Annotated in this window: 51 protein-coding genes, 1 pseudogene and 1 riboswitch (2 of these 53 cut by a window edge); of the genes and pseudogenes, 34 read left to right on the top strand and 18 right to left on the bottom strand. The window is 74.3% G+C overall.

What is annotated here, in order from left to right; genetic code table 11:
* The 5 genes from OC439_RS13195 to OC439_RS13175 form a co-directional block, all read right to left on the bottom strand.
* Positions 1-1260, bottom strand: partial view of an ABC transporter permease gene (locus tag OC439_RS13195; protein WP_262013635.1) — the beginning only. 1419 nt of this gene lie to the left of the window's left edge; only the first 1260 of its 2679 coding nucleotides appear in the window; its start codon is at positions 1258-1260; its stop codon lies off the left edge, out of view.
* Positions 1257-1988 (bottom strand): ABC transporter ATP-binding protein, encoded by a 732-nt coding sequence (locus tag OC439_RS13190; protein WP_262013634.1) that lies wholly within the window; start codon positions 1986-1988, stop codon positions 1257-1259. Before OC439_RS13190 ends, OC439_RS13195 begins: the two co-directional genes overlap by 4 nt.
* Before the next feature lie 19 nt (positions 1989-2007).
* Positions 2008-2589: a PadR family transcriptional regulator gene (locus tag OC439_RS13185; RefSeq protein WP_013284661.1), complete on the bottom strand. Its 582-nt coding sequence runs from the start codon at positions 2587-2589 to the stop codon at positions 2008-2010.
* Between the two features lie 69 nt (positions 2590-2658).
* Complete coding sequence (locus OC439_RS13180) at positions 2659-3102, bottom strand: ferritin-like domain-containing protein (RefSeq protein ID WP_262013633.1); 444 nt, start codon at positions 3100-3102, stop codon at positions 2659-2661.
* Positions 3099-3548: a hypothetical protein gene (locus OC439_RS13175; RefSeq protein WP_262013660.1), complete on the bottom strand. Its 450-nt coding sequence runs from the start codon at positions 3546-3548 to the stop codon at positions 3099-3101. Before OC439_RS13175 ends, OC439_RS13180 begins: the two co-directional genes overlap by 4 nt.
* A gap of 263 nt (positions 3549-3811) precedes the next feature.
* On the opposite strand from OC439_RS13175, the gene rimP reads away from it, so the two are divergent.
* From rimP to OC439_RS13120, 11 genes and pseudogenes are all read left to right on the top strand, one after another.
* The gene (gene rimP, locus OC439_RS13170; protein WP_262013632.1) at positions 3812-4462 is read left to right on the top strand and encodes a ribosome maturation factor RimP; all 651 of its coding nucleotides are present in this window, start codon (positions 3812-3814) and stop codon (positions 4460-4462) included.
* Positions 4459-5502 carry a transcription termination factor NusA gene (gene nusA / locus OC439_RS13165; protein WP_013284665.1) on the top strand — a complete coding sequence of 348 codons (1044 nt, stop codon included), beginning with the start codon at positions 4459-4461 and terminating at the stop codon, positions 5500-5502. Before rimP ends, nusA begins: the two co-directional genes overlap by 4 nt.
* Positions 5503-5517: 15 nt before the next feature.
* Positions 5518-5854: pseudogene (locus OC439_RS13160) on the top strand (YlxR family protein).
* 93 nt (positions 5855-5947) lie between these two features.
* Complete coding sequence (infB, locus tag OC439_RS13155; protein ID WP_030269840.1) at positions 5948-8962, top strand: translation initiation factor IF-2; 3015 nt, start codon at positions 5948-5950, stop codon at positions 8960-8962.
* 82 nt (positions 8963-9044) lie between these two features.
* Complete coding sequence (locus OC439_RS13150) at positions 9045-10088, top strand: TRM11 family SAM-dependent methyltransferase (protein ID WP_262013631.1); 1044 nt, start codon at positions 9045-9047, stop codon at positions 10086-10088.
* A 41-nt stretch (positions 10089-10129) separates the two neighbouring features.
* Entirely contained in the window at positions 10130-10423 is a 294-nt protein-coding gene (locus OC439_RS13145; RefSeq protein ID WP_013284668.1) for a DUF503 domain-containing protein, read from the top strand.
* 181 nt (positions 10424-10604) lie between these two features.
* Complete coding sequence (gene rbfA / locus OC439_RS13140) at positions 10605-11093, top strand: 30S ribosome-binding factor RbfA (RefSeq protein WP_262013630.1); 489 nt, start codon at positions 10605-10607, stop codon at positions 11091-11093.
* A complete protein-coding gene (locus tag OC439_RS13135; RefSeq protein WP_262013629.1) occupies positions 11090-12103 on the top strand; it encodes a DHH family phosphoesterase in 1014 nt (337 codons plus the stop codon). The genes rbfA and OC439_RS13135 overlap by 4 nt, the downstream gene beginning before the upstream one ends.
* A 135-nt stretch (positions 12104-12238) precedes the next feature.
* Complete coding sequence (locus tag OC439_RS13130) at positions 12239-12646, top strand: hypothetical protein (RefSeq protein WP_262013628.1); 408 nt, start codon at positions 12239-12241, stop codon at positions 12644-12646.
* Positions 12646-12855, top strand: a complete 210-nt coding sequence (locus tag OC439_RS13125; RefSeq protein WP_175438725.1) for a DUF6186 family protein — start codon at positions 12646-12648, stop codon at positions 12853-12855. The genes OC439_RS13130 and OC439_RS13125 overlap by 1 nt, the downstream gene beginning before the upstream one ends.
* 596 nt (positions 12856-13451) lie before the next feature.
* On the top strand, positions 13452-14771 hold the full coding sequence (locus tag OC439_RS13120; RefSeq protein WP_262013627.1) for an MATE family efflux transporter: 1320 nt from the start codon (positions 13452-13454) through the stop codon (positions 14769-14771).
* Between the two features lie 6 nt (positions 14772-14777).
* On the opposite strand, the gene OC439_RS13115 is transcribed toward OC439_RS13120, so the two are convergent.
* A complete protein-coding gene (locus tag OC439_RS13115; RefSeq protein WP_262013626.1) occupies positions 14778-15719 on the bottom strand; it encodes a hypothetical protein in 942 nt (313 codons plus the stop codon).
* Positions 15713-16717, bottom strand: coding sequence for a hypothetical protein (locus tag OC439_RS13110; protein ID WP_262013625.1), 1005 nt, complete (start codon positions 16715-16717; stop codon positions 15713-15715). Before OC439_RS13110 ends, OC439_RS13115 begins: the two co-directional genes overlap by 7 nt.
* A gap of 108 nt (positions 16718-16825) precedes the next feature.
* Between OC439_RS13110 and truB the strand changes: the two genes are divergently transcribed.
* The 7 genes from truB to OC439_RS13075 all read left to right on the top strand — a co-directional run bounded on the left by truB (position 16826) and on the right by OC439_RS13075 (position 24573).
* Positions 16826-17710: a tRNA pseudouridine(55) synthase TruB gene (gene truB / locus OC439_RS13105; protein WP_262013624.1), complete on the top strand. Its 885-nt coding sequence runs from the start codon at positions 16826-16828 to the stop codon at positions 17708-17710.
* 32 nt (positions 17711-17742) lie between these two features.
* Entirely contained in the window at positions 17743-18669 is a 927-nt protein-coding gene (locus tag OC439_RS13100) for a bifunctional riboflavin kinase/FAD synthetase (protein ID WP_013284677.1), read from the top strand.
* A gap of 182 nt (positions 18670-18851) precedes the next feature.
* Positions 18852-19121 (top strand): 30S ribosomal protein S15, encoded by a 270-nt coding sequence (gene rpsO, locus OC439_RS13095; RefSeq protein ID WP_013284678.1) that lies wholly within the window; start codon positions 18852-18854, stop codon positions 19119-19121.
* Positions 19122-19341: 220 nt separating this feature from the next.
* The gene (locus OC439_RS13090; RefSeq protein WP_262013623.1) at positions 19342-21720 is read left to right on the top strand and encodes a polyribonucleotide nucleotidyltransferase; all 2379 of its coding nucleotides are present in this window, start codon (positions 19342-19344) and stop codon (positions 21718-21720) included.
* A 122-nt stretch (positions 21721-21842) separates the two neighbouring features.
* On the top strand, positions 21843-23210 hold the full coding sequence (locus tag OC439_RS13085; RefSeq protein WP_262013622.1) for a M16 family metallopeptidase: 1368 nt from the start codon (positions 21843-21845) through the stop codon (positions 23208-23210).
* A gap of 54 nt (positions 23211-23264) precedes the next feature.
* Positions 23265-24026: a 4-hydroxy-tetrahydrodipicolinate reductase gene (dapB, locus tag OC439_RS13080; RefSeq protein ID WP_262013621.1), complete on the top strand. Its 762-nt coding sequence runs from the start codon at positions 23265-23267 to the stop codon at positions 24024-24026.
* A gap of 76 nt (positions 24027-24102) precedes the next feature.
* Positions 24103-24573 (top strand): GNAT family N-acetyltransferase, encoded by a 471-nt coding sequence (locus tag OC439_RS13075; protein WP_262013620.1) that lies wholly within the window; start codon positions 24103-24105, stop codon positions 24571-24573.
* A gap of 188 nt (positions 24574-24761) precedes the next feature.
* Here OC439_RS13075 and OC439_RS13070 read toward each other — a convergent pair whose 3' ends face one another.
* Complete coding sequence (locus OC439_RS13070; protein WP_262013619.1) at positions 24762-25346, bottom strand: GNAT family N-acetyltransferase; 585 nt, start codon at positions 25344-25346, stop codon at positions 24762-24764.
* Between the two features lie 35 nt (positions 25347-25381).
* On the opposite strand from OC439_RS13070, the gene OC439_RS13065 reads away from it, so the two are divergent.
* Positions 25382-26686 carry a glycosyltransferase family 87 protein gene (locus tag OC439_RS13065; protein ID WP_262013618.1) on the top strand — a complete coding sequence of 435 codons (1305 nt, stop codon included), beginning with the start codon at positions 25382-25384 and terminating at the stop codon, positions 26684-26686.
* Here OC439_RS13065 and OC439_RS13060 read toward each other — a convergent pair.
* Positions 26591-27136: a GNAT family N-acetyltransferase gene (locus OC439_RS13060; RefSeq protein WP_262013617.1), complete on the bottom strand. Its 546-nt coding sequence runs from the start codon at positions 27134-27136 to the stop codon at positions 26591-26593. The genes OC439_RS13065 and OC439_RS13060 overlap by 96 nt on opposite strands.
* A gap of 79 nt (positions 27137-27215) precedes the next feature.
* Here OC439_RS13060 and OC439_RS13055 point away from each other — a divergent pair, with 79 nt between their 5' ends.
* The 6 genes from OC439_RS13055 to OC439_RS13030 all read left to right on the top strand — a co-directional run bounded on the left by OC439_RS13055 (position 27216) and on the right by OC439_RS13030 (position 34467).
* Positions 27216-28445, top strand: coding sequence for a winged helix-turn-helix domain-containing protein (locus tag OC439_RS13055; protein ID WP_262013616.1), 1230 nt, complete (start codon positions 27216-27218; stop codon positions 28443-28445).
* Positions 28435-29124, top strand: coding sequence for a DUF2752 domain-containing protein (locus tag OC439_RS13050; protein ID WP_262013615.1), 690 nt, complete (start codon positions 28435-28437; stop codon positions 29122-29124). Before OC439_RS13055 ends, OC439_RS13050 begins: the two co-directional genes overlap by 11 nt.
* A 161-nt stretch (positions 29125-29285) precedes the next feature.
* Positions 29286-30023 carry an FAD-dependent thymidylate synthase gene (gene thyX / locus OC439_RS13045; RefSeq protein WP_026268015.1) on the top strand — a complete coding sequence of 246 codons (738 nt, stop codon included), beginning with the start codon at positions 29286-29288 and terminating at the stop codon, positions 30021-30023.
* 52 nt (positions 30024-30075) lie between these two features.
* The gene (gene dapA / locus OC439_RS13040; protein WP_262013614.1) at positions 30076-31002 is read left to right on the top strand and encodes a 4-hydroxy-tetrahydrodipicolinate synthase; all 927 of its coding nucleotides are present in this window, start codon (positions 30076-30078) and stop codon (positions 31000-31002) included.
* A gap of 51 nt (positions 31003-31053) precedes the next feature.
* Positions 31054-32742, top strand: coding sequence for a ribonuclease J (locus tag OC439_RS13035; RefSeq protein ID WP_262013613.1), 1689 nt, complete (start codon positions 31054-31056; stop codon positions 32740-32742).
* A gap of 174 nt (positions 32743-32916) precedes the next feature.
* Complete coding sequence (locus OC439_RS13030; protein WP_262013612.1) at positions 32917-34467, top strand: S1 family peptidase; 1551 nt, start codon at positions 32917-32919, stop codon at positions 34465-34467.
* A 90-nt stretch (positions 34468-34557) separates the two neighbouring features.
* Here OC439_RS13030 and OC439_RS13025 read toward each other — a convergent pair whose 3' ends face one another.
* Both OC439_RS13025 and OC439_RS13020 read right to left on the bottom strand, forming a co-directional pair.
* On the bottom strand, positions 34558-36207 hold the full coding sequence (locus OC439_RS13025; RefSeq protein ID WP_262013611.1) for a YbjN domain-containing protein: 1650 nt from the start codon (positions 36205-36207) through the stop codon (positions 34558-34560).
* Positions 36204-36683 (bottom strand): YbjN domain-containing protein, encoded by a 480-nt coding sequence (locus tag OC439_RS13020; protein ID WP_262013610.1) that lies wholly within the window; start codon positions 36681-36683, stop codon positions 36204-36206. Before OC439_RS13020 ends, OC439_RS13025 begins: the two co-directional genes overlap by 4 nt.
* A 113-nt stretch (positions 36684-36796) precedes the next feature.
* Between OC439_RS13020 and OC439_RS13015 the strand changes: the two genes are divergently transcribed.
* Positions 36797-39253: an FtsK/SpoIIIE family DNA translocase gene (locus OC439_RS13015; RefSeq protein ID WP_262013609.1), complete on the top strand. Its 2457-nt coding sequence runs from the start codon at positions 36797-36799 to the stop codon at positions 39251-39253.
* Between the two features lie 61 nt (positions 39254-39314).
* Here OC439_RS13015 and OC439_RS13010 read toward each other — a convergent pair whose 3' ends face one another.
* Both OC439_RS13010 and OC439_RS13005 read right to left on the bottom strand, forming a co-directional pair.
* Positions 39315-39560, bottom strand: a complete 246-nt coding sequence (locus OC439_RS13010) for a hypothetical protein (protein ID WP_013284695.1) — start codon at positions 39558-39560, stop codon at positions 39315-39317.
* 87 nt (positions 39561-39647) lie between these two features.
* On the bottom strand, positions 39648-39962 hold the full coding sequence (locus OC439_RS13005; protein ID WP_013284696.1) for a DMT family transporter: 315 nt from the start codon (positions 39960-39962) through the stop codon (positions 39648-39650).
* 59 nt (positions 39963-40021) lie between these two features.
* Positions 40022-40087, bottom strand: a riboswitch (guanidine-III (ykkC-III) riboswitch).
* Positions 40088-40183: 96 nt separating this feature from the next.
* Here OC439_RS13005 and OC439_RS13000 point away from each other — a divergent pair.
* From OC439_RS13000 to pspM, 7 genes are all read left to right on the top strand, one after another.
* Positions 40184-41107 (top strand): ornithine cyclodeaminase family protein, encoded by a 924-nt coding sequence (locus OC439_RS13000; RefSeq protein ID WP_262013608.1) that lies wholly within the window; start codon positions 40184-40186, stop codon positions 41105-41107.
* A gap of 50 nt (positions 41108-41157) precedes the next feature.
* The gene (gene rimO / locus OC439_RS12995) at positions 41158-42660 is read left to right on the top strand and encodes a 30S ribosomal protein S12 methylthiotransferase RimO (RefSeq protein WP_262013607.1); all 1503 of its coding nucleotides are present in this window, start codon (positions 41158-41160) and stop codon (positions 42658-42660) included.
* A gap of 47 nt (positions 42661-42707) precedes the next feature.
* Positions 42708-43289 carry a CDP-diacylglycerol--glycerol-3-phosphate 3-phosphatidyltransferase gene (gene pgsA, locus OC439_RS12990; RefSeq protein ID WP_194799814.1) on the top strand — a complete coding sequence of 194 codons (582 nt, stop codon included), beginning with the start codon at positions 42708-42710 and terminating at the stop codon, positions 43287-43289.
* Between the two features lie 113 nt (positions 43290-43402).
* On the top strand, positions 43403-43954 hold the full coding sequence (locus OC439_RS12985; protein WP_262013606.1) for a CinA family protein: 552 nt from the start codon (positions 43403-43405) through the stop codon (positions 43952-43954).
* A gap of 210 nt (positions 43955-44164) precedes the next feature.
* Entirely contained in the window at positions 44165-44605 is a 441-nt protein-coding gene (locus tag OC439_RS12980) for a helix-turn-helix domain-containing protein (RefSeq protein ID WP_262013605.1), read from the top strand.
* A 126-nt stretch (positions 44606-44731) separates the two neighbouring features.
* Positions 44732-45583, top strand: a complete 852-nt coding sequence (locus OC439_RS12975) for a PspA/IM30 family protein (protein WP_091419792.1) — start codon at positions 44732-44734, stop codon at positions 45581-45583.
* 16 nt (positions 45584-45599) lie between these two features.
* On the top strand, positions 45600-46361 hold the full coding sequence (gene pspM / locus OC439_RS12970) for a phage shock envelope stress response protein PspM (RefSeq protein WP_194799817.1): 762 nt from the start codon (positions 45600-45602) through the stop codon (positions 46359-46361).
* 145 nt (positions 46362-46506) lie between these two features.
* Here pspM and OC439_RS12965 read toward each other — a convergent pair whose 3' ends face one another.
* Both OC439_RS12965 and OC439_RS12960 read right to left on the bottom strand, forming a co-directional pair.
* On the bottom strand, positions 46507-50154 hold the full coding sequence (locus OC439_RS12965; protein WP_262013604.1) for a fibronectin type III domain-containing protein: 3648 nt from the start codon (positions 50152-50154) through the stop codon (positions 46507-46509).
* Positions 50155-50284: 130 nt separating this feature from the next.
* Positions 50285-51106, bottom strand: a complete 822-nt coding sequence (locus OC439_RS12960) for a DNA-formamidopyrimidine glycosylase family protein (protein WP_262013603.1) — start codon at positions 51104-51106, stop codon at positions 50285-50287.
* Positions 51107-51214: 108 nt separating this feature from the next.
* Between OC439_RS12960 and OC439_RS12955 the strand changes: the two genes are divergently transcribed.
* Positions 51215-52465, top strand: coding sequence for a hypothetical protein (locus tag OC439_RS12955; protein WP_262013602.1), 1251 nt, complete (start codon positions 51215-51217; stop codon positions 52463-52465).
* 70 nt (positions 52466-52535) lie between these two features.
* Here the strand turns inward: OC439_RS12955 and OC439_RS12950 are convergent, their stop codons facing one another.
* The 3 genes in view from OC439_RS12950 to OC439_RS12940 are tightly spaced (at most 30 nt apart) and all read right to left on the bottom strand, a layout consistent with a single transcriptional unit that may run on beyond the window.
* Positions 52536-53354 (bottom strand): S-adenosyl-l-methionine hydroxide adenosyltransferase family protein, encoded by an 819-nt coding sequence (locus tag OC439_RS12950; RefSeq protein ID WP_262013601.1) that lies wholly within the window; start codon positions 53352-53354, stop codon positions 52536-52538.
* Positions 53351-53689, bottom strand: a complete 339-nt coding sequence (locus OC439_RS12945) for a hypothetical protein (RefSeq protein ID WP_262013600.1) — start codon at positions 53687-53689, stop codon at positions 53351-53353. Before OC439_RS12945 ends, OC439_RS12950 begins: the two co-directional genes overlap by 4 nt.
* A 30-nt stretch (positions 53690-53719) precedes the next feature.
* A protein-coding gene (locus OC439_RS12940; protein WP_262013599.1) for a DEAD/DEAH box helicase crosses the window boundary here: on the bottom strand, positions 53720-57671 show its 3' portion. 770 nt of this gene lie beyond the right edge of the window; 3952 of the gene's 4722 nt are visible here — the last part of the coding sequence; its start codon lies off the right edge, out of view — the gene reads right to left on this strand; its stop codon occupies positions 53720-53722.

The following is a 57671-nucleotide window of genomic DNA, read 5'->3' as shown; positions in this document are numbered from 1 at the left end:
CAGCAGCCAGCGGCGGCGGGGCCGGGTCGCGTCGCGCCGGCCGGCCAGGCCGGTCGCCACGTCCTGCCGGGCCGCCGCCCAGGCCGGCGCCATCGCCGCGAGCACCCCGGCCAGCACCGCCGTCGCGGCGATCGCCGCCAGCGCGGCCGGGAAGATCCGGTACGCCCCGAGGCGTTCCCCGAGCAGGTACTGCTCGACGATCGGCCGGCCGGCGAACGCGGCCCCGATGCCGAGCAGCATGCCCAGGGCGGCCCCGCCGGCACCGAGCACCACCCCGTCGGCGAGCACGATCCGGCGCAGGTGGGAGGCGTCGCCACCGGCCACCGCGACGAGTGCGAGGTCCCGCCGCCGGCGCCGGACGCTCACCGCGAAGGCCGGACCGACCAGCAGCACCACCTCCAGCAGGCCCAGCCCGCCGACGACGCCGACGACGCCCGCCTCGTCGGCGTCCGGTACGGACATGCCGCGGTTGAACTCCTGCCGCCCGGGCAGCGGGTCACGGACGACGACCTGGATGCCCTGCGCGTTCAGCCGGTCGGCGAGCCCCGGTTCCAGCGGGCCGGGCAGGTCCACCAGCCAGGTGTCGCTGCCGGCTGCGGTCTCCCGGGTCACCCCGGCCAGCGTGACCACGTCCCGGAGGTTGTCCGGGTACTCCACCACCCCGACCACCCGGTACGTGGCGCCGTCGACGGTGCGGACCGGGTCGCCGATGCGGGTGTCGAGCCGGCGCAGCGCCGTCGGGCTGACCGCGATCTCGTCGGGGCGTACCGGCGGCCGGCCGTCGAGGACCTCGGCCAGCGGCCGGGTGAGCGGGTCGGTCAGGTCCAGGGCGCGCGCGTCGAGCGACTCGACGTGCCGGTTGACCCGCGTCGAGAACGTCATCCACCAGCCCGTGCGGGCGACCCGGCTGCCCTCGGGCAGCAGCGCGCGCACCTCCTCGGCGGTCGCCGGACGGGTCCGGCCGACCCAATCGCCCTCGACCGGCCAGGCCGACTCGCCCCAGGCGTCCTGCGTCACCGGCGTCAGGCTGTCCCAGCGCAGCGCGATGTCGGCGCCGCCGAGCTGGCGCTCGATGCGCTCGGCGCGGTTCAGATCCGCCATGTCGTAGCTGACGGCGGCGAAGCTGAGGCCGAACACCGGCAGCGCGATCATCACCAGCACCAGCAGCGTGCGCCGACGGGACCGCCGGGCCTCCCGGCGGGCGATTCGCAACGCGGTCCGCCACGACCCGCGTACGGCGGCGAGGCGGCCGCCGGTCACCGGCTGCTGCCGCTGAGCAGGTGGTCGACGCCGATCAACGGTGCGGTCGAGTCGACCATCACCCCGTCGCGCAGGAAGACCACCCGGTCCGCCCAGCCGGCGTGCCGGGCCTCGTGGGTGACAAGCACCCCGGCCGCCCCGGCGTCCACCCGGCGGCGCAGCAGGTGCAGCACCGCCTCGCCGGTCTGGGAGTCCAGCGCACCGGTCGGCTCGTCGGCGAGGACCAGGCGGCGCTGGCCGACGAGGGCCCGGGCGATGGCCACCCGCTGCTGCTGGCCGCCCGACATCTGGTCCGGGAAGCGGTCGGCCAGGTCCTCCAGGTCGACCTCGCGCAGCGCATCGAGGGCCGACTGGCGGGCCGCCCGTACGCCGGTGCCGTCCAGTTCCAGGGGAAGCGCCACGTTCTCCACGGCGGTCAGGCTGCCGAGCAGGTTCAGGTCCTGGAAGACGTACCCGATCCGGCGGCGGCGCAGCCGGGCCAGCTCGCGGGCGGACAGCCCGACCAGCGCCTCGCCCTCGACCACCACCTCGCCGCCGGTGGGCCGGTCCAGGCCACCGGCGAGCGCCAGCAGCGTGGACTTGCCGGACCCGGAGGGGCCCATCACGGCCACCAGCTCCCCGGCCCGCACGGTCAGGCTCACGCCGCGCAGCGCGTACACGGCGGCCTCGCCGGCGCCGTGGGTCCGGCGTACGTCCCGCAGTTCCAGCACCCCGTCGATCGGGTCCATCAGCGCCTCCCGTGCCGGGTCACCGGCGGGCTTCGTCGCCGGCCCGGTCCACCGCCTCGGGGTGGTCGACCGCCCGGATCGGCGCCGGGCGGTGCCGGACCAGGCTCGTCTCGCAGTGGTCGAGCCACCGCACCTCGGCCTCGGTCTGGAAGATCATCGCGTCCAGCACCAGCCGCCAGGGTAGATCCTCCGGCTTGTCGCTCGTGTACTTCAACCGGGTGAACTCCTGGAGCGCGCGCATGGTGGCGGTGCGCTGGGTCTGCACCACCGACCGCACGTCGACGCCGGGGGTGGTCAGCGCCAGCGCCAGCTTGATGGACAGCTCGTCCCGGGGCCGGTCGGCGCGGCTGATCGGCGTGGCGAACCACAGCGCCAGGTCCGCCCGTCCGGCGTCGGTGATCTCGTACGGCCGCTGCCCGCTCTCGTTCTCCGGCAGCGGGCGGACCAGTCCGTCACGTTCCAGCCGGGCCAGCGTCGTGTAGACCTGTCCGATGTTCAGCGGCCAGGTCGACCCGGTCGACTCCTCGAACGCGGCGCGCAGCTGGTAGCCGTACATCTGGCCGCGTTCGAGCAGGGCGAGCAGGCCGTGACGGATGGACATGACCGCGAGTATGCATACCTGGTATGCGCAACGCAACCGGAGGGTTCCGCCGGGTGACCGGCGCCGCGCTCAGGCCGGGCGGCCCGGGAACGGAACGGTGACCGGCGTCACCCCCGCCGTGCGCCGCCAGCGGGTGGCGCGCAACGCGCAGTCGGTGAGCGCGGCGAGCGCGGTGTTCCGGTCCGCGCCGGTGGTGTGCGGCAGCGCGGCCCGCCAGTGCCCGGCCGTCCGCTCCTCGATCTCCACCGCCAGGCGCAGCGCGCTCGCCCGATCCGTCACCGGGTAGGGCAGCGCGTACCCGGCCCGGTCGGCGGGCACCTGCCCGGAGCCCTCGGCGAGTTGGAGCAGCAGCGCGTCGCGGCGGGACCGGTGGGCCGCCTCGGCGGCGCGGGCCGCCGTACGCGCCGCCTCGGTCAGGTGCACGCCGATCACCCCGTACGCCCAGATCGCCGCATACTCGGCGGCGAGCGCGTCGGCGAGGGCCGTGGCCGGGCCGCCTGTCGGGTTGTTCACTTGAGCGCCTCCACGTGGGTCGCCCGGGCGGCGGCAATGGAACCGAGCAGCGCGGCCCGCTCGGCCGGCGCGGCGGCGCACGCCTTGGCCGCGTTCGTCCGGCCCTCCTGCTCGGCCCGGCGCAGCTCGGTGAGCACGGCGTCGGGTGCGGGCGCGCTCGCCGAGCCGGCGGGCGCCGGTGTGCCGGAGGGCGCCGGCCTGCCGATCACGCGGCGTAGCTCCTCGGCGTGCGCCCGGTGCGCGTCGGCGATCGGGGTGAGCCGCCCGGCCAGCGCCGGGTCGGCGGTGGCGGCGGCCCGGTAGCGGGCCTCCAGCGCGAGCGCCTCGGCCACCAGAGGCTCCAGCGCGTCCGGCTCCGGTGGCTCCTCGTCGCGGTCGAAAAGATCACAGCCGGTCAGCGGCGCGGTCGCGCCGCCGAGCGCCACGAGCCCGCCGGCGCGCAGCAGCCAGCGCCGGGAATGCCCCGCTCTGACCTGGTCGGATGGTGTTCTGCCGATCCCCACCTGACAGAGTCAACACCATTCGCGCCGTCTCGTGGGTCAGGGTCTCGGTGCGCCGCCGGGTCCGTCGGCGGTCGTTAGCGTTACGCTCTGCGCAACCACCGGGCGCGGACGCCCCGGTGGCGCGCCGGTATGGCGGGCCGATCGCCCGCACCGGCCAGGGACAACACGGCCCGTGGGCCGTGGCAACAGCAGGAGAGGTGCGCGCAATGACGCAGCGTGGCCGTGCCACCCGGTCGACGGGGCCCGCCGGGCGGCCCCGCCGGCCCGACGGCCCCCGCGGCACGGACCGGAGCGGCGCACCCCGCGGCGATCTCGCCGCCCGCCGCAACCGGCTGCGCGAGGTGATCGAACCGGTCGTCACGGCGGCCGGTTACGACCTGGAGGATCTCTCCGTCTCCCGCGCCGGCCGCCGGCACGTGGTCCGGGTGATCGTGGACGCCGACGGCGGGATCAACCTGGACGCCGTGGCGGACGTCTCCCGCGCGGTCTCGGCGGCGCTGGACGCGGCCGAGGAGGCCGGCGGCGACATCGTGGCCGGCGAGTACCAGCTGGAGGTCAGCTCGCCCGGCGTGGACCGCCCGCTCACCCTGCCCCGGCACTGGCGGCGCAACGCCGGACGGCTGGTCAAGGTCACCGTCCGCGGCGACGCGGGGGACCGCCAGCTCACCGGCCGGATCACTGCTGCCGACGACGAACGCGTGGTGCTGGAGACCGACGCCGGCCCCGCCGAACACCCGTACGCCGAACTCGGGCCCGGCCGGGTCCAGGTGGAGTTCAACCGCCTGGACGACCTGGCCGACGAGGACTTCGGTGACGACACCGACGACGACGAAGATCTGGAGGACGAGGAGAGGTGAACATCGACCTCGCGGCGCTGCGCGCCCTGGAGCGCGAGCGGGAGATCCCGTTCGACACGATCCTCGCGGCGATCGAGACCGCGCTGCTGACCGCCTACCGGCACACCGACGGCGCCGAGCCGCACGCCCGGGTGGAGATCGACCGTAAGAGCGGGGCCGCCTCGGTCTACGCGCAGGAACTGGACGCCGACGGCACGGTGACCCGGGAGTGGGACGACACTCCGCACGACTTCGGGCGGATCGCCGCCATGACCGCCAAGCAGGTGATCCTCCAGCGGCTGCGGGAGGCCACCGACGAGGTGCACTTCGGCGAGTACGTCGGCCGCGACGGTGACCTGGTCACCGGTGTGGTGCAGGCGCACGAGACCCGCCGGGAGAAGGGCATCGTCAGCGTCGACCTGGGCAAGCTGGAGGGCGTCCTGCCGCAGTCCGAGCAGGTCCCCGGCGAGCGGTACGAGCACGGCGAGCGGATCCGCTGCGTGGTCGTGCACGTCGCCAAGGGCATGCGCGGCCCGCAGATCACGCTGTCCCGGTCGCATCCCGCGCTGGTGAAGAAGCTGTTCGCGCTGGAGGTGCCGGAGATCGCCGACGGCACCGTGGAGATCGGCGCGATCGCGCGTGAGGCAGGTCACCGTACGAAGATCGCCGTGCGTTCGACCACCTCCGGCGTCAACGCCAAGGGCGCCTGCATCGGCCCGATGGGCCAGCGGGTCCGGGCCGTGATGAGCGAGCTGCACGGCGAGAAGATCGACATCATCGACTGGTCGGACGACCCGGCCACCTTCGTCGGCAACGCGTTGTCGCCGGCCAAGGCGCTGCGGGTCGAGGTGGTCGACCTGGCCTCCCGTACCGCCCGGGTGACCGTGCCGGACTTCCAGCTCTCGCTCGCGATCGGCCGGGAAGGGCAGAACGCCCGCCTCGCGGCCCGGCTGACCGGTTGGCGCATCGACATCCGGTCCGACGCGGAGACCGCGGCCCCGCAGAGCCGGGGCGGAGCTGATCACGTCCCGGAGCCGGGCGGCGCGATCTCCGGCGGCTAGGGGTAGACTTACTCAGTGGCACGACGCACGATTCCGGAGCGCACCTGTGTGGGCTGCCGGAAACGAGCGCCGGCCAGCGAGTTGTTGCGGGTCGTCGCGATCGGTGACGAGGCTGGTCACATCAGCCTCCGGCCCGATCCGGCCCGCAGACTGCCGGGTCGGGGAGCGAACATGCACCCTGATCCGGCCTGCTTCGCGCAGGCGGTGCGACGCCGCGCCTTCGGGCGGGCACTGCGCCTCACCGGGGTCCCCGACCACGGTGCGCTTGCGGAGCACGTCGACGCGCAACCCCCGACGACCGGTCAAGCCCGACCGGTCGAGGGTCGCTAGCAAGGTAGGACGACCGACATGAGCACACGATGAAGTCCCTGAAATGACCAGGCTTCAAGTGCAGGAGTGAGGTCGCTGCGGGTGCTGCCCGCACGACCTCGGAGTGAGGAGTGCAGTGGCAGGAAAGGCCCGCGTACACGAGCTTGCCAAGGAGCTCGGGGTCGAAAGCAAGACCGTTCTCGCCAAGCTCAAGGAGATGGGCGAGTTCGTGAAGTCCGCGTCCAGCACCGTCGAGGCGCCTGTCGCCCGGCGGCTGCGTAGCGCGTTCGTAGCCGGTTCGTCGGCGCCCGCCGGCCCGCCGGCTGCCGCGCCCAGTGGCCCGGCACCGACCCCGACGCCCACCCCGACCCCGGGTGCCCCCCGGGTCTCGGCCAAGCCGATGCCGCCCCGGCGTCCGGCCGCGCCGACCCCTGGACCGAAGCCCAAGGGCCCGGTCCCCGGCCCGCCGCAGCCGGCGACTCCGGTCGCCAAGCCGGCGAGCGCGCACGACATCGAAGTGGCGGCCGCCGAGGCGCGTGCCGCCGCGCTCAAGGCTGAGCAGGAGGCCGCGGTCAAGGCCGCCCAGGCCGCCCGTCAGCAGCAGCGCGAGACCGTACGCCGGGAGCCCCCGGCCGAGGGCGGTGCTCGCCCGGGTCCGCGTCCCGGCCCGAACGCCATGCCGCCGCGTCCGGGTTCCCCGGCCGCCGGTCGTCCCGGCGGTCCGGGCCAGGGTCAGGGCCCCGGTGCCCGGCCCGGCGGTCGTCCGCCGGCGCGCGGCGCCGGTAACAACCCGTTCGGCATCCAGGGCGGCCAGCAGCAGCGGCCCCCGGCCGCCGGTGCGGGCGGTCCCCGTCCCAGCCCGGCCGGCATGCCGCCGCGGCCCAGCCCGGCGTCGATGCCGCCGCGGCCGAGCCCGGCCTCGATGCCGAGCCAGCGCCCGACCACCGGCCGTCCCGGCGGCCCCGGTGGCGGTCGTGGCGGACCCGGTGGAGGCGCCGGGCGTCCCGGCGGTCCCGGCGGCGGTGGCGGTGGCTACCGCGGTGGACCCGGTGGTGGCGGCGGTGGCGGTGGCTACCGCGGCGGTCCCGGTGGTGGCGGCGGTGGCGGTGGCTACCGCGGCGGTCCCGGCGGCGGTGGCGGTGCTCCCGGCGGTGGTTTCCGTCCGGGTGGTCCGGTCGGCGGCGGTGGCCGTCCCGGTGGCGGCGGCCGTGGCCGTGGCGGTGGCGCAGCGGGTGCCTTCGGGCGTCCCGGCGGCCGGCCGACCCGCGGTCGCAAGTCCAAGAAGCAGCGCAGACAGGAGTTCGACAACCTGTCGGCCCCGACCATGTCCTCGGGCGCGCCCCGCGGTCAGGGTCAGGTCGTCCGGTTGTCCCGTGGCGCCTCGCTGTCGGACTTCGCCGACAAGATCAACGCCAACCCGGGTTCGCTGGTCCAGGAGATGTTCAACCTGGGCGAGATGGTGACGGCGACCCAGTCGTGCTCCGACGAGACCCTGCAGCTGCTGGGTGAGCACCTCGGCTTCGACGTGCAGATCGTCAGCCCGGAGGACGAGGACCGCGAGCTGCTCGCGCAGTTCAACATCGACCTCGACGCCGAGGTCGCGGCGGACCGCCTGGTCAGCCGTGCGCCGGTCGTGACCGTCATGGGTCACGTCGACCACGGTAAGACCAAGCTGCTCGACGCGATCCGCAAGGCGAACGTGGTGGCCGGCGAGGCGGGTGGCATCACCCAGCACATCGGCGCCTACCAGGTCCACGTCCCGCACGAGGGCGAGGACCGCGCGGTGACGTTCATCGACACCCCGGGTCACGAGGCGTTCACCGCCATGCGTGCCCGTGGTGCCCAGGTCACGGACATCGTGATCCTGGTGGTCGCGGCCGACGACGGCGTCATGCCGCAGACCATCGAGGCGCTCAACCACGCCAAGGCGGCGGACGTGCCGATCGTGGTCGCGGTCAACAAGGTCGACAAGCCCGAGGCGAACCCGGACAAGGTCCGCCAGCAGCTGACCGAGTACGGCCTGGTCGCCGAGGAGTACGGCGGCGACACCATGTTCGTCAACGTGGCGGCCAAGCCCGGTATCGGCATCGAGGAACTGCTCGAGGCCGTGCTGCTGACCGCCGACGCGTCGCTGGAGCTGACCGCTCCGATCGACGGGCCGGCGCAGGGTGTCGCGATCGAGGCGCACCTGGACAAGGGCCGTGGTGCGGTGGCGACCGTGCTGGTGCAGAAGGGCACCCTGCGTGCCGGTGACTCGATCGTCGCCGGTGGGGCGCACGGCCGGGTCCGGGCCATGCTCGACGAGAACGGCAAGCCGGTCGATTCGGCTGGTCCGGCCCGTCCGGTCATGGTGCTGGGTCTGACCACGGTGCCGGGTGCGGGTGACACCTTCCTGGCCGCCGAGGACGACCGCACCGTGCGGCAGATCGCCGAGCAGCGTCAGGCGCGGAGGCGGGCGGCGTCGTTCGCCAACTCCCGCGGCCGGGCCACTCTCGAGACGCTCATGGAGCAGCTCAAGGAGGGCGAGAAGACCTCGCTCAACCTGGTGCTCAAGGGCGACGTCTCCGGTTCCGTGGAGGCGCTCGAGGACGCGCTGTTCAACCTCGACATCCCGGAGGAGGTCCAGCTTCGGATCATCCACCGGGGCGTGGGCGCGATCACCGAGAGCGACGTCATGCTCGCGAGCGCCTCGTCCGAGGCGGTCACGATCATCGGCTTCAACGTGCGGGCCTCGAACAAGGTCCGCGAGATGGCCGATCGCGAGGGCGTGGAGATCCGGTACTACACCGTCATCTACCAGGCCATCGAGGAGATCGACGCCGCGCTCAAGGGTCTGCTCAAGCCGGAGTACGAGGAGGTCGAGCTGGGCACCGCGGAGATCCGCGACGTCTTCCGCTCGTCCAAGATCGGCAACATCTCCGGCTGTATCGTCCGGTCCGGCCTCATCCGCCGCAACGCCAAGGCGCGGCTGCTGCGGGACGGGGCGGTCGTGGCGGACAACCTCACGATCAGCTCCTTGAAGCGGTTCAAGGACGACGCGACCGAGGTCCGCGAGGGCTTCGAGTGTGGTCTGACGCTGGGCGGCTACAACAACGTCCAGGTCGGCGACGTCATCGAGACGTTCGAGATGCGCGAGAAGCCGCGCGCCTGACGACCACGCGTACGACCGGCCGGCGGCCGGGGCCTTCGGGCCCCGGCCGTCGCCGTTTCCGCAGGCTGCGACAATCTGCGGCGTGACCGGGTACGCACTGCTCCTCGCCCCCTCCGCCAACCGCGTCTACGCCGACGCGGCGGCCCGGCTGGCCCGCGCCGAACTGGCCGTGTTCGCCGGATCCGGCGTGCTGGACGCCGTACCGGCCGACGCGGAGGTGACGCGGATCGGCGGGGTGGAGTACCTGACGTTCACCACCGGCGGCCCCGGGCTGGGCGAGCGGGACCTGGCCCACCTGGCGAACCTGTCGGCCGCGTACGCGCTGTTCGAGCGGGTCGGCGACGACCTGCTGCGACCGGTGCCGCTGCGCCCGCTGGCCCGGTACGACTCCGACCTGATCACCATCCCCAAGTACGCCGGCAAGACCAACGAGCAGTTCACCCGGCTGCTGCTCAACGTCACGGTGCTCGCCTCCGCCGCCGCGCCGCGGATGCTGGACGGGCCGGTGGTGGTGCTGGACCCGCTCTGCGGCCGGGGCACCACGCTCAACCAGGCGCTGATGTACGGCTACGACGGCATCGGCATCGAGCGCGACAGTCAGGACGTGGAGGCGTACGCGGCGTTCCTGCGTACCTGGCTGCGCCGCAAGCGGCTCAAGCACACCGCCGAGTCGACGTCGGTGCGCCGGGACCGCAAGCTGGTCGCCCGCCGGTTCGAGGCGGTGCTCGCGCCGTCGCGGGACGAGCACCGGGCCGGGGCCACCCAGCGGGTCACCGTGCTCAACACCGACACCACCCGGGCCCGCGAGGCGTTGCGCGCCCGCTGCGCGGACGTGATCGTCACCGACGCGCCGTACGGGGTGGCGCACGGCAGCCGTACCGGCCAGGGGTTGTCCCGCAGCCCGCTGGAGCTGCTCACCGCGGCCGTGCCGGTGTGGCGGGAGCTGCTGCGCCCCGGTGGCGCGATCGGGCTGTCCTGGAACACCCACGTGGCGCCGCGGGCGCAGGCGGAGGCGGTGCTGGCCGCCGCCGGGCTGCGGGTGCTCGACGGCCCCGGCTTCGGTGACTTCGCGCACCGCGTCGACCAGGCGATCGAGCGGGACGTGCTGGTGGCTGTCGCGCCTTAATCGCGTGCCGGGCCGGGCCGCCCGGCGTACCGTTGCTCGCCGTGTATACCGGAACCGCACTGTTCGACCTGTTGCTCCCGGGTGACTCCCGGTCCCTGAAGGCCAAGCGGTCCTACGTCCGGCCGATCGTCGCCGCGTTGCGCAAGTTCGAGGTCTCCGCCGCCGAGGTGGGGGCGCTGGACCTGCACGGCCGGGCCGAGATCGGGGTGGCGGTGGTGGCCGCCGAGCCGGCCCACGTCCGCGAGGTGCTCGACTCCTGTGAGCGGCTGGTCGCCGCCCGCCCGGAGACCGAGCTGCTGTCGGTGCGCCGTCGCCTGCACGGCGCGGACGACTGACGGCGCGTCGCGCCGCACTCCGGCCGTGCCGCGCGACGGCCGGCGGCGCGCGGGTAGTGTTCTTCAGCGTTGGGCGGTCGGACCCGGCGGCGCCCACGCGCTCGCCGTCTCCGGCCGACGGCCCGGGTCGTACGGTGACCCGGCGTCGTCATGGGTACAGGTGATCCCGGAGGTGGGGGACATGACGGATCAGGCAAAGGTTCGCCGGCACGCGGAGCGTATCCGGGAACTCGTCGCGTCGGTGGTGCGCAGCCAGATCAAGGACCCACGGCTCGGCATGATCACGATCACCGACGCCCGGATCACCGCCGACCTGCGCGACGCCACTGTCTTCTACACGGTGCTCGGCGACGCGGCGGCCCAGGCGAGCACCGCCGCCGCGCTGGAGAGCGCCAAGGGCATGCTGCGCAGCACCGTCGGCAAGGCGCTGGGGCTGCGGCACTCGCCGACGCTGACCTTCGTCCTGGACGACGTGCAGGACCAGGTCAAGCACATCGACGACCTGCTGGCCGCCGCGCGTACCGCCGACGCCGAGGTGCAGCGGCTGGCCGCGAAGTCCTCGTACGCGGGTGACGCCCAGCCGTACCGGGTCGAGGACGACGAGGACGCCGACGACGCCTCGGCCGAGGACGAGGACGACGACGAGCCGCGCGCCGGCGAGCGCCGGTGACCGAGGCGGCCGGGCCCACCGAGACCGCGTGGGCAGCTGCCGTCGCCGCGGTACGCGACCTTCCCGCCGACGCGCGGGTGCTGCTGATCTGCCACGTGAACCCGGACGGGGACGCGCTGGGCAGCATGCTCGGCTTCGGGCTGGGCCTGCGCCGGCTCGGCGTACGCGATCTCCAGGCCACCTTCCCCGGCCCGCCGGAGGTGCCGGAGCCGTTCCGCTGGATGCCCGGGGTGGACCTGCTGGTGCCGCAGGACGACGCGTACCCGGCGCCGGACCTGGTGATCTGCTTCGACGCGGCGAGCGAGTCCCGGCTCGGTGACCTGGCCGACCGGCTGGACACGGCGGGCGCCTCGCTGGTGCTCGACCACCACGCCTCGAACACCGGCTTCGGCCGGATCAGCCTGGTCGACCCGCACGCCGCAGCCACCTCGGTGGTGGCGCTGGAGCTGCTGGACCGGCTCGGCGTCACGCTGGACGCGGAGATCGCGACCGGGCTGTACGTCGCGCTCACCACCGACACGGGCTCGTTCCGGTTCGAGGCGACCACCCCGGCGGTGCACGAGACGGCGGCGCGCCTGATCGCCACCGGCATCCGGCCCGGCGACATCTCCCGGCGGATCTTCGACACCCGCCCGTTCGGCGCCGTCCGCCTCTTCGGCGAGGTGCTGGGCCGGGCCACGCTGGAACCGGCGGCCGCCGACGGGCACGGGCTCGTCTGGACGTACGCCACCCGCGACGACCTGGTCCGCCACGACCAGCCCGCGTACGTGCTGGAGGCGCTGATCGACTCGGTGCGCTGCACCGCCGAGGCGGACGTGAGCTGCGTGGTCAAGCAGGCGGGCGAGGCCGAATGGGCGGTGTCGCTGCGCAGCAAGGGCGCGGTGGACGTGAGCCGGGTGGCGGTGACGCTCGGCGGCGGCGGGCACCGGTTCGCGGCCGGCTTCACCGGCCGGGGATCGCTCGACGAGGTGGTCGGCCGGATCCGTGCCGAACTCGCTGCCGCCCCTTAAGAACGGATTGTCCCTTAATCTCCGCGGTGCCGAGGCGTGGCGGCACACCGAGATGTGAGCTGATCGGCGGCTTTTCCAGGGATTACGAGGCGTGCCAGCCTTTCCGCCGTGCGTGACGCTGGGGACAATCGGGTGATGGATCATCCCCGTGAGCTCACCGTCGAGGCGCCCCGGGCCTGGGACCGGCCGGTCGTCGCCGTGCCGGTGCTGATCTGCCTGTCCCTGGTCGGCGGCCAGATGCCGTCCTTCTCGACCGCGGCGAACCTCTACATCCTCACCACCGGCGGGGGGTTGATCTGGGTCGGCCTGAGCAACCGGGTGCCCCGGCGTCCGGCGCCGCGCCGGCTGCCGTCGGTGGCGCTGTGGTGGCTGGTGCCGGTGACCGTCTTCGGGGTCTTCGAGGGGGCCACGTTCGTGATGGCGGCCGGTGACGACTTCCCCACCTTCTCCCGGCTGGCCGATCCGCTGCTGGAGGACAATCTGGCCCGGTCGGCGGCCTGGTTCGCGTGGCTGTCCGCGTTCTGGGGACTGGTGCGCCGATGATGCGCGCACTGGCGATCGGCGGGTTCGGAGTCTCGATCGTGCTGTTCGCGGTGGTCGAGTGGGCCGCGCGCCGGGAGGGTTCGCGGATCCCGTCGCTGGCCGACGTCTGCGCGTTCGTCATGCGGTACGAGGTGGGCCCGGTGCCGGTCGGCCGGATCGGGCTGTTCGGTTTCTGGTGGTGGCTGGGCTGGCACTTCCTGGCCCGCTGACCGCCCTCGCCGGAGCGGGACGACGACGTTGATCTTTCCGCATTTCGGGAACTGTAGGCAGTATCTGGAAAGTGAACGTTAATTTGGGTGCGGGACCGGCGCTTCGCGGCGCTGGTCACGGGCGGTGGTGCCGCACCCGGCCTCGCCTCCCTCCAGGGTCAGACCGACCCGGGCTCCCGCTGCCAGGCGAGCCGCTCCGGTGATCCCGGACCGCTGCCGGGCGCTCAGCCGCCGACGACTTCCGGTCGCGGCGCGATTCGCCGTCGCGCCGATCCGGAGCGCCGGGCGCCCGTAGGACCGCCACGTCCCGGCGGTCCGCACCCTGGAAGGACCTCAGATGCCCAGCAAGCGCAAGCCGCAGACCGAGACCACCACCGACGAGGCGCGCGAGCAGATGCGCCGCGCGCTGCAGACCTCGATGGACACCCGTCAGTGACGTACGCCGTCCGGCGGTGACGCCGGTCGGGCCCGAGCACCACACCTCGGCCCGACGCCGACGTCACCGCCGCACGGGAACCCGCCCGCTTCCTGGCCGGTGTGGGTAAGTAGTCGCACGCCTTGCATGCCTTACTGAGCGCGTGCCAGGATCGGCGGCGATGAGCACCACCGCCACCCCTGTCACCGCCTCGCCGCGGCGGATCGCCGCGCTCGCGCTCCCAGCCCTCGTGGTGCTGGCCGCCGAGCCGCTCTACGTCCTCGTCGACACCGCTGTGGTCGGCCACCTCGGCCGGGTGCCGCTGGCCGCGCTGGCCGTCGGCGGCACGGTCATGACGCTCACCGCCTGGGTCGGCACCGTCGTCGCGTACGGCACCACCGGCCGCTCGGCCCGCCGGTTCGGGGCGGGGGACCGGGCCGCCGCGGTGGCCGAGGGCGTCCAGGCGTCCTGGCTCGCGCTCGCCACCGGAGTGCTGGTGGCGGTCGCCATCGGCATCGGCGGCGGCGCGCTGGCGCGTACCCTCGTCGGCGGCCCCGGCGAGGTGGCCGACGCCGCCGCCGGATGGCTGCGGATCGCGGCCCTCGGCGCGCCCGGCCTGCTGCTCGCCGCCGCCGGCAACGGCTGGCTGCGCGGCATCCAGGACACCCGCCGCCCGCTGCTGTTCGTGCTCGGCCCGAACCTGCTCTCCGCGGTGCTCTGCCCGCTGCTGGTCTATCCGGCCGGGCTCGGCCTGGTCGGCTCGGCGGTGGCGAACGCGATCGCGCAGACGCTGTCCGGCGTGCTGTTCGCGGCGGCGCTCGTGCGGGAGCGGGTCTCGCTGCGCCCCCGGCCCCGGGTGATCGGCCAGCAGCTCGTGCTCAGCCGGGACCTGCTCGTGCGGGGCGTCGCGTTCCAGGCCAGCTTCCTGTCCGCCACCGCCGTCGCGGCCCGCTTCGGGGCCGCCGCGGTCGGCGCGCACCAGATCGCCGTACAGCTGTGGTTCTTCACCACACTGGTGCTCGACGCGCTGGCCATCGCCGCGCAGTCGCTCGTCGGCGCCGCGCTCGGCGGCGGCGACGCGGCGGCCGCGCGGTTCCTGGCCCGCCGCGTCGCGCTGCTCGGCGGGCTGTGCGGCGTGGCGTTCGCGGTGCTCATCGCCGCCGGCGCCGGCGTGGTGCCGTCGTGGTTCAGCTCCGATCCGCAGGTACGCGAGCAGGCCATGACGGCCTGGCCCTGGTTCGTCGCGCTGCAGCCGATCGGCGGCGTGGTGTTCGCGCTCGACGGGGTGCTGATCGGCGCGGGCGACGTGCGCTACCTGCGCAACCTCACGATCGTGTGTGCGTTCGGCGGGTTCCTGCCGGCGATCTGGCTGGCCTACGCGTTCGACCTCGGGCTGGGCGGGATCTGGGCCGGGCTGACGCTGTTCGTGGTGCTGCGGCTGGCCGGCCTGGTGCTGCGGATGCGCTCCGGCGCGTGGGCGGTGGTCGGCGCGGTCCGCTGACGCCGGTCAGCATGAGACCGGCAGCTCGATCGGGTGCTCCGGGTCGTACAGCGCGTCGGGGTCCTCGGGGGAGCCGATGCCGGCCGGGTCCAGGCCGCCGGGGCGGATCAGCCCGAGCTTCACGGCGTCGCAGTCCACGCCCGACCCGTAGCTCGACATCCGGTGCAACCAGAGCCCCCGGTCGGCCCGTGCCACGTCGCCGGCGTGCGGCAACCGCCAGACGATCTCGTCGTGCAGCACCACCACCGAGTGACCGGATCGGGAGGCGAGGTCGCGGAACCCGTAGACCCAGACGAAGTTGCTGGTCACCTCCAGCATCCGTACGCCGTCGGCCTGCCGGACGGCGCGGTAGGTGAACCGGCCCTTCGTCCGCGGCTGGTCCGGGGTGAGCCGGGCGTCCGGGGCCAGTCGGGTCGCGTACGTGGCGATCGTCTCGGTGGACCAGTCCTTCCGCACCGACTCCCGGGCAGCCGGCGCGACGTGACGCAGCAGCGGGGCCGGGCTGCCGCCGGTCATGAACGCGCGGTCCAGGCGGGCGGTCAGCATGGCGGCGCGGACCCGCGCCAGCCCGGCGGACACCTCGGCGCCGGTGAAGCCGCCGGTCGGCCGGGCCGGTGGCAGCACGATCCCGGCCGCCCCCGCCGGCCAGTCCGCCGCCGGCGTGCCGGCGAAGACATCCGGCGGGACAGTCGGTCCCGCGGTTGCCGGAGCGCCGGTGACCGCCGGGGACGGCGCGGCTGCCGGACGCCGGAGCTGCCGGTAGCCGTAACCGGCGGCACCGGCCGCGGCTGCCAGCAGCAGCACCACGCCGAGCGCGGCCGTCAGCCGGCGGGCGCGCCGCCGGCACCAGATCCGCAGGCGTACGGCGAGGCTCGGCCGGATCTCCCGCTCCAACCGGTCCAGCCAGTCGGGGTAGCCGTCCCGCTCGGATCCCCTCGGGCTCAGCACGGGTCCGCGACCTTCAGCGAGCGGTCCAGGTCGTACACGGCGTCCGGGTGCTCCCCGGAGCTGCCGGCGTCCCCGTAGGTCGGCGTGATCTCCAGTTCCAGCAGACCCTTGCTCAGACCGGCGCACTCCACGTTCGTCACGTAGGAGTTCGCGTCCCGCATCCACAGCCCTCGGGAGCCGGTGACGACGTCCGCCGGGAGGGGTACCTCCCAGATCACCGTGTCGTGCACCAGGATGACGTCCGGGACCGACGGGGCGCGGGTGCTCCGGACGGCGTAGACCCAGACGAAGTTGGTGGTGATCTCCAGGACGCGGATGTCGTACGCATCCCGGGTCGCGCGGTACGAGATCCGCCCCTGCACCCGGGGCGGGTCGTTCGTCAACCGGGTGCCGGGCCCGAGCCGGGTGGCGTAGTTGGCGGCGCCGCCGGCCGTGAAGTCCTTCCGGATGTGGGCGCGGGTGTCCGGGGCGAACTGGCGCACCAGCCGATCCGGGCTCTTCTCGGTGAAGAACGTGCGGTCCAGCCGGGCGGTGACCAGGGCCTTGCGTACCTTGGCCAGACCGTCGGCCACCTGCTTCTCGGTGAACGGCCCGGTCCGCTTGACCCGGGGCAGCGCGATCCCGGCCGCACCCTCCGGGAAGCCGGCCGCGGGGGTGCCGTCGAACGGGCCGGCGGCCGGCGGAGGCGACGCGGAGCTGACCGCCTGCTCACCGCTCGGCGGGCTCGTCGTCGGGTATGCCGTCGAGATCTCGCGCCAGCGCTGGAAGCCCTGGTAGCCCAGGCCGCCGACGAGCCCGAAGAACGCGAGTAGCGCCAGCACGACCACGCCGCCGAGCAGCTTGCCGGAGTGCCCGCCGAGCGCGATCCGCAGGCGGTCGCCGCGGCCCGGCTCGACCTCGGGCGCGGGCCGGCGCAGCCACTCGGGTACCCGTCCCAGCTCGTCCTCCGGCAAGTGGCCGGTGGGGTAGGGGTCGGGGGCGGGGCGGTGATCGGTCATCGGACTTCCCGGGCAGACGGGTCGGGGGCGCACGATCTTGACACCCCGCCGAAGCTGGGCGGTATCCCCCGCAGGGCCGATCACCGGCGTCTGGCAGGCTTGGCGGTCGTGAGCACAGACGGTCTGATCGTGGTCGACAAGCCCGGCGGCATGACGTCGCACGACGTGGTGGCCCGCATCCGGCGGCTGGCCCGTACCCGCCGCGTCGGTCACGGCGGCACGCTCGACCCGATGGCCACCGGCGTCCTCGTGATCGGCGTGGGCCGGGCGACCCGGCTGCTCACGTACGTGATCGGCGCCGGCAAGAGCTACGCCGCGACGATCCGGCTGGGACAGTCCACGGTCACCGACGACGCCGAGGGCGAGGTGGTCGCGACCACCCCGGCCGGTGCGGTCACCGACGACGGGGTACGCGCCGCGCTGGCCGCCCTCACCGGCGAGATCGACCAGGTGCCGAGCGCGGTGAGCGCCATCAAGATCGACGGTCAGCGGGCGTACAAGCGGGTCCGCGACGGCGAGGCGGTCGAACTGCCCGCCCGGCGGGTCACCGTGTCACGGCTGGACGTGCTGGCGATCCGCCGGGACGTCCCGGACGTGGTGGACGTGGACGTGGACGTGACCTGCTCGTCCGGGACGTACATCAGGGCGCTGGCCCGCGACGCGGGCGCGGCGCTCGGCGTCGGCGGCCACCTCACCGCGCTGCGCCGGACCGCTGTGGGCGGGTTCACGCTCGACGAGGCGGCCACGCTCGACCAGCTCGAGGAGCGCGCGCCGGACGTGGTGAACCTGCCGCTGGACGCCGCCGCCGCGCGGTTCTTCCCGCGCCGGGACGCCACCGCCGACGAGACCCGGGTGCTCTCCCACGGCGGGCCGCTGGCACCGGCCGGGATCACCGGGCCGTACGCCGTCTTCGACCCGGCGGGCGGGCTGATCGCTATCGTCAGCGAGCGGGACGGTCGGGCCCGCGCGGAGATCGTGCTGGCCCCGGCCTGAACGGCGCGCGGGGCGGACAGGGGAGGAACGGCATGCAGCGGTGGCGGGGGTACGAGGCGGCGCCCGGCGGCTGGGGACGCTCGGTGGTCACCATCGGCGTCTTCGACGGCGTGCACCGGGGGCACCAGGCGACCATCGGGCACGCCGTGGCACGCGCCCGGGAGCTGGGCGTCAAGTCGGTGGTGGTGACGTTCGACCCGCACCCGGCCGAGGTGGTACGCCCCGGCTCGCACCCGGCGGTGCTGACCGAGCCGGCCCGCAAGGCCGAGCTGATCGAGGCGCTCGGCGTGGACGTGCTCTGCGTGGTGCCGTTCACAGTCGAGTTCTCCCGGCTGCCACCCGAGGCGTTCGTGCACGACGTCCTGGTCGCGCACCTGCACGCCGCGCTGGTGGTGGTCGGCGACAACTTCCGGTTCGGGCACCGGGCCGCCGGTGACGTGCCGCTGCTGGAGCGGCTGGGCCGTACCTTCGGGTTCGCGGTCGAGGGCGCGCCGCTGGTCGCCGAGGCGGGGACGGTCTTCTCCTCCACGTACATCAGGTCCTGCGTCGACGCGGGCGACGTGGGCGCGGCGGCGGCGGCGCTCGGCCGCCCGCACCGGGTCGAGGGCGTGGTGGTCCGCGGCGACCAGCGCGGACGTGAGCTGGGTTACCCCACCGCCAACCTGCTGACCCACAGGTACGCGGCGGTGCCCGCCGACGGCGTGTACGCGGCCCGCCTGGTGCGCCGCGACGGCGAACCGCTGGCCGCGGCGGTGTCGATCGGCACCAACCCGACGTTCTCCGGCCGGGAGCGGCGGGTGGAGGCGTACGCGCTGGACTTCAGCGGCGACCTGTACGGCGAACGGCTGGCCCTGGACTTCGTGGCGCACCTGCGTGAGCAGCGGACATACGACGCGATCGAACCGCTGGTGGCCCAGATCGCCGAGGACGTGGAACGCACCCGCCGGGCGGTGCTCTGACCGGCGCGGGGGCACCTTGACCGGCCGTCCGTCCCGAGGGCTGGTAGGCTGACGGAGACGTCGGCTGACCGACGGGGGCCTCGCGTGCCTGCACGACGCCGCGGGTGCGAGGAACCGGTCCGTTGCACCGGTCACCACGACCGCTCCGGACCTCATCGAATGACCCACGAAACAGGGAGAACATGGCGCTCGACCAGGAAGCCAAGGCCAAGATCCGCCAGGAGTACGCCACCGCCGAGGGCGACACCGGCTCGCCCGAGGTGCAGGTCGCGGTCCTGACCAAGCGGATCGCGGAGCTCACCGAGCACCTGAAGGTGCACAAGCACGACCACCACAGCCGCCGTGGGCTGCTGCTGCTGGTCGGCCGGCGCCGCCGGCTGCTGAACTACGTCCAGAAGAAGGACATCAACCGCTACCGGTCGCTCATCGAGCGGCTCGGCCTGCGCCGATGACCTGACGGGGGAGTGGCCGCCTGGCTGCTCCCCCGTTTCCGGTACCACCGAAGAACCCGGCCGCGCGACACCCGAGAGGGAGCCGGTCAGCACCGGTCTCCGGTAGTGGCCCCCGGGAATCCCGGCACGACGCCGGCCGTCCCGGGCGCTTCGATCGAAGACCGGCCGCCTGAGCAGTTCCCGTGTCGTCGGCCGACGACGCGAAGGAGCACCACAGCACATGACCGAGACCAACCTCGGCACCGAATCCCGCACCGCGGTGATCGACAACGGGTCCTTCGGCACCCGTGAGATCACCTTCTCCACCGGCCGTCTGGCCCGCCAGGCCGCCGGCTCCGTCGTCGCCCAGCTCGGCGAGACGGTCGTCCTCTCCGCGACCACGGCCGGCAAGCAGCCGCGCGAGTCGTTCGACTTCTTCCCGCTGACGGTGGACGTCGAGGAGCGGATGTACGCCGCGGGCCGGATCCCCGGCTCGTTCTTCCGCCGCGAGGGCCGGCCCAGCGAGGACGCCATCCTCACCTGCCGGCTGATCGACCGGCCGCTGCGCCCGTCGTTCGTCAAGGGCCTGCGCAACGAGGTCCAGGTCGTCGAGACCGTCCTGGCGCTCGACCCGCAGCACCCGTACGACGTGGTGGCGATCAACGCCGCGTCGATGTCGACCAAGCTCTCCGGCCTGCCGTTCTCCGGCCCGATCGGCGCGACCCGGGTCGCGCACGTCGACGGCCAGTGGGTCGCCTTCCCGACCCTGGAGGAGCTGGAGCGGGCCACCTTCGACATGGTCGTGGCCGGCCGCACCCTGCCGGACGGCGAGGTCGCGATCATGATGGTCGAGGCCGAGGCCACCCCGAACGCGGTGGCCCTGATCTCGGGCGGCGCGACCGCGCCGACCGAGGAGATCGTGGCCAGCGGCCTGGAGGCCGCCAAGCCGGCCATCCGCGAGCTGTGCCGGGCGCAGAGCGAGCTGGCCGAGGTGGCCGCCAAGCCGGTCAGCGAGTTCCCGGTGTTCCTGGACTACCAGGACGACGTGTACGACGCGGTGGCCGACGTGGCCCGCGCCGACGTCACCGAGGCGCTGAAGATCGCCGGCAAGGCCGACCGCGAGGAGGCCCTGGACCGGATCAAGGCCAAGGTCGCCGAGGAGCTGACCGGCCGGTTCGAGGGCCGCGAGAAGGAGCTGTCCGCCGCGTTCCGCTCGCTGACCAAGTCCGAGGTCCGCAACCGGGTGCTGCGCGAGCAGGTCCGCATCGACGGCCGCGGCCCGCGTGACATCCGCCCGCTGACCGCCGAGGTCGGCGTGCTGCCGCGGGTGCACGGCTCGGCGCTGTTCGAGCGCGGCGAGACCCAGATCCTGGGCGTCACCACGCTGAACATGCTGCGCATGGAGCAGATGGTGGACACGCTGTCCCCGGAGAACCGCAAGCGCTACATGCACAACTACAACTTCCCGCCGTACTCGACCGGTGAGACCGGCCGGGTCGGCTCGCCGAAGCGGCGCGAGATCGGCCACGGCGCGCTCGCCGAGCGGGCGCTGATCCCGGTGCTGCCCTCGCGCGAGGAGTTCCCGTACGCCATCCGGCAGGTCTCCGAGGCGCTCGGCTCCAACGGCTCCACCTCGATGGGTTCGGTCTGCGCCTCGACGCTGGGCCTGCTCTCGGCCGGTGTGCCGCTGAAGGCGCCGGTCGCCGGCATCGCCATGGGCCTCATCTCCGACGAGGTCGACGGCAAGACCCAGTACGTGACGCTGACCGACATCCTCGGTGCCGAGGACGCGTTCGGCGACATGGACTTCAAGGTCGCCGGCACCCGTGACTTCGTCACCGCGCTCCAGCTCGACACCAAGCTGGACGGCATCCCGTCGGACGTGCTGGCCGCCGCGCTCCAGCAGGCGCACGAGGCCCGGCAGACCATCCTCGACGTGATGCAGCGGGCCATCGAGGCGCCGGCCGAGATGTCGGACTACGCCCCGCGGGTGACCACCGTCAAGATCCCGGTCGACAAGATCGGCATGGTGATCGGCCCGAAGGGCCAGACCATCAACGCGATCCAGGACGAGACCGGCGCCGAGATCTCCATCGAGGACGACGGCACGATCTACGTCGGCGCCACAAACGGCCCGTCCGCCCAGGCCGCAGTCGACCGGATCAACGGGATCGCCAACCCGACGCTGCCCAAGGCCGGGGAGCGGTTCCTCGGCACCGTGGTGAAGACCGCCGCGTTCGGCGCCTTCATCTCGCTGCTGCCGGGCCGCGACGGCCTGCTGCACATCTCCAAGGTGGGCGACGGCAAGCGGGTCGAGAAGGTCGAGGACTACCTCAACGTCGGCGACAAGGTCGAGGTGGAGATCGCGGACATCGACGCCCGCGGCAAGATCTACCTGGACAAGGTCCGCCCGGAGGGCGCCGAGGCGCCGGCCGCCGCCGAGGGTGCCGACCGTCCGTCCGGCCGGGACCGCGGCGGCGACCGCGGCCCGCGTGACCGGGGTGACCGGGAGCGCCGCTCCGAGGGTGGCGAGCGCCGCTCCGAGGGTGGCGAGCGCCGCTCCGAGGGTGGCGAGGGCGGCGGCGAGTCCCGTCCGCGCCGCCGGACCCGGCACAGCTGATCCACCGACCGGCCCGGGTGACGTCCGCGTCACCCGGGCCGGCCCACGGCTCCAGGTCGCCTGCGCGAGCTGGAGCCGTCGTACGTCCCGCCGTTCCTCGTCATCCGGAGAGCAGGTTTCTCGTGAGTTCGTCAGGCGCCTCGACGGGACGGGGGGTGGCGCCGGCCGGCTCGGCTGCCCGCGCGGTCACCCGTACGCTCAGCGACGACCCGCTCGGCGGCACCGTCCGCCGTACCGTGCTGCCCAGCGGGCTGCGGGTGCTCACCGAGGCGATCCCGGCGATGCGCAGCGTGTCGTTCGGCATCTGGGTGGCGGTCGGCTCGCGCGACGAGACCGGCACGCAGGCCGGCGCCGCGCACTTCCTGGAGCACCTGCTGTTCAAGGGCACCAACAAGCGCAGCGCGCTGGAGATCTCGGCGCATATCGAGGCCGTGGGCGGCGAGACCAACGCCTTCACCACGAAGGAATACACCTGCTACTACGCGCGGGTGCTGGACGAGGACCTGCCGCTGGCCATCGACGTCATGTGCGACCTGGTCGCCGACTCGGTGCTGGCCCCCGCCGACGTGGAGACCGAACGCGGCGTCATCCTCGAAGAGATCGCCATGCACGACGACGAGCCCGGCGACGAGGTGCACGACCTGTTCGCCCGCGCCGTCTACGGCGACCACCCGCTGGGCCGGCTCATCTCCGGCACCGAGGAGACGGTCACGCCGATGACCCGGCGGCAGATCCAGGGCTTCTACCGCCGCCGCTACACCGCGCCGCAGATCGTGATCGCCGCCGCCGGGAACCTCGACCACGCCGCAGTGGTCAAGCTGGTCCGGCAGGCGCTGCGCGGCACCCCGCTGGACACCGACCCGGCGTCGCCCGCGCCGCACCGGTCGGCCACCCCGGCGGTACGCACCAAGCCGGCCACCACGCTCGTCGAGCCGAAGGAGACCGAGCAGGCGCATGTCATCCTCGGCTGCCCGGGGATCGACCGCACCGACGACCGGCGGTTCGCCCTCGGCGTGCTGAACAACGTGCTCGGCGGCGGCATGTCCAGCCGGCTGTTCCAGGAGATCCGGGAGCAGCGCGGCCTGGCGTACTCGGTCTACTCGTACGCCAGCCAGTACGCCGACAGCGGCGTGTTCGCCGTCTACGCCGGCTGTGCGCCGGGCAAGGTGGACGAGGTGCTGGACCTGACCCGCGCGGAGATGGCGCGGGTGGCCGCCGAGGGGATCACCGAGGCGGAGCTGGCCCGGGGCAAGGGGATGAGCAAGGGCTCGTTCGTGCTCGGGCTGGAGGACACCGGCTCGCGGATGAGCCGGCTCGCCAAGGGCGAGCTGCTCTACGGCAACCTGATGCCGGTGGACGACCTGCTGTCCCGGGTGGACGCGGTGACGCTCGACGACGTGAACGCGCTCGCCGCCGACCTGCTCGGCCGGCCGATGTCGCTGGCCGTGGTCGGCCCGTTCGACTCCGGCAGTTTCGCGGCCACGAGCTGAGCGGCCCACCGGTCCGCCGGATCCCGTGCCGGGCGCTGGGATAGGTTGTGGGCCGTGACTGAGCAGCAGAAGACGGCGGCCCGGGTCGGTGTGCTGGGTGCCCGGGGCCGGATGGGCATGGAGGTCTGCAAGGCGGTCGACTCCGCCGCCGACCTGGAGCTGGTCGCGGCAGTCGACCAGGGCGACGACCTGGACGCGGTGGCCCAGGCGGGCGCCGGGGTGGTCGTCGACTTCACCACCCCCGACGCGGTCATGGACAACCTGCGCTGGTGCGTCGAGAACGGCGTGCACGCGGTGGTGGGCACCACCGGCTTCACCGAGCAGCGGCTCGCCGAGGTGCGCGGCTGGCTCGCCGACCGGCCCGGCGTGGGCGTGGTGATCGCCCCCAACTTCGGCATCGGCGCGGTGCTGATGATGCAGTTCGCGGCGCGCGCCGCCCGCTACTTCGAGTCGGTCGAGATCGTCGAGCAGCACCACCCGCGCAAGCTGGACGCGCCGAGCGGCACCGCCACCCACACGGCCCGGCTGATCGCCGCGGCCCGCGCCGAGGCCGGTCTGGGGCCCGCGCCGGACGCCACCCGCGACGAGGTGGCCGGCGCCCGCGGCGCCGACATCGACGGGGTACGCGTGCACGCGGTACGCGCCACCGGCCTGGTCGCCCACCAGGAGGTGCTGTTCGGCACCACGGGTGAGACGCTCACCATCCGGCACGACTCGTACGACCGGGTGTCGTTCATGCCCGGCGTGCTGCTCGCGGTCCGTGAGGTGGGCCGCCGGCCCGGGCTGACGGTCGGCCTGGACGCCCTGCTCGACTGACCCGCCGCGGTGTGCCCCCGGCCTGCTGCGGGAAACCGTTTTGCCTGGTCGGGGGCGTCGACCTAGGCTGCTTTTCATGATCGATTCCGGACACTCCGACCGCACCGGCCGCCGGGTGACGCTGCGCCCGCTGGACGACGACAACTGGCGGGCCGTGGCGGACGTCGCGCCGCACGACGACCAGCGCGCCTTCGTGGCCGCGCTCGCCGCCCGCTACCTGCTTCTCACCGAACGCTCGGACGTCTGGAACTCGCTTGCCGTGTACGCCGACGAGACGGTCGTGGGCCACGTCATGTGGGGCGTGGACGACGACGAGTCGCGCTGGATCGGCGGCATGGTGATCGACGCCGCCGAGCAGGGCCGGGGCCTGGGCCGCGCCACGGTGCGGACGCTCGCGGACTGGCTCGCCGAGGCTGGCCGGCCGATCCGTCTCAGCTACCACCCCGACAACAAGCCCGCCGCCGCCCTCTACACGTCCCTGGGCTTCCACCCCACAGGCGCGATGGAGGACGACGAACTGGTAGCCGAACTCCTCCCCCCAGCCTGACCCTCACCCCCGGGCTTGCCCCCGGTCGATCATGAGGTTGGCGGCCTTTTCGATCTCCCCGACTGCCGCCAACTTCATGATCGACGGGGTGGGGTGGCGGGTGGGGTGGCGGGTGGGGTAGCGGTCCTGCCCCGTGCCGGGACCGCCGGCCCACCCACGCGAGGGTGGACCGGCGAGACGAGCGGAACTCATCGCTGCGGCGGAAGATTTTCCTCCGGGACCGCCACGTGGAAGCGGAGCTGGGGGACGAGCATGTCGTCCACGTCCAGCGCGCGGGTCGCGCCGTCCGGCTCCCAGCCGGTCGAGCCGAGGAACTTCCGGGTCGCCGCGTCGGCGTCGAACGTCCACGCCACCGCCCGGGTCAGCCCGTCGGACCGCCAGTGGTCGACAGCCGCGGCGAGCAGCCGGCTGCCGTGCCCGCGCCGCCCCCACCGGGGCTCGACCAGCAGGTCCGTCACCGCCGCGACGTCCGAACCGAGCGCCTCGGCCGGCTCGTCCGGGGCGAGCGCGTCGGCGTCGGCCGGACCGGAGGCGACGAACCCCACCAGATAGGATTGCGCCGCCTGTTCGACGGCGACCAGCACCCGGTGCGCGCCCGAGGGCGGCTCCTGCACCGCCGCACTCCACCGCCGCGCGAGGTACGCCTCGTCGAGGTTGTCGAGCACGTGCCGGGGCAGGATCCGGCGGTACGCGACCCGCCAGGTCGCGAGCTGGATGCGTGCGATCTCGCCGGCGTCCTCGGGACGCGCGGGCCGGACGTAGCCTGCAGCCATGGCACGTGAGCCTACGCAGGGCGAGGAGGGTGACGGTGGCGCAGGGTGCCGGGCGGGCGGTCGCGCAGGTCGTCGCCGTGGTGGCGCTCGCCGCGGCGGTCACCGTGTTCCTCTCCGTGGCGGCGGTCAGGCACGGCTTCTTCGACCTGCAGGTCTACTACGGCGCGCTGACGTACTGGGCGCGTGACGGCGGGGAGATCTACGACTTCCTGCGCCCCGGCACGCAGTACGGCTTCACCTACCCGCCGTTCGCCGCCCTGGTGATGCTGCCGATGGCGTACCTGCCGTGGGGCGCGGCGATCGTGGTGAGCGTGACCGCGACGGTGCTGGCGAGCGCCGTGGTGATCTGGCGGCTGCTGGACCCGGTGGCCCGCCGGTCCGGCTGGACGCGCTGGTTCGCGCTCGCTGTCGCGCTGTGCCTGGCCGCCGCGTACGAGCCGATGCGCGAGACGGTCAACTTCGGCCAGGTCAACATGCTGCTGCTGTTCCTGGTGGCGGTGGACCTGCTGTGGCTGCTGCCGGCGCGCAGCCGCTGGGCGGGCGTGGGCATCGGCCTGGCCACCGCGATCAAGCTGACGCCCGGCATCTTCATCGTCTACCTGCTGGTCACCGGCCGCTGGCGGGCCGCGCTGACCACAGTCGGCACGGCCGCCGTCGCCACGCTCGTGGCCGCCGGGCTTTTCCCCGACGCCTCCCGGGAGTTCTGGACCGAGGCGCTGTGGAACACCGACCGGGTCGGTGAGCTGGCGTTCGTCTCCAACCAGTCGCTGCGCGGGGTGGTGGCCCGGCTCGACCCGCAGCATCCGAGCACGATCGCCTGGCTGGCGCTCGTACTCCTGACGCTTGTGATCTGGGGTTGGCGTTCGCGGGCGGCGGTGGCCGCCGGCGACGAGGCCACCGGCCTGGCCCTCACCGGCGCCGTGATGTGCCTGGTCAGCCCGGTGACCTGGGTGCACCACCTGGTCTGGCTGCTGCCCGGGTTGATCCTGCTCGTCGACAACGGCATGGCGGCGCCCGCCCGCAGCCGGCGGCGCCGTCTGCTGCTGGCCGCCGCGCTGACCGGGTACGCGCTGCTGTGCAGCCGGATCGTCTGGTCCTGGGAGAAGGACTTCTCCGGCGTGGACGGGTTCCTCGGCAGCAACACGTACGTGTGGATCAGCCTGGCGCTGCTGCTCGGGCTGCCGGTCCGGCGCTGGCTCACGCCGGCGGACGGCGCTCGTCCCGGCGACGGCGTCCCGGCCGGGTCAGCCTCCGGTGGTGTACCGCAGCTCGCGGAGCAGGATCGGGGTGCGCCCGCCGGAGAGCGGCACCGGGTAGGTGGACTCCTCGCCGTCCGGTAGGTGCCCGGCCCGTTCGTAGAAGCGGCGGGCACGGGCGTTGTCGGCGAGCACCCAGAGCCGGTAGGTGGTCCAGCCCCGCTCGGCCAGGCCGTCGCGGGCCGCCGCGAGCAGCGTCCGCGCGGCGCCTGAGCCCCAGTGCGCGGGCTCCAGGTAGATCGCCAGCAGCTCGCCGTGCGCCGGGTCGAGGTCGCCGCGGTCCTGGTTGTTCCGGTACGGCCCGAACGTGGTGAACCCGACGATCGTGCCGCCGTCCTCGGCGACGAGCGTGGTGAACGGGTGCTCCGGGTCGGCGGTGCCGAGGTCGCGGCGGCGCTGTGCCCAGGCGCGCGGGTTCAGCCGGCCCAGCACCTCCTCGGGCATGATCCCGGCGTACCCGGCCTGCCAGCCGTGGACGTGCACCCGGGCGATCGCCTCGGCGTCGTCCGGTTCCTCCCGGCGAATGGTGAGCACCTGTCCGTTCTATGCCCCGACGGGCGATCGGTCCAGCCGCCGCTCCCGGTGTCGTACCGCTGGATTAGGGTCGCCGGCGATGGCCGTACCGGAATCGCTCTCCCTCGCCCAGGCCCGCCGGATCGCCCTGGCCGCCCAGGGCTTCGCCGACCCGGCGCCTTCAGGCGTGCCCACCCGCCGCCACCTGCGCCGGGTGCTCGACCGGGTCGGGCTGATCCAGATGGACTCGGTGAACGTGCTTCAGCGGGCGCACTACCTGCCGCTCTACAGCCGGCTCGGGCCCTACCCGACCGCGCTGCTGGACACCGCCGCCTACCGCCGCCCGCGTGAGCTGTTCGAATACTGGGCGCACGAGGCGTCACTGGTGCCGGTGGGGCTGCACCCGGCGTTGCGCTGGCGGATGGCCAAGGCCCGCGACGAGGCGTGGGGCGGGATGCGCCGGATCGCCGAGGAGCAGCCCGAGCTGGTCGCCTGGGTCCGTGACGAGGTGGCCGCCCGAGGGCCGCTGACCGCGGCCGAGATCGAGCACGACGCCCCACGGGAGACCGGCAACTGGGGCTGGAACTGGTCGGCCGTGAAACGGGCGCTGGAGTTCCTGTTCTGGGCCGGCGAGGTCACCGCCGCCGACCGCACCAACTCGTTCGCCCGCCGCTACGACCTGCCCGAGCGGGTGCTCCCGGCCGCCGTGCTGGACGCGCCCACCCCGACCGACGCCGAGGCGCACCGGTCGCTGGTGTCGATCGCCGCCCGCGCGCTCGGCGTCGCCGCCGAGCCGGAGCTGCGCGACTACTTCCGGCTCCCGGTCGCCGGGGCGCGGCGGGCGGTGGCCGAACTGGTCGAGGCGGGCGAGCTGACCCCGGTCACGGTGCAGGGCTGGCGGCACCCCGCCTACCTGCACGCCGAGGCGCGGCTGCCCCGCTGGGTCCGCGGCAACACGCTGGTCAGCCCGTTCGACCCGCTGGTCTGGGAGCGGGCGCGCACCGAGCGGCTGTTCGGCTTCACCTACCGGATCGAGATCTACGTGCCGGCGCCGCAGCGGGTCTACGGCTACTACGTGCTGCCGTTCCGCCAGGGCGAGCGCTTCACCGCCCGGGTCGACCTGAAGGCCGACCGGAAGGCCGGGGCGCTGCTGGTGCCCGCCGCCTGGGTCGAGCCGGGCGCCGACCCGGGGGAGACCGCAGTGGCGCTCGCCGCCGAGCTGTACCGGCTCGCCGGCTGGCTCGGCCTGGACGCGGTCGCCCCGCCCGCCGCCGGCGACCTGGCAGGGCCGCTGGCCGCCGCGCTGGTGGGCGTGGCCGGTGTACGGTGAGCGCGTGACGAGCGTTGACCGGCCTGCCACCGCGCCCGACCCGCACACCGAGCCGCACGGGCCCGCGCAGCCGGAGTCCGGGCCGCAGGGCGAGGCGCACGCTTACGCGTACGCCGGGCAGCCTTCGCACGCCGAGACGCACGCGCACGCCGGTCCGCACGCTCCCGCCGGAGCACCCGGAGCACCCGGAGCGCCGTGGCCGGGTTACCCGGCGGCGTACCAGCCGGTCGAGAGCGACCGGCTCACCCGGCTGGTGATGCGCCTGCACGCCCGCGCCCCGCGCTGGGCGGTGCCGCTCGCAGCGCTCGGCTGCGTCGGCCTCGGCATCGCGTACGCGCTGGTCAGCGACCCGACCCGCAGCGACCCGGACGCCGCGCCGACCTGCCTGCTCAAGCTGACCACGGGGCTGGACTGCCCGGGCTGCGGCGGCACCCGCGCGCTCTGGTACGTGCTGCACGGCGATCTGCCCGCCGCGGCCCGGCACCACTTCCTGTTCGTCTTCGCGCTGCCGTTCCTGACCTGGCTCTTCGTGGCCTGGGCCGGCAACCGGGCGTTCGGCTGGAAGCTGCCCGAGGCCCAGTTCAGCCCCAAGGTCATCGGCGTGTTCCTGGCCGCCTGGGGGGTCTTCTCGGTGGTCCGCAACCTACCGTGGGCCCCCTTCACCTCGCTCTACGTCTAGCCGGAGCCCAGCCCTCGCGAGATCTTGGTACGAAACGGCCCCCAGAGGGGCGCTTTCCTACCAAGATCTCCTTCGGGGCCGATCGCCGAGCCGGCGGTGCGGCCGCGTGGCCGATTTCCACGGCGGGGGGCGGGCCCACTACAGTCGCAGGAATGCCGGAGATGGTTCAGCCCCAGGTCAAGTTGATCGCGTGGACCCAGTTCCAGGCACCCGAAGAGGTGCCCTGGTCCACCGACGCCGACGGTGGGCAGGCGCTCGCCGAGTTCGCCGGCCGGGCCTGCTACCAGAGCTGGAAGAAGCCGAACCCGGCCACCGCCACCAACGCCGGTTACCTGGCGCACATCCTGGAGGTCGGTCACCTGAGCGTGCTGGAGCACGGCTCGGTGAGCTTCTACTTCAGCGGCGTCTCCCGCTCGTTCACGCACGAGCTGATCCGGCACCGGCACTTCTCCTACTCGCAGCTCTCCCAGCGCTACGTGCCCGAGCGGGACGCCGCGATGGTCGAGCCGTCGGTGATCGCCGACGACCCGGAGCTGCACAAGAAGTTCGTCGAGGCCACCGACGCGGCGGTGCGGGCGTACACCGAGTTGCTGGAGGGGTTGGAGGCCCGCTTCACCGACGAGCCCAACCCGACGCTGCGCCGCAAGCAGGCCCGCCAGGCGGCCCGGGCGGTGCTGCCGAACGCCACCGAGACGCGGATCGTGGTGACCGGCAACTACCGGGCCTGGCGCCACTTCGTGAAGATGCGCGCCACCGAGCACGCCGACGTGGAGATCCGCGAGCTGGCGGTGGAGTGCCTGCGCCAGCTCAAGGGCGTCGCGCCGAACGTCTTCGCCGACTTCGAGATCTCCACCCTGCCCGACGGCACCGAGGTGGCAGCGTCGCCGCACGCCGAGTGACTCGTCGCCCTTCGCCGCCGGGCCACCGGCGGCCGTCCGCTAGGTTGTGAGCATGACGCACGACCACTCCGCCGCCCCGAGCCGGGGCGCGTCGCGCCCGTTCGGGCGAGTGATGACGGCCATGGTGACCCCGTTCACGCCGGACGGCGGCCTGGATCTCGACGGCGCCGCCCGGCTGGCCGAATACCTCGTCGACGAGCAGGGCAACGACGCGCTGGTCCTCAACGGCACCACCGGTGAGTCCCCGACCACCACGGAGGCGGAGAAGGAGTCGCTGATCCGCACCGTGGTCGAGGCGGTCGGCGACCGGGCCCGCATCGTCGCCGGGGTGGGCACCAACGACACCCGGCACACCGTCGAGCTGGCCACACAGGCCGAGAAGGCCGGTGCGCACGGCCTGCTGGTGGTCACGCCGTACTACAACAAGCCACCGCAGGCCGGCCTGCTGCGGCACTTCACCACCGTCGCGGACGCCACCGGCCTGCCGGTCATGCTCTACGACATCCCGCACCGCGCGGGCGTGGCGATCGCCACCGAGACGCTCGTGAAGCTGGCCGAGCACGGCCGGATCGTCGCGGTGAAGGACGCCAAGGGCGACCTGTTCGCCACCGCGGAGGTGCTCGCCCGCACCGACCTGGCGTACTACAGCGGCGAGGACGCGCTCACCCTGCCGATGCTGTCGATCGGCGCGGTCGGCGTGGTCGGCACCTCCACCCACTTCACCGGCGCGCTGACCAAGCAGATGATCGAGGCGTTCGAGGCGGGCGACAACGCCCGGGCGCTCGCCCTGCACCGGCGGTTGCTGCCGCTCTACACCGGCATCTTCCGCACCCAGGGCACGATCCTGGTCAAGGCCGGCTTGGGGGCGCAGGGTCGCCCGGCCGGCCCGGTGCGGCCGCCGCTCGTCGACGCCACCGGTGACGAACTGGCCCAGCTGCGCGCCGACTGCGCCGCGGCGGGCCTGCCCCTGCCCGAATGAATCAACGACACGACGGACGCCGCGCGACGGCGTCGCAGAATGAGGTGACGCGTGACCGAGGCGCACATCGAGGGTGAACTGCCCCCGCCGCTGCCCGAGGGCGGCCTGCGGATCATCCCGCTCGGCGGACTCGGCGCCATCGGCCGGAACATGACCGTCTTCGAGTACGACGGCAAGCTGCTGATCGTCGACTGCGGGGTGCTGTTCCCCGACGTCGAGCAGCCGGGCGTGGACCTGATCCTGCCCGACTTCGGCCCGATCCTGGACCGGCTGGCCGACGTGCAGGCGATCGTGCTCACGCACGGCCATGAGGACCACATCGGCGCGGTGCCGTACCTGCTCGCGCACAAGCCGGACATTCCGCTCGTCGGCTCGCAGTTCACGCTCGCGCTCGTCGAGGCGAAGCTGGCCGAGCGGCGGATCCAGCCGTACACGCTGACCGTGCGGGAGGGCGGCCGGGAACGGCTGGGCCCGTTCGAGTGCGAGTTCTTCGCGGTGAACCACTCGATCCCGGACGCGCTGGCGGTGGCCATCCGTACGCCGGCCGGCCTGGTGCTGCACACCGGCGACTTCAAGATGGACCAGCTTCCGCTCGACGGGCGGATCACCGACCTGGCCGGGTTCGCCCGGCTCGGTGCCGAGGGCGTCGACCTGCTGCTGTCCGACTCGACGAACGCGGAGATCCCCGGGTTCGTCACGCCGGAGAAGGAGATCGGCCCGGTCCTCGACTCGATCTTCGCGAAGGCCAAGGGGCGGATCATCGTCGCCTCGTTCGCCTCGCACGTGCACCGGGTGCAGCAGGTCTTCGACTCGGCCGTGGAGCACGGCCGCAAGGTGGCGCTGATCGGCCGGTCCATGGTCCGCAACATGGGCATCGCCCGCGACCTGGGCCTGCTGAACATCCCGGCCGGCCTGGTGGTCGGGATCGAGGAGGCCACGAACCTGCCGCCCGAGCAGATCGTGCTGATGTCCACCGGTTCGCAGGGTGAGCCGATGAGCGCGCTGGGCCGGATGGCCAGCGGCGACCACCGGCACATCACCATCGCGCCGGGCGACACGGTGGTGCTGGCGTCCTCGCTGGTGCCCGGCAACGAGACCTCGGTCTACCGGGTGATCAACCGGCTGGCCCGGGCCGGCGCCGTGGTGGTGCACAAGGACGTCGCGAAGGTGCACGTCTCCGGCCACGCCCCGGCCGGCGAGCTGCTCTACCTGCTCAACGTCGTACGCCCGAGCAACCTGATGCCGGTGCACGGCGAGTGGCGGCACCTGCGGGCGCACGCCCGGCTCGGCATCGAGTCCGGCGTCGCGCCGGACCGGGTCGTGCTCTGCGAGGACGGCGACGTGGTCGACCTGGTCGAGGGCCGCGCCAGCCTGGTCGGGCGGGTCAAGAGCCGGTACGTCTACGTCGACGGTCTCGCCGTCGGTGACGTCAGCGAGTCGCTGCTCACCGAGCGCCGGATCCTCGGCGACGGCGGGTTCATCGCGACGACCGTGGTGGTCGACTCGGTCACCGGCAAGGTGGTCGCCGGGCCGACCGTCTCGGCGAAGGGCTTCTCCGAGGACCCGGAGGCGTTCAACCCGGTGGTCCCGCTGGTCACCGAGGCGCTGAACCGGGCCGCCGCGGACGGCATCACCGACCCGCACCAGCTCCAGCAGATCGTCCGCCGCACGGTGGGCCGCTGGGTCAACGACGCGTACCGTCGCCGGCCCATGATCGTCCCGACCGTCGTCGAGGTCTGACCCGACCGCGCCGCGCGCCGGTCCACCGTCCGCGGTGGGCCGGCGCCGTCGCTTTCCGGGTACGCCCCGACACGGCGCGTCGAAACGTGCCGCCGGTACTCATCCGATCGGCGTCCGTCTCCGTACCTCCCGGTGGCCGGCGTGCCCCTGCGCCGGTCGGGAGGAGCGTGGCGGATGGACCGCAGACGGATGACAGTCATCGGCGTACTGGTGGCGGCGGCCGGGTTGACGGCGGCGGTGACCGTACCGTCGTTCGCCGGTGAGGAACCCCGGCGGGCCGCGCCGGCGGCCGACGGCGTCGCGCCGGAGGTCCTCGACGCGATGGGCCGCGACCTTGCGCTGACCCGCGACCAGGCGGCGAAGCGGCTGCGGACCGAGCGGTGGGCGGCCGGCACCGTCACCCGGCTGCGCGGTGAACTCGGCGCCGGCTACGGGGGCAGCTGGCTCAGCGCGGACGGCGCCACGCTCACCGTGGCGGTGGCCGACCCGGCCGGCGAGGTGCGGGTACGGGCGGCGGGCGCGGTCCCGAAGCGGGTGGCGCGGGGCGTCGCCGAGCTGGACGCGGTGAAGTCCCGGCTGGACGCGGCGGGCGCCGACGCCAGCCCGGACGTGGCCGGCTGGTACGTCGACGTGGCAGACAACGCGGTGGTCGTGATCGCCCGGCCGGGCGCGGAGGCCGACGGCCGCCGGCTCGCCGCCGCCGCGGGGTCGAAGGCCGGGATGGTCCGGGTGCGTACCGCCGACGAGGCCCCGCGTCCGCTGTTCGACGTGCGGGGCGGCGACGCCTACCTGATCAACAACGCGGGCCGCTGCTCGGTCGGCTTCTCTGTGGTCGGCGGGTTCGTCACCGCCGGGCACTGCGGCCGGCCGGGGGACCGCACCACCGGGTCCAACCGGGTCGCCCAGGGCACGTTCGCCGCGTCCTCGTTCCCCGGTGACGACTGGGCGTTCGTGCGGGTGAACGCCGACTGGACGCCGCAGGGCGTGGTGACCGACTTCGCCGACGGCGGCACGGTGGCGGTGAACGGCTCCACCGAGGCGCCGGTGGGCGCGTCGATCTGCCGGTCCGGCTCCACCACCGGCACGCGCTGCGGCCTGATCCAGGCGAAGAACGCCACAGTCAACTACCCGGAGGGCACCGTCACCGGGCTGACCCGGACGAACGTCTGCGCCGAGCCGGGTGACTCCGGCGGCGCGTGGCTCTCCGGCGACCAGGCGCAGGGCGTCACGTCCGGCGGATCCGGCGACTGCACCCGGGGCGGCACCACGTTCTTCCAGCCGGTCAACGAGATCCTCCAGCGCAACAACCTGACGCTCGTCACCGCCGGCGACCAGCCCGCGCCCACGCAGCCGCCGGCGGGCGGCGGCGAGACCACCCCGCCCGCGACCGCCGAGCCCACCCCGCCGGCGGGCGACACCGAGTGCTCCGGGCAGGTGAGCCGGACCGGCCGGATCGCCGCCGGACGGACCCAGATCCAGCCGGACGGGCGCTTCTACCGGGTGCCCGACGGCACCCAGGAGGCGTGCCTGTCCGCGCCGGACGGCGCCCGGATGGTGCTGGAGCTGCAACGCTTCACCGGCGGCGCGTTCCGCACCGTGGCCCGCGCGGCCACCGCCGACGGCACGGCCCGCCTGACCGCCGAGACGTCGGCCGGCGCCTACCGGTACCGCGTCGTCGGGTTGTCCGGCTCCGGCGAGTACACGCTGGCGTTCTCCGCCCGCTGACCGCCGCACCCAGACCGCGGCCCCCGACCACCACCGCCCGGTGGCCGGGGGCCGCGCCGCGTCCGCGGCACTGTCGGTCGGTGCGGCGGCTCAGGGCAGCGCGGCGACCGCTTCGGCGTACGCGGTGCCGGTGCGGACCGCGGCGGCCACCAGCACCGCGAGCTGCGCCGGGGCCACCCCGCAGGACAGGTCGGTGGAGACGCCCGCGGCCAGCACCAGCGTCCCGTCGCCGGGCTCGTGCACGTACGCGGCGGGCAGCAGCCGGTCGTGGTTCCAGGCGTTGCAGAACGCGTACGCCTCGGCGCGCCGCCCGGCCGGCAGCCGCCGCTGCGCCACCACCCGGGCGTGCAGCACGTCGCCGTCCCGGCCGAGCAGGCGGAACTGGATGGTGGCCTCGCCCCACCGCCCGGCGAGCGTGCCGTCCGGCTCCACCGCGTACGGCTCGCCCCGGGCGTCGAGCGCGGCGGCGAGCAGCGCCGCGTCCAGCGGTGCCGGTTCCTCCGGCCCGGGCAGCAGGGGTTCGGCCGGATCATCGGCGTCCGGCTCCTCGTCGAACTCGCTCTCGGCAGCCAGCGACACCGGCGCGGCGAGCGGCCGCTCGGCCAGCCAGGAGGCGATCCGGCCGGACTGGTGCCCGGTGCCGTTGCGGGCGTCGAAGCTGCCGGCGAGCGCCGTCGCCAGCGCCTGCAACTGCGTACCCAGCGTCGCCACGTCCACCTCGGCCGCCGGCCGGGAACCGTGCCCGGGGCGGTGGATGCGCCGCCCGCCCAGCCCGGCCTCGGCGGCCAGCGCGCACAGCAGCGCGCCCGCCGCCGCGAACTCCATGGCGGACAGGTCGTCGGCCGGGCGGTCCAGCTCGGGCAGTTGCTCGGTGAGGATCTCCAGCCCACGATGCAGGTAGCCGCCCAGCGCGCAGAAGCGCAGGTGCGCGGCGAGCAGCGGGAACGCCGTCTTCTCGCCGCGGTGCCGGCGGTACGCGTACACGTGCGCCCGGGCCGCCCGCGTCACCGCGCCGGTACGCAGCCACGGCAGCAGCCCCACGGCGAGCGCCCGTTCCGGCTGGTCGGTGCAGGCCGTCGCGCTGGCCGCTGCCGCCTGCCGCTCGCCGCGCCGGGTCGGTGGCGCCTGCGGCTCGACCCAGCCGGTCAGCGCCGGCGCCAGCGCCGCCAGTGCCGCGTCCGGCTCGCCCCAGCCGGCCAGCAGGTCGGCCCGCCGGGCCGGGGCGCACCCCGCACAGCCGGCCACCGGGTCGGTCTCGTCCGCCGCCGACCAGCGCTCGTACGCCCGCCGGGCGGCCGGCTCGTCACCGAGGTGGTCGGCGAGCCGGCAGCGCAGCTCCGCCACCGGCGCCGCGTCCTCGCCCAGCTCCCCGGCGAGCGCGTCCAACAGGGACCGGGCCTGGTCCAGGCCCACCCGGGGCGTGCCGAACGACGCCTCCACCGCCTGCCGCTGATGCCGGCGCAACCGGGTCAGCTCGTCCGGGCGGGCGTCCAGCAGCCCGGGGTGCCCGTCCAGCGTGGCCCGCATCCGCCGGACCGGCTCCACCGCCCGCCACCGCTCGCCCCGGTGCAGGTACGCCTCGACGAGCGCGAACCGCGCCGACACCGCGGTACGCGGATCGCCGGTGGCGTCCGCCCGGGACGCGATCCGCTCCAGCTCGGCGCAGCGCTCCGCGCCGTCGGGCCGGTCCCGGGCGTCGGCGAGAGCGGCGGCCAGCCCCCTGTCGCGTGCCGTGGTCACCGGAGCGTCCCGCCGGCCAGCTCGTCGACGGCGGCGGCGAGCTGGCACCCGGTGGTCACGCCACAGTCGACGAGCCGGTCGAGCTGGTGCGGCGTCACCCCGCGTTCCAGGTCGGTGGTGACCTCGCCGCACACCTGGGCCGACCCGTCGTCGGCGACGTGCACGTACGCCTTCGGCCAGAGCCGGTCGTGGTTCCACGTGTTGCAGAACGCGTGCAGCTCGGGCACGCGCTCGATGCCGAAGTGGTCCGCGACGACGGTGCGGACCTGGAGCAGCTCACCGGCCGCGCCCCGGCGGTGGAACCAGATCAGGTTCCGCTCCCAGCGGCCCACCAGCGCGCCGTCGGGTTCCTCGGCCACCGCGTACCCCCGGTGGGCGAGCACAGCGGCGATCAGCTCGCCGGTCAGCGGGCGCAGTTCCTGCGGGTGTCCGGCCAGCGGACCGTCCGGACCGTCCTCGATCTCCGGCGACGCCATCGGGCATCCCTTCTGAGGCGAATAACACAAACGACGGTCCGACCCGTGCTGCGACGCGCGGACACGACCCGGAAAAGCGGCGATCCACCGGGTGCCGCCGTTACCGTGACTCTATGGCGGGCCGTACCTCTCAGGCGAGCCGGCGGCGCGGCGCGTCGCCGCGTGGCACCACGAACAACCGCGCCCGGCAACCGGCGAAGAAGGCGGCGGCGCGGAAGCCGGCGCGGCGGCGACCGGCTCCCGGGCCGAGCCCGGCCGCGTTCGTCGGCCGGGCGGTCGGCGCCGTCTGGATGGGACTGGCCCACACGGTCGGCTGGACGTTCCGGGCCGCCGGGCGGCAGGCCGCGTCCACCCGGGAGCTGGATCCGGAGCACCGCCGCGACGGCGCCGGGCTGCTGCTGTTCGGCCTGGCCATCCTCAGCGCGGTGGGCATCTGGGGCGGCGGGGCCGGGCCGGTGGGCCGGCACCTGGCCGACACCGTACGGCTGTTCATCGGTGCCATCTCGATAATCCTTCCGGTGCTGTTCATGGTCGGCGCGTGGCGGCTGATGCGGACCCCGGCCGATCCCGAGCACCGCGGTCGCGGCCTGGTCGGCTGGGGCTCGATGATGCTGGCGACCGCCGCGATGCTGCACATCGGGCAGAACCCGGTCGACGAGGTCCAGCGTGACTTCGCGGGTGGCCTGATCGGCGCCGGCGTGGGTGACCTGCTGAAGTCGGCGGTGACCGCCTGGGTGGCCATGCCGCTGCTGCTCCTGCTGCTGGTGTTCGGCCTGCTCGTGGTCACCGCGACGCCGATCAACAAGATCCCGGAGCGGCTCGGCCTGCGCGCCGACCCGGCCGGGGCGGACGCCGACGAGGAGTTCGCCGAGGACGAGGCGCCGGCGAAGCCGGCCCGCAAGCGGCCCGCGAAGCGGATGCCGCCGCCGCTGGAGCCCTTGGACCCGGACGACGAGCTGGCGGGCGTCGACCTCCAGGAGACGCTGGTGCTGCCGCGCAAGCCGCCCAAGGTGCCGGCGAACCGCAAGCCGGTCGAGCCGCCGGAGCACTCGCCGCTGCCCACCCGCGCCGAGCAGCTCGCGCTGACCGGGCTGGCCGGCGACTACACGCTGCCGCCGGCGAACCTGCTCGGCAGCGGTGCCAAGCCGAAGAGCCGCAGCAAGGCAAACGACGAGGTGATCGCGGCGCTGACCGGTGTCTTCGAGCAGTTCGACGTGGACGCCGCCGTCACCGGCTTCACCCGCGGCCCGACAGTCACCCGGTACGAGGTGGAGCTGGGCCCGGGCGTCAAGGTCGAGCGGATCACCCAGCTGTCCCGCAACATCGCGTACGCGGTGAAGTCGCCGGACGTGCGCATCCTCAGCCCGATCCCGGGCAAGAGCGCGGTCGGTGTGGAGATCCCGAACACCGACCCGGAGAACGTGTCGCTCGGCGACGTGCTGCGCTCGCGCGAGGCGACGAGCGACCACCACCCGATGGTGGTGGCGCTCGGCAAGGACATCGAGGGCGGCTACGTGGTCGCAAACCTCGCGAAGATGCCGCACATCCTGATCGCGGGCGCGACCGGCGCCGGCAAGTCGTCCTGCCTCAACTCGCTGCTGGTGTCGATCCTGACCCGTGCGACGCCGGACGAGGTGCGGCTGCTGCTGATCGACCCGAAGCGGGTCGAGATGACCGGCTACGAGGGCATCCCGCACCTGGTCACGCCCATCGTGACCAACCCGAAGAAGGCGGCCGACTCGCTGGAGTGGGTCGTCCGCGAGATGGACATGCGCTACGACGACCTCGCCGCCAACGGGGTCCGGCACATCGACGACTTCAACCGTAAGGTGCGCAACGGCGAGATCAAGGCGCCGCCGGGCAGCGAGCGGGAGATGCGGCCGTACCCGTACCTGCTGGTGATCGTGGACGAGCTGGCCGACCTGATGATGGTCGCGCCGCGCGACGTGGAGGACTCCATCGTCCGGATCACCCAGCTCGCCCGGGCCGCCGGCATCCACCTGGTGCTCGCGACCCAGCGGCCCTCGGTCGACGTGGTCACCGGCCTGATCAAGGCGAACGTGCCGTCCCGGCTCGCGTTCGCCACCTCCTCCCTCGCCGACTCCCGGGTCATCCTGGACCAGCCGGGCGCGGAGAAGCTGCTCGGCCGCGGCGACGGCCTGTTCCTGCCGATGGGCGCGTCGAAGCCGCAGCGCATCCAGGGCGCCTGGGTCACCGAGCGCGAGATCGCCGACGTGGTGAAGTTCTGCAAGGACCAGCGCGAGCCGGAGTTCCGCCCGGACGTGCTCGCCCCGGCGCAGGACAGCAAGAAGAAGATCGACGAGGACATCGGCGACGACCTGGACCTGCTCGTGCAGGCGGTCGAGCTCGTGGTCACCTCGCAGTTCGGGTCGACCTCGATGCTCCAGCGCAAGCTGCGGGTCGGCTTCGCGAAGGCGGGCCGGCTGATGGACCTGATGGAGACCCGGGGTGTGGTCGGCCCGTCCGAGGGTTCAAAGGCCCGCGACGTGCTGGTCAAGCCGGACGAGCTGGAGGAGGTCCTGGCCGGCCTGCGCGGCGGCGAGGACTGAGCCCGTACACGCGAACGGGCCCGCCGGTCGTCCCGGCGGGCCCGTTCGCGGTTCGGCGGTCTCAGTTGGTGAGGACCACGTAGCTGATGATCATGCCGATCACGGCGCCGGCGACGCTCGCGGCGGCGGCGTACCAGCCCAGCGGCTTGTCACCGAGGACCGCGCCGACGATGCCGAGCACGAGGCCGACCAGGCCGAACAGCGGCGGCAGGATGAAGATCGCGATGGCCGCGAAGACGAACGCGATGATCGTGCAGATCCGGGCGGCGCTGCTGCGCGGACGGGCGGTGGCGTGGATGTCGGCCATGGGTTCCTCCGTGGGTGATCTCGCTACGTGTCGACGGGAGATCGGGTACCCCGGGCGCCGCACCGTCCAAACCGGAGGCGGCATCGATCAGGCGAACAGCTTCAGTCCGATCACACCGGCCACCACCAGCAGCAGGCAGGCCACGCGCGGCAGGTTGACCGGTTCGCCGAGCGCGAGCATGCCGACCAGCGCGGTACCCACGGCGCCGATGCCGACCCACACCGCGTAGCCGGTGCCGACCGGGATGTCGCGCAGCGCGTACGCCAGGCCGGCCATGCTTCCCACGAGGGTGACGGCGAAGACGGCGGAGGGGAGCGGACGGGTGAAGCCGGCGCTGCGGTCCAGCGCGATCGCCCACGCGGTCTCCAGGAGTCCGGAGATCACCAGCACGATCCAGGCCATGGGACATCACCTCTGACGGGCGGGCCCGGCACGGAGCGGGCCGGGCGGCGGTTGGGTCACGCGGGGCGTCTTGGCCTGACCGGGTACGCCCACCACTCGTCCGGGACGGCCCGCGGGCCGTCGTGGCCGACGGTAGCACCGGGCGGGCCGGACCGGCGGCGTGGTGAGAAAGCCCACCATGAGTGGAGTTGACGTCAACTTCAAGTTGCAGGATGGATGCCATGACCCTGCTCTTCTCCGACGACGACGTCGCGGCCGCCGTGGACGCCCCGCTCACCGTCGCGGCCATGCGGGACGCGCTGCTGGCCGCGTACGCCGGGCGGCTCATCGCCCCGCCCCGGGCGTCCGCGCCGCTCGGCGGAGGCCGGATGGTGCTCACCGCCGGGCACCTCACCGGGCAGTGGTACGGCTTCCGCTCGTACGACACGTTCGGCCACCCGGAGAGCGGTCAGCTCGTCGTGCTGCACGACGCGACCACCGGCGCGGTACGCGCCATCGCCGTCGGCGAGGAACTCGGCTCCCGGCGTACCGGAGGACTCGGTGGCGTGGCGGTGGACGCCCTGGCCCGCGCGGACGCCGCCACCCTCGGCGTGGTGGGGTCCGGCCGGCAGGCGTGGACCCAGGTCTGGGCCGCGGCGGCGGTCCGGCCGCTGCGCGAGGTGACGGTGTTCAGCCGCTCGGCGGCCCGGCGGGACGCGTTCGCCGCGCGGGTCCGCGCCGAGCTGGGCGTGCCGGCCCGCGCCGTCGGCTCGGCCGCCGCCGCGGTACGCGACCGGGACGTCGTGGTGCTCGCCACCACCAGCACCGTCCCGGTGCTCGACGCCGCCGACCTGGCCCCCGGCACCCACGTCAACACCGTCGGCTTCAAACAGGTCGACAGGCACGAGTTCGGCACCGACCTGCTCGACGCCGCCGACCTGCTGGTCACCGACTCACCCGGGCAGGCCGCCGCGTACGTCCCGCCGATGCTCGCCGCCGTCGAGCCGTACGCCGGGCGGTTGCGCGACCTGGGCGCGGTGCTGGCCGGCGCGGCTCCCGGCCGGACCACCGCGGACCAGATCTCGGTCTTCTGCTCCACCGGCCTGGCCGGCACGGAGGTGTTCCTCCTCGACCGGCTGGCCCGGGTGGCCGTGTCCGCGCGCTGACCCTGGCCGGACGGGTGCGCGGCGCACCGGAACCGGCCCGGTACCCTCGGATGGTGTCTGCCTCCTCCTCCACCCCGCGATCCGACGGGCGCCGCGTCGCCCTGCTGACCCTCGGCTGTGCCCGCAACGAGGTCGACTCGGAGGAGCTGGCCGCCCGGCTGCACGCCGACGGATGGCAGGTCACCACCGACGGCGAGGGCGCCGACGTGGTGGTGGTGAACACGTGCGGGTTCGTCGAGAAGGCCAAGCAGGACTCGATCCAGACGCTGCTGGCCGCCGCCGACACCGGCGCGAAGGTCGTCGCCGCCGGGTGCATGGCCGAGCGGTACGGCCGTGAGCTGGCCGACAGTCTCCCCGAGGCGCAGGCCGTGCTCAGCTTCGACGACTACCCGGACATCGCCGCCCGCCTCGACTCCGTGCTCGCCGGCGAGGCGATCGGCGCGCACACCCCCCGCGACCGGCGGGAACTGCTGCCGCTGACCCCGGTGAAGCGCCGCGACGCGGCGGTGTCGCTGCCAGGGCACGGCACCCCGGCCCGGGTCGCACCGGAGACCGACGCGCACACTCCGGCCCACCTGCGGCAGGTGCTGCGGCACCGGCTCGACACCGGCCCGGTGGCCTCGCTGAAGCTCGCCAGCGGCTGCGACCGGCGCTGTGCGTTCTGCGCCATCCCGGCGTTCCGCGGCGCGTTCGTCTCGCGTACCCCGGACGAGCTGCTCGCCGAGGCCGAATGGCTGGCCAAGACCGGCGTCCGCGAGCTGGTGCTGGTCAGCGAGAACTCCACCTCGTACGGCAAGGACCTGGGCGACCCCCGCGCGCTGGAGAAGCTGCTGCCGCAGCTCGCCGCGATCGACGGGATCGTGCGGGTCCGCGCCAGCTACCTCCAGCCCGCCGAGACCCGGCCCGGCCTGGTCGAGGTGATCGCCACCACGCCCGGCGTGGCCGCGTACTTCGACCTGTCGTTCCAGCACTCCAGCGAGCCGGTGCTGCGCCGGATGCGGCGCTTCGGCTCCACCGACCGGTTCCTGGAACTGCTCGCCTCCGCCCGCGCGCTGGCGCCGGACGCGGGCGCGCGCAGCAACTTCATCGTCGGCTTCCCCGGCGAGACGAAGCAGGACGTGGCCGAGCTGGTCCGGTTCCTGACCGAGGCGCGGCTGGACGCGATCGGCATGTTCGACTACAGCGACGAGGACGGCACCGAGGCCGCCGGGCTCACCGGCAAGGTCTCCGCCGCCACGATCAAGCGGCGGTACGACAAGCTCAGCGCGCTGGCCGACGAACTCTGCTCGCAGCGCGCCGAGGAGCGCCTCGGCGCGACGGTGGAGGTGCTCGTGGACTCGATCGCCGACGGCGTGGTGGAGGGGCGGGCCGCCCACCAGGCACCCGAGGTCGACGGCTCGACCACGCTCGTCGCGCCGGTCGGCGGCGGGGTCGATCTGGCCGCGCTGCGCCCCGGTGACCTGGTCCGGGCCACGGTGACGGCGACCGAGGGCGTGGACCTGGTAGCCGTACCGGATGAGATGATCTCGGCGGCGCCCGGCGCGGTACGGTGACGGCGGGCCCTGATGGAGCGGGGAAGCCACGTGGGGCGATGCGGGACATGACGGGAGCGGAGTCGACGGCCGCTGCCCCCGTACCGCTGCTCAACGCGGCGAACGTGCTCACCGGCGCGCGACTGATGCTGGTGCCGGTCTTCGTGGCCACCGTGATCGCCTCCGGCATGAGCCACGCGGGCTGGCGGATGACGGCCTGCCTGATCTTCGTGGTGGCCTCCGCGACCGACCTGGTCGACGGCTGGATCGCCCGCCGGTATGAACTGGTCACCTCGCTGGGCAAGGTCGCCGACCCGATCGCCGACAAGGCGCTCACCGGCGCCGCCCTGCTGCTGCTCTCCGTCTACGACCTGCTGCCCTGGTGGGTGACGGTGGTGATCCTGGCCCGTGAGCTGGGCATCACCGGGCTGCGCTTCTGGGTGATCCGGCACGGGGTGATCGCGGCGAGCCGGGGCGGCAAGGTCAAGACGGCGCTGCAGATCCTGGCCATCACCTGGTACCTCTGGCCGATGCCGGAGGCGCTCGCCGCGGTCGGCCCGTGGATCATGGGCGCGGCCGTGGTGGTCACCGTGGTCACCGGGTTCGACTACATCGCCCAGGCGTTGCGGCTGCGCCGCCCGGCCCGTTGAGCCGGTCGGCGGGCCCGTCGGTCCGGGCGGTCGGTCCGTCGGTCCGGGGCCCGGGTCCGTCGGTCCGGGCGGCGGACGAGTAAGCCGGCGTGGGGCGGGAAATGGGGGCGGGCATGGACACCGACGCGAGTAACCAGCGGCCCGCCGGCAGCCCGGCGGCCGCCGTGGTGCACCGCCTGCACGAGTGCGGCGAGACGCTGGCCACCGTCGAGTCGCTGACCGGCGGCCTGCTCGCCGCCGCGATCGTGGAGATCGCCGGGGTCAGCTCGATCTACCGGGGCGGCATGGTGGTCTACGCCACCGAACTCAAGGCGACGCTCGCCGGCGTACCGGAGGACCTGCTTGCCGACCGCGGCCCGGTCGACCCGGACGTGGCGGCGGCGCTGGCCGAGGGCGGGCGGCAGCGCTGCGGCGCCGACTGGGGCCTGGCCACCACCGGCGTGGCCGGTCCGGAGCCGCAGGACGACAAGCCGGTCGGCCTGGTCTACGTGGCGGTCGCCGGACCGGACGGCACCGAGGTTCGCCGGCTCGACCTCGAGGGCGGGCGCGACCACATCCGCTCGGCCGCGGTGATCGAGGCACTGCGGCTGCTCGCCGACCGCATCGAGCTCCCCGCCGACGCCGACGCCGACGCCGCCGAGGCGGCCGGGGTCGGCCGCCGGTGAGCCCGCGCGGCGCCGACACGCCCGGCGGCGGGATCGCCGGACCTGTCGATCCGCCCGGATTTTCAGAGGCGGGGTGGGATGTCGTCGTGGCGACCAACGGGTACGGTTGCGGGAAGGCTCCGGCGGTCGCCGTCGGCGCCGGAGCGGTCCACCGCGTCCGGCGCGACGCGGTCCGGCCGGAGATGGTGGTCCCGTTCAGGGGGAGGTGCGATGGTCCTGCTACGCCGGGTGATCGGTGACGCGCTGCGAGCACGCAGGCAAGGGCAGCACCGCACCCTCCGCGAGGTCTCCTCCGCCGCCAACGTCAGCCTCGGCTACCTCTCCGAGATCGAACGCGGCCAGAAGGAACCCTCCAGCGAACTGCTGGCCGCGATCTGCGACGCGCTCGGCGCCCGCCTGTCCGAGCTGCTCCGCGAGGTGAGCGACACCGTCGCCCTGGCCGAGCAGATGCCCGGCGTGCTGGTTCCGGTGGCCGACGAGCCGGCCTCGGTGACGCCGGCCGCCGTCCGCAAGGCGACGAACAGGAGTGTCCGGCAGGTCACCTCCGACGGCGCTGTCGCCGTCCAGGTCCGGCAGGACTCGCCCCTCAAGGCCACGCTGCGCAGCACCCGCGTACGCCCCGCCGAGCGGGATGTGGTCTGCGCCGCCTGACCCCGGCTGTCACGTCGTGGGCAGGCTGGCGTTCGCGTCGTACTGTTGATCAGGAGCGTACGGGTGCCGGAGTGGCGTCCGGCTGGGACGATGTAGGCGCGACGCTACTGAGGGGACGAGGCGGAGATGGCTAACCCGTTCGTCAAGGGTTGGAAGTACCTGATGGCGCTCTTCGGCGCGAAGATCGACGAGCACGCCGATCCCAAGGTGCAGATCCAGCAGGCCGTCGAGGAGGCACAGCGCCAGCACCAGGCGCTGGTGCAGCAGGCGGCCGCGGTGATCGGCAACCAGCGTCAGCTGGAGATGAAGCTGTCCCGGCAGATGACCGAGGTGGAACAGCTCCAGGGCAACGCGCGGCAGGCGCTCGCAGTGGCCGACCAGGCCCGGGGCCGGGGCGACGAGACCGAGGCCGGGCGCTACGAGCAGACCGCCCAGATGCTGGCCACCCAGCTGGTCTCCGCCGAACAGGCGCTGGAAGACCTCAAGACGCTGCACGACCAGGCGCTCGGCGCGGCCGCGCAGGCCCGCAAGGCGGTCGAGAACAACTCGATGATCCTCCAGCAGAAGCTGGCCGAGCGCACCAAGCTGCTCAGCCAGCTGGAGCAGGCCAAGATGCAGGAGAGCGTGGCCCGCTCGCTGGAGTCGATGTCGTCGCTCACCGCGCCCGCCAACACCCCCTCGCTGGACGAGGTCCGCGACCGGATCGAACGCCGCTACGCCACCGCCATGGGCCGGGCCGAGCTGGCCGGCAACTCGGTCGAGGGCCGGATGCTGGAGATCCAGAAGGCCACGCTCGACTCGGCCGGATCGGCGAGACTGGAGCAGATCCGGTCGAGCATGGCCGGTGAGCAGCTCGGCAGCCGGTCCGAGACCCCCGCCGTGGGGCAGCCGGCCGACCCGGCCGCCGCCGCCCGGCTCGACGAGATCCGGGCCAGCATGAGCCGGGAGCGTGGCACCGGGGAGACCACTACCGGCTGACGGAAGGGCGGACACGATGGCGGACGAACGGGCCCGGCACTTCCGCAGGCTGCGCCGGCTACGCAACTCGGCGCGGCGGTGGAGCGTACTGGCGGGAGGGCTCGGCGGCGCCGCCGCGGTGCTGACTCCGTACGCCGGACTGGGTCTGGCGGACGCGGCCTGGGCCGGCGCCGCGGGCAGCGCGATCGCGGTGGCCGCCTGGCGCTGGGTCGACCACCGGGCGCTGGCCGCCGTGCCGCCACCACCCGCCCTGGACCCGGCCGAGGCCGCCGCCCGCTCCCGCGCCCGGCTGGTCGCCGCCGTCGAACGGCTCCCAGTCGGGCCGGGCGTCGTGGCCGAGGTACGCCGGGTCCGCTCCCGCCTCGCGCTGCGCGGCACCGCCGCGGCCGAGCCGTGGGCCCGGCTGGACCGGGCCGCGCTCACCCTGGCCGGGCTGGCCGGACGGCTGACCGGGCTGGCCGAGCCGGCGGTCCGGGAGGCGGCCGAGGCCGACCGGTCCCTGCGTGAGCTGGCGAACCGGGTGGCGGGCGTGGAACGCGCGGCGAAGCTGACCCCGCAGAGCACGCTGAACGAGGTGCACGCCACGCTCGTGGCCCAGTTGGAGGACGGGGTGGCCGCGTACGAGCGGCTGGTGGTGGCCGCCGCCGGTTACGTGGCCGAGGACGCGCGCCCGAACACCGAGCACCCGTCCGCCGCGCGCCTGACCGAGGCCACCGACCTGCTGCACGGCGTGGCCTCCGCCCTGGCCGAACTCCGCACCCCCCTCCGCGCCCCCTGACAGTCCCCTCCCCGCCCAGGCGCGCCCGACCAGCGCGCCCGACCAGCGCGCCCGACCAGCGCGGTCGATCATGAGGTTGACGGCAGTTTCGATCCATTTCGGCCGCCAACTTCATGATCAACCCTGCGGCGGGGCGTGGACGGGGTCAGGTGGGGGTCGTGGTGCGTGTGGAGGGGGTCCAGGGGGACGTGCCGACGACGTTTGTCGCGCGTACCCGGTAGTGGTAGGTCATTCCTCGCGCGAGGCCGGTGTTGGTGAAGCCTCGGCCGGTCACGTGGAACGTCGCCGGTTCGCGGGTGAAGGCGGCGTCGGTGGCGCGCTGCACGACGAACCCGGCGCCCGGCCCGGCCGGCGTCGGCGCCGACCAGGTCACCGTCACGCTGGCCGTGTCCGGCCCGGACACGCTCGCGGTGACGCTCACAGCGGTCGGGGCGAGCGGCCGGGCCGGTGTGGTCACCGTCGCCACAGTCGACCAGGGTGAGGCGGCACCCAGGTACGTCGTGCGTACCCGGTAGTAGTACGTGGTGTCCGGCGCGACCGCCGGGTCCACGTGGGACTCGCCCACGGCGATGGCCGTGGTGCCCGGGCCGCTGGTGAACGTCGGGTTCGTGGCCCGCTGCACGTCCACCCCTGTCGCGAAGGAGTGGTTGGCCCAGCGCAGCGCCACCCGCAGCGGCCCGGTCGGCGGCAGCACCGCTGTCACCCGGGTCGGCGCGGACAGGTGCACCGCCGCCGGCACCGCGTTGGACCAGGACGAGCAGCTCACCGCGTTCTCGGCGCGGATCCGGTAGTGGTAGGTGACGCCGGGCGTGACGGTGGCGTCGGTGTACCGGGTGGCGGTGGCGGCCACCGTGATCTCGGTCAGGCCGGTGGTGAAGGTGCTGTCGGTGGCGCGTTGCAGCCGGTGGCTGGTGGGTACGGGCCGGCTGCCGTTGCCGGTCCAGGTCAGCGCGATGGCGGGGAGCGCGGTGGCGCTGCCGGGCGCCGGGGTGGCGGTGAGCCCGGTCGGCGCCTTGGGTGCCACGCGCACCACCAGCGGCCGGCTCATGCCCTGGTCGCGCAGTCCGGCCGAGCGGGTCTGCCAGCGGTACTCCCAGCCGAGGTTGACCAGCTGGTTGACCACGACAGCGGGGCGGCCGTCGACCGGGCTGACCGGGCCGGCGTCCAGCCGTACACCGGCCGGGCGGGTGGGGTCGAGCAGCCGTACGCTGTCGCCGATCTTGAACGGGAGGGCGGGTGGTACGGGACGCAGCGCCACCACGACGTCCTCCCGGGGGTTGACCCGGACGGTGTCCTTCCAGCCCAGCTCGCCCAGGTCCGGCGGGCGGACCGTGCCGTCCCAGCCGACCCGGTTGACCAGCTGTACGTCGCAGCCCTCGATGTGGACGGGATGGGTGCGCGGGGCGTCGCCGACGATCCGCCAGAGCTGCGTGCCGTCGCCTGGAGCGCCGACCGCAACGGCCGGGTCGGTGGCGTGCAGCACCTCGGTGGCCGGGTCGGCCGGGCCCAGCGGAAGGGTGGCCGGGGCGAGTGGTCCGGCGACCGGGTGGCCGACGCCGAGCCGTCCCACCGCGCGGCCGTGCCGGGCCTCGAACACCTGCCCGACCGACTTCACCGCCAGCGGCAACGTGACCGGGGCGGTCGCGCCCGCCGGGGTGAACGTGACCGAGGTGGCCCGCGCGGCGACGAGCGTCGGGCGGGGGGTGGTGGTGCCGATCGCGGTGTCGTACGCGGGTTGCGGCACGATCGGCGGCGGCTGGCTGCGGGCGTACGCCCCGGGTAGCCGCTCGGCGAGCCGCCGGGTGTCGTACGGCTGCGCGGGGGTGCCGGTGACCCGGATCTGGAGCAGGGTACGGGTGTTCGGGCCGTACCCGGGGCGGGTGGGCGGCAGGCCACCGGAGGCGGTCCGGTCGGGCGCGCCGGTGTGGTGGTCGTAGCGGATGTCGAACCGGGGCAGCGGCGCGGGGCAGTCGTTGTAGAGGATGAGCGTGCTGCCGGGCGGCACTGTGGAGAAGTCCACCACCACGTCGGCCCGTTCGCCGGGGGCGAGCAGCAGCGCGTGCCCGTCCACGTTGAGCACCGTCGGGTCCTGCCTGTCGTACCGGTAGTCCACCGGCCGGTTGGTCAGCACCACAGGCGCGGGGAGCAGGCCGCCCTCGTTGCCGACCTGGATCATCTCGGGTCCGGCGGCGGCCGGGTCGGGCACGCCGCCGTCGCGTCCGTCCGCCGGCCAGTACGCGGGCCGCCCCGATGCGCGTACCGCCTCGACCATCGGCACCTCACCGGCGTCCGGGTCGGCCGGGCTGCCGTCCTCGCCCCACATCGGCGCGTCGGAGGCGGCCCGGTAGAGCTGGAGGTTGAGCGCCCGGTCCGCGCAGGCGTTGAGGATCCGCAACCGGTACGCCCGCGGCGCGACCTCCAGGTACGGGTAGGCCACGCCGTTCACGAGCGGGGTGTCGCCGTACGCCTCGGGCACGGCCGAGGGGTGCGGCACGCCCGGTACCAGCGGCGGCTCGTCCGGGTCGGTGTCGGGGTCGTGGTGCGGGTTCGGCACCGGGGCGACCCAGGGGCTGGCGCCGCCGTCCGGGTCGTGGGTCCACGGCCCGTAGTCCCAGCGTCCGGTCGGGTTGGTGCCGGTGAGCCGGTACGGGTTCTGCCGCGGCTGGTAGACGTGCGGGTGCCACAGGCTGCCCTTGGCGCCCCAGCGGTCCCGGTCCCAGGTGGGGTCCTGGGCGGCGAGCTGCGCGTCGTCGGGTACGAACGTCTTGTCCTCGATCACCAGCGGGAGCTGGTCGGCGGGGAGTATGCCGTCGTCGACCAGCCGTTCCTCGGCCGGGTCGGTGAGCAGGTAGAGCGCAATCTGCCCGGAGTAGACGGTGAGCCGGGACAGGCCGAGCGTGTTGTCGTGCAGCCACATGAGCCGGCCGCTCTGGTCGTTCGGGAAGTACAGCGTGGTGGCGCCCGCGCCGGGCGGCGGCATGTCCGGCACCGGCGTCACACAGACACCCGTCGGGTACGGGGTGATCTCGCCGGCCGGGGTCACCCACTGCCACGGGTTGCCGGCGCTTATCCACCCGGTCTGCGCGCCGGACAGGTGGGGCACGGCCCGGTTCTGCGGGTACGGCGCGGGACCGTCGAGCGGTCCGGCCCCGGCGCCGTCGACCGTCTCGTCGACGGGCAGGAACAGCTCGCCCGCTCGCCCGGTGGGGAGCTGGTTGATGAACTTGATCCGCACCGGACGGCCCCGCCGGGCCATGATCATCGGGCCGAGGTGCCAGGGGCGGTCGGGCGGGCCGACCGTGTTGTGCCCGGAGGCGTCGGTGCCCAGGTTGAGCTGCCGGTAGCCGCGCAGCCGGGTGGCGGGCAGGTCGCGGTGCAGGCGCTGCGCGTACTCCTGGAGGCCGATCTCGTAGTAGTCGCAGCCCGGCCAGGTGATGGTGTCCGGGACGGCGACCGGCAGGCGGGCGCCGAGCCCGGCGGTGGCCGGCCGCCCTGGTAGCGGCAGTGGGTCGACGAACTTGCGGATGCCGGTGCCGAGTACCGGGCGGCCGTCCGGGTCGAACGTGGGCAGCGGGCTGGCGGCGGTGTTCGGCACCGGGCCGAACAGGCGCGGGACGGCGGTCGGGTCCAGGCTCGCAGGCGCCGGACCTTGCTCGTCGTCGCCGTCCCGGGCGGCCGGAACGGCGGGCGCGACGGAACCGGCCGGCGCCGGGTCACCGGTGGGCGCGGTCTCGACGGCGACGACGGCGGCGCGGTCCGGGCGTCCGGGCCGGCTGCGGCGGAACAGCACCATGGCTCTCCCCGGGGTCGGGGCGCGCCGGCCGACACCCCGGCGTGGCGGGCGTACGCGCTGCTGACGATCCGTGAGCGGTCCACCGCAGCATGCGACGTCACAGGGGTGAGGCGGAAGTACCCAATCGTCCCTATCTCGGCCGATCTTGGGCGTTTCGTGGAAGTTCCACGCCTGGTTGGCAGGCCGGGCACCAGTAGGTGACCCGTTCGCCCAGTTCCTCCTTGCGGATGGCGGTCCCGCAGCGGCGGCACGGCTGGGCCCGGCGGCCGTACACGTAGCTGGTGCCGCCCCGGTGCAGCACCCCGGTGGTGCTCTGCGTCCAGCGGCCCCGGTTGGCCGCGAGCAGTCGCTGGGCCAGCGCGACGGTGCCTGGTAGGTCCGGCACCGCGCCGACCGGCGTCCACGGCGACACGCCGCGCAGGAACAGCACCTCGCACTTGTAGAGGTTGCCCACCCCGGCCAGGTTGCGCTGGTCGAGCAGCGCCTCACCGATGGTCCGGTCCGGGTCGGCCGCGAGCCGGCGGACCGCCTCGTCGGCGTCCCAGTCCGGCCCGAGCAGGTCCGGGCCGAGGTGGCCGACGAGCGATTCCTCCTCGGCCGTCGGCACCAGCACCAGTTCGTGCAGGTGGTAGCCGACGGCGACAGCGGCGGGGGAGCGCAGCACCACCCGGATCAGGTGCGCCGGCCGGCCGCTCCAGCGCTCACCCGGCGCGTACGCCCGCCAGGCGCCGTCCATCCGCAGGTGCGAGTGCAGCGTCCACGGCTCGGCGTCGGTGCCGGTGAGGCGCAGCAGCAGGTGCTTGCCCCGGCTGGCCGACTCGCGCACGGTCCAGCCGGTCAGGTCCGTGGTGGCGAGCTGTGGCACGCGGAAGTCGGACCCGGTGAGCCGGGCCCCGGCGAGCGCGCGTTGCAGGACGCGCGCGGTGTTCCAGACGGTGTCGCCTTCGGGCACCCGGCCATTGTCCCCCGGCCGAGCAGAATTCGCATGTGTCGCTATTTGTACTGAGGTTCCACTTGATCTGCGGAAACGCCAGGATCAGGGGGTTCTGAGGAGACGCCCATGGCACATTCACGACGTCGTACCGTCGTCGCCCTGACCGCCCTGCTCACCGTGGCCGCCGGACTGCCCGGCACGCCCGCGCCGGCCGCGCCCCCGCCTGCCGCCGTACCGTCCCGCGCCACCGCGCCCGGCCCCGAACGCTGGTCCGTCGACCTCGCCGTCGCCGGCGGCGACGACGTCAACGTCGCCTGGCGGTCCGGCCGCCTGCGCCTGGCCGACCCCCGGCCCACCGCCCGCACCCGACCGGCCGCCGTCGGCGGACCGGTCGCCGAGGGCATCCTGCTCTCCGCGCCGCGCACCCTGGACCGGCCCGCGACCCGGGTACGCACACAGTTCGCCGCCCGCACCGGCGACGGGGGTACGGCGGTGGCCCAGGTACGCGGCTGGCGTGGCCGAGGCTGGACCGAGTGGCGCGACGCCACCGAGGCGGTGTTCGACGCACCGGTCAGCCGGGTGCAGGCGCGCGTCGTGCTGACCACCAGCGGCAGCGCGTCGGAGGCCACCGTCACCAGCCTGACCCTGGCCGCCGACAAGGTCGCCACCACGGCGGTCCAGCCGGCCGCCGCGCTCAAGTACCGGGTGTACGCGACCCGGATCGGCCTGGTCGGCGGCATCACCGCCAACGGGCACACGGTGGGTACCCGGGACCACTTCGCGGCGCTGCCCACCCGGCGCGGCCTGTCCCCGCGCAACACCGGCGACTACACCGTCAAGGTCTGCACGACGAACGGCAGCCGCTGCGAGTACGCCCCGGTGTGGGACGTCGGCCCGTGGAACACCCGCGACGACTGGTGGAACCCGGCGTCGGTCCGGGAGAACTGGAAGGACCTGCCGCGCGGGTTGCCGGAGGCGCAGGCGGCGTACCAGAACGGCTACAACGGCGGGCGCGACCAGTTCGGCCGTACCGTCCGCAACCCGGCCGGGCTGGACCTGGCCGACGGCACGTTCTGGGACGGGCTGCGGCTCACCGACAACGCGTGGGTGGACGTGACGCTGCTGTGGACCGGTGGCGGGGCGCGGGCTGTGGTCGGCTCCGGGCCGCTGAACCTGCGCGCCGGGGCGAGCACCTCGTACGCGAGCCGGGGGCTGGCCGCCACGTACGCCCACGTGCCGGTGCAGTGCTACGTGACCGGGCAGCGGATCGCCGGCACGTACCGCACGACGACGAGGTGGTACCGCCTGGTGGGCGGCAACTACGTCAGCCACGCGTACCTGTCCTCGATCTACGGCGGCACAGTCCCCCGCTGCTGACCCGCCCGCCCGCCCCTGCCTCTCCTCCGCGATCTTGCAGTTTCGGCCCCGCCCCTGGGGCATTCGCCCGTTATGTCGGGGCATCAAGTGCAAGATCGCGGGGGAGACGGGTGATGGTGACCAGGGCGCCTGGGGTGGCTCGGAGGGTGTCGGCGGCTCGGCCGGTGTTCACCGCTATCGCGACCTGGGCGGCCGAGTCGACGTAGACCACCAGGGCGCCGGGTTCCGCGTCGCCGAAGGTGCGGCCGTGGACCGCCTCGTGGCCGTTCACCAGCACCTGGGCCGGCAGACCGTCGAGCAGCGTGCCCGGCGCGGCGAGCTGGACGTTGCCGAAGTGGTCGACGGTCAGCACCTCGGCGCTGAAGCCGCCGGGCTCGGCGCGTACCACCGGTTCCGGCAGCCGGACCAGCGTGCCCGGGTCCACTGCCGGTCCGGCCTCGGCCGGCGGCGCGCCGAGCGCCAGCCGGGCGGCGACCGGCGCGAACACGTCCCGCCCGTGGAACGTGCGGGAGACGACCGGGCCGAGCCAGTCCGGGTTGGTCAGCTCCACCGCCTCGGTCACCCCGCCGAGCGCCTCCGCGGCCGGGATCAGCAGCCCGTTGTCCGGCCCGACCAGCAGCCCGCCGGGCGCGGCGAGCGCGATCCCGCGCCGCGTCGTGCCGACGCCCGGGTCGACCACCGCGACGTGCACGCCCCACGGCAGGTACGGCACCGTCTGCGCGAGCACCGCCGCGCCCCGGCGTACGTCGGCCGCCGGGATCAGGTGCGTCACGTCGATCACCCGGACGGCCGGGGCGAGCCGGGCCAGGACGCCGTGGCACGCCGCCACGAACCCGTCGGACAGCCCGTAGTCGGTGGTCAGCGAGACACACCGCGGGGTGCCGTTCACTTGTTGCCCGCCCCGGTCAGGTGCCGCGCCAGGCGCAGCTCGTCGTGCAGCGGGATCCCGTCCGCGCCGACCTGGGGAATCGTCTGCTTGACCGCCCGGGCCCGGTCCACGGCACCCGCGTCCACCGCCACGACGCGCAGTCCCCGGCGCTTGTAGAAGCGCAGCGCGCCGGCGAACCCGCCGCCGTCGTCGACAGCCACCAACGCGGGCAGGTCACGCAGGTCGTAGCGGGTGTCGTGGACCACCACGATCGGCCCGCCCCACTCCCGCTCGTGCAACGCCGTCAGCGCCGCGCGGTCCCCGTCGCGCGCCTGGCGTACCCGGATCGAGGCCACCGGCACACCCTAACCGGGGCGGCCGGGCGGTCAGCCGCGCAGGCGCAGGCCGCGCGGGGTGGCGCGGAAACCGGCGGCGGTCAGCGCGTCGCGCAGCGGGGACGCGTGCACGGCCTCGCCGTCGGCGCGTTCCACCGAGATCGCGCCGAGCGCACCGGAGTGCACCGCGTCGGCGAGCGCCTTGCCGGCCGCGCCGAGCGTGTCGGTGTCGTCGGTGAACGACAGGATCGTCCGGCCGCCCCGCTCCACGTAGAGCACCAGGTCACCGCCGACGAGCACGACAAGCGCGCCCGCCTTGCGCCCGGCCCGGTGGCCGGTGGCCGGTGCCGCGCCGTCGCCGGAGTCGACAACGCGTTCCGGCCAGGGCAGCGCCGCGCCGTACGGATTCGCCGGGTCGGTGGCGGCGAGCACTACCGTCGGGCCGCCCCGGCCCTGGCTGTCGTCGGCGAGCGCCCGGATGCGGTCCACCGCACCCGGCACCGCGAACTGCGCCGCGCCGAGCCCTTCGACGAAGTAGCCGCGCCGGGCCGCCCCGCGTTCCTCCATCGCGGACAGCACCGGGTAGACCCCGGCAAAGCCGCCGGTGACCTGCTCGGCCACGACCGCGCCCCGGGTCACCACGCCGTGCCGTTCCAGCAGCAGATCGGCGAGGGCGGCGGCCCGGCGGGTGGGGTCGCTGTCGCGTTCGGGCAGCCGGGACCAGCGACCGGCCATCGTGGGCGGACCGCCACGGCTGGGCAGCGCCACCCGGCCCGGACGGCGGTAACGGGTGCGTGGCGCCGACGGCCGGGACCGGTGCGCCCCGCCCGCGCCGAGCGCCGCCCGCAGCGGCGCTAGCGTGTCGTTCGTGAGGTGGCCGGCCCACACCAGATCCCACACCGCGCCGGACAGGGCGGCGTCGTCGGTGGCGCCGACCCGGTCGGACAGCGAGCGGAAGAACAGCGCCTGCCCGTCGGCGAGCGCGTCGAGCACCGACTCGTGCAGCGGGGTCAGCGTCAGCGCCTCGTCCGGCGGCGGGAGCAGCAGCGGCGCCACGTCGGCGTACGCGAGCGTCACCCACCCGTCGCCACCGGAGATCGCGCCCGCACCGGCCCACACCACCTCACCACTGGCGCACAGCTCGTCGAGCTGGGCGGGGGAGTAGTCGGCGACCCGGGCGGGCAGCACCAGACGTTCCAGCGCGGACGCCGGCACACTCACGCCCTGCAACTGCTCGACGGCGGCGGCGACCGCCTCGACGCCCCGGGCCGACGAGCCGACCTGCTGCCAGCGGGGCAGGAACGCGGCGAGTGCGCGCGGCGGCACTGGCTCGATCTCCCGGCGCAGGGCGGCCAGCGAACGGCGGCGCAGCATGCGCAGCACCTCCGCGTCACACCACTGGGTGCCCACCGTGTCCGGGGCGAACTCACCGGAGACCACCCGGCCGCCCGAGGCGAGGCGCCGCAGCGCCTGCTCCACCACGAACACGCCGAGCCCGAACCGGGCCGCGCAGGTGGCCGCCGCGAACGGGCCGTGCGTACGGGCGTACCGGGCGACGAGGTCGGCGAGCGGATCGGCCACCGGCGCGAGGTACGCCTCCGCCACCCCGACGGGCAGCGCCACCCCGAGCGCGTCACGCAGCCGGGCGGCGTCCTCGACGACGACCCAGCGGTCCTCGCCGGCGATGCGGACCCGCAGCACCCGCCGGGCCGCGGCCAGCTCGTCGGCCCAGGACTCCGGCACTCCCCGCTCGGCCAGCTCGGCGCTGCTCAGGTCACCGACCACGCGCAGCAGCTCGACCACGTCCTCCGGGTCGCGGGGGCGTCGCTGCTCGGTGAGCCAGCGCAGCTGGCGGGCGGTCTCGGCGAGCACCTCCGGGTCGAGCAGCTCCCGCAGGTCGACCCGGCCGAGCAGCTCGCCGAGCAGCCCGGAGTCGAGCGCCAGCGCGGCGGCCCGCCGCTCGGCCAGCGGGGCGTCGCCCTCGTAGAGGAACGCGCCGACGTACCCGAACAGCAGCGACCTGGCGAACGGCGACGGCCGTTCGGACTCCACCTCGACCAGGCGTACCTTGCGGGCGGCCAGGTCGCGCATCAGCTCGCCGAGGGCGGGCTGGTCGAAGACGTCCTGGAGGCACTCGCGGGCCGCTTCCAGCGTGACCGGGAAGTCGGCGTACTCGCGGGCCACGTCGAGCAGTTGCGCGGCGCGCTGGCGTTGCTGCCACAGGGGCTGCCGCCGCCGGGGGTCACGGCGGGGCAGCAGCAGCGACCGGGCCGCGCACTCGCGGAACCGGGACGCGAACAGCGCCGACGTGCCCACCGACTCCTCGACGAGCTGGGCGATCTCGTCCGGCTCGAAGACGACCACGTCGGCACCGGGTGGCGTCTCGGCGGTGTCGGGCAGGCGCACCACGATGCCGTCGTCGGAGGGCATGACCTGGGCGTCCACGCCGTACCGCTCGGCCAGCCGGCGGCCGATCGCCAGCGCCCACGGCCCGTTGACCCGCGCGCCGAGCACCGAGTGCACGGCGAGCCGCCAGTCGCCCAGCTCGTCGCGGAACCGTTCGACCACCACCGTCCGGTCGTCCGGCAGCGCCCGGGTGGCGGCCTTCTGCTCGCGCAGGTAGTTCATCAGGTTGCCGGCGGCCCAGTCGTCCAGCCCGCCGGCCCGCAGCGCCGCCACCGCGTCGGCGTCGGACTGCCGCAGCAGTGCCCGGACCCGGGCGCCGATCGCCCGCCCCAGCTCCACCGGGCGGCCGAGCTGGTCGCCCTTCCAGAACGGCATCCGGGCCGCCTGGCCGGGCGCGGGGGAGACGAGCACCCGGTCGGGGGTGATCTCCTCGATCCGCCAGGACGACGAGCCGAGCAGGAACACGTCACCGACCCGGGACTCGTAGACCATCTCCTCGTCCAGCTCGCCGACCCGCGCGGCCCGCTCGGCGCCGGCCAGGAACACGCCGAACAGGCCCCGGTCGGGGATGGTGCCGCCGCTGGTCACGGCGAGCCGCTGCGCGCCGGGCCGGCCGGTCAGCACGTCGGTGGCGCGGTCCCAGACCAGGCGCGGCCGCAGCTCGGCGAACGCGGTGGACGGGTAGCGCCCGGAGAGCATGTCGAGCACCGCGTGCAGCGCCGAGTCGGGCAGCTCCGCGAACGGAGCCGCCCGCCGGACCAGCACGGCGAGGTCGCCGAGCCGCCACGGCTCCAGCGCCACCATCGCGACGATCTGCTGGGCCAGCACGTCGAGCGGGTTGCGCGGGTAGTGCAGCTCCTCGATCGCACCGGCGCCCATCCGCTCGGCCACCACCGTGCAGGAGAGCAGGTCGCCCCGGTGCTTGGGGAAGACGACGCCGCGCGAGACCGCACCGACCTGGTGCCCGGCCCGCCCGACCCGTTGCAGCCCGGCCGCCACGCTCGGCGGCGCCTCGATCTGCACCACCAGGTCGACGGCGCCCATGTCGATGCCCAGCTCCAAGCTGGACGTGGCGACCACGGCGGGCAGCCGGCCGGACTTGAGCGCCTCCTCGATCTGCTTGCGCTCCTCCCGGGACACGCTGCCGTGGTGCGCCCGCGCGATCACCGCCGGCGCCCCGGCCGCCGCGCCGGACTGCGCCATCACCTCCGCCGGCTGCCGCGGCGCGCGCACCGGCCCCACCGGCCCGCCGAACGCCTCCGCCCCGCGCCGGGCCCGGCTCCCGTCGGCCGGCCCGCCGCCGGACGCCGGGCCGAGCCCGTCGGCGTCGTCGAGCCCGGCCTCGTCGCCGGCCGGCGGGCCGTCGACGCCGGGCAGCAGATCGGATACGCGCACCGGCTCCCCACCCCGGGCCACGCGACCGCCCTCCGGGCCGGACGCCGCCTCGATCTCCTCGGCGGCCAGCTCGTTGAGGCGGGCGCAGAGGCGTTCGGCGCTACGCCGGGAGTTGGTGAACACGATCGTGGACCGGTGCGCGCGGATCAGCGCGAACACGCGTTCCTCGACCGCCGGCCAGATGGAGGGGCGGCGGGGCGCG

Origin of the sequence: Micromonospora sp. Mcm103 (genome assembly GCF_024519755.1) — a bacterium.
GTDB lineage: Bacteria > Actinomycetota > Actinomycetes > Mycobacteriales > Micromonosporaceae > Micromonospora > Micromonospora aurantiaca.
This window is presented reverse-complemented; position numbering and strand designations above follow the sequence as displayed.

Bases quoted from the DNA above. Each gene is read 5' to 3' on its own strand.
- OC439_RS13185 (WP_013284661.1), bottom strand. From the start codon at position 2,589: ATGTCCATCCGTCACGGCCTGCTCGCCCTGCTCGAACGCGGCCAGATG.
- dapA (WP_262013614.1), top strand. From the start codon at position 30,076: ATGACGCACGACCACTCCGCCGCCCCGAGCCGGGGCGCGTCGCGCCCG.
- rbfA (WP_262013630.1), top strand. From the start codon at position 10,605: ATGACGGATCAGGCAAAGGTTCGCCGGCACGCGGAGCGTATCCGGGAA.
- OC439_RS13190 (WP_262013634.1), bottom strand. From the start codon at position 1,988: ATGGACCCGATCGACGGGGTGCTGGAACTGCGGGACGTACGCCGGACC.
- OC439_RS13110 (WP_262013625.1), bottom strand. From the start codon at position 16,717: ATGACCGATCACCGCCCCGCCCCCGACCCCTACCCCACCGGCCACTTG.
- OC439_RS13125 (WP_175438725.1), top strand. From the start codon at position 12,646: ATGCGCGCACTGGCGATCGGCGGGTTCGGAGTCTCGATCGTGCTGTTC.
- OC439_RS13075 (WP_262013620.1), top strand. From the start codon at position 24,103: ATGATCGATTCCGGACACTCCGACCGCACCGGCCGCCGGGTGACGCTG.
- pgsA (WP_194799814.1), top strand. From the start codon at position 42,708: ATGACGGGAGCGGAGTCGACGGCCGCTGCCCCCGTACCGCTGCTCAAC.
- OC439_RS13005 (WP_013284696.1), bottom strand. From the start codon at position 39,962: ATGGCCTGGATCGTGCTGGTGATCTCCGGACTCCTGGAGACCGCGTGG.
- OC439_RS12985 (WP_262013606.1), top strand. From the start codon at position 43,403: ATGGACACCGACGCGAGTAACCAGCGGCCCGCCGGCAGCCCGGCGGCC.
- rpsO (WP_013284678.1), top strand. From the start codon at position 18,852: ATGGCGCTCGACCAGGAAGCCAAGGCCAAGATCCGCCAGGAGTACGCC.
- OC439_RS13130 (WP_262013628.1), top strand. From the start codon at position 12,239: ATGGATCATCCCCGTGAGCTCACCGTCGAGGCGCCCCGGGCCTGGGAC.
- OC439_RS13020 (WP_262013610.1), bottom strand. From the start codon at position 36,683: ATGGCGTCGCCGGAGATCGAGGACGGTCCGGACGGTCCGCTGGCCGGA.
- OC439_RS13120 (WP_262013627.1), top strand. From the start codon at position 13,452: ATGAGCACCACCGCCACCCCTGTCACCGCCTCGCCGCGGCGGATCGCC.
- OC439_RS13030 (WP_262013612.1), top strand. From the start codon at position 32,917: ATGGACCGCAGACGGATGACAGTCATCGGCGTACTGGTGGCGGCGGCC.
- OC439_RS13100 (WP_013284677.1), top strand. From the start codon at position 17,743: ATGCAGCGGTGGCGGGGGTACGAGGCGGCGCCCGGCGGCTGGGGACGC.
- OC439_RS12975 (WP_091419792.1), top strand. From the start codon at position 44,732: ATGGCTAACCCGTTCGTCAAGGGTTGGAAGTACCTGATGGCGCTCTTC.
- OC439_RS13010 (WP_013284695.1), bottom strand. From the start codon at position 39,560: ATGGCCGACATCCACGCCACCGCCCGTCCGCGCAGCAGCGCCGCCCGG.
- OC439_RS12965 (WP_262013604.1), bottom strand. From the start codon at position 50,154: ATGGTGCTGTTCCGCCGCAGCCGGCCCGGACGCCCGGACCGCGCCGCC.
- OC439_RS12955 (WP_262013602.1), top strand. From the start codon at position 51,215: ATGGCACATTCACGACGTCGTACCGTCGTCGCCCTGACCGCCCTGCTC.
- OC439_RS13090 (WP_262013623.1), top strand. From the start codon at position 19,342: ATGACCGAGACCAACCTCGGCACCGAATCCCGCACCGCGGTGATCGAC.
- OC439_RS13055 (WP_262013616.1), top strand. From the start codon at position 27,216: ATGGCCGTACCGGAATCGCTCTCCCTCGCCCAGGCCCGCCGGATCGCC.
- OC439_RS13000 (WP_262013608.1), top strand. From the start codon at position 40,184: ATGACCCTGCTCTTCTCCGACGACGACGTCGCGGCCGCCGTGGACGCC.
- rimO (WP_262013607.1), top strand. From the start codon at position 41,158: ATGGTGTCTGCCTCCTCCTCCACCCCGCGATCCGACGGGCGCCGCGTC.
- OC439_RS13015 (WP_262013609.1), top strand. From the start codon at position 36,797: ATGGCGGGCCGTACCTCTCAGGCGAGCCGGCGGCGCGGCGCGTCGCCG.
- thyX (WP_026268015.1), top strand. From the start codon at position 29,286: ATGGTTCAGCCCCAGGTCAAGTTGATCGCGTGGACCCAGTTCCAGGCA.
- OC439_RS12980 (WP_262013605.1), top strand. From the start codon at position 44,165: ATGGTCCTGCTACGCCGGGTGATCGGTGACGCGCTGCGAGCACGCAGG.
- rimP (WP_262013632.1), top strand. From the start codon at position 3,812: ATGACGCAGCGTGGCCGTGCCACCCGGTCGACGGGGCCCGCCGGGCGG.
- OC439_RS13070 (WP_262013619.1), bottom strand. From the start codon at position 25,346: ATGGCTGCAGGCTACGTCCGGCCCGCGCGTCCCGAGGACGCCGGCGAG.
- pspM (WP_194799817.1), top strand. From the start codon at position 45,600: ATGGCGGACGAACGGGCCCGGCACTTCCGCAGGCTGCGCCGGCTACGC.